This is a genomic window from Methylobacterium brachiatum (genome assembly GCF_020523825.1).
Lineage (GTDB): Bacteria > Pseudomonadota > Alphaproteobacteria > Rhizobiales > Beijerinckiaceae > Methylobacterium > Methylobacterium brachiatum.
In genome coordinates this window covers 57,672-113,683 of the sequence record NZ_JAJALK010000007.1, presented here as the reverse complement: position 1 = coordinate 113,683, position 56,012 = coordinate 57,672, and the positions used below count along the sequence as shown (strand labels likewise).

Annotated in this window: 49 protein-coding genes and 3 tRNA genes (2 of these 52 cut by a window edge); 23 read left to right on the top strand and 29 right to left on the bottom strand. The window is 69.9% G+C overall.

The window, feature by feature from the left end; translation table 11 throughout:
• Both LGR69_RS17220 and LGR69_RS17215 read left to right on the top strand, forming a co-directional pair.
• Positions 1-1,947, top strand: partial view of a sensor histidine kinase gene (locus tag LGR69_RS17220; protein ID WP_230366781.1) — the 3' portion only. The gene continues 771 nt to the left of window position 1, outside the view; only the last 1,947 of its 2,718 coding nucleotides appear in the window; its start codon lies off the left edge, out of view; the stop codon is at positions 1,945-1,947.
• Positions 1,944-2,666, top strand: a complete 723-nt coding sequence (locus tag LGR69_RS17215) for a response regulator (RefSeq protein ID WP_230366780.1) — start codon at positions 1,944-1,946, stop codon at positions 2,664-2,666. The genes LGR69_RS17220 and LGR69_RS17215 overlap by 4 nt, the downstream gene beginning before the upstream one ends.
• Before the next feature lie 18 nt (positions 2,667-2,684).
• On the opposite strand, the gene LGR69_RS17210 is transcribed toward LGR69_RS17215, so the two are convergent.
• Both LGR69_RS17210 and LGR69_RS17205 read right to left on the bottom strand, forming a co-directional pair.
• On the bottom strand, positions 2,685-2,903 hold the full coding sequence (locus tag LGR69_RS17210; RefSeq protein WP_050732307.1) for a hypothetical protein: 219 nt from the start codon (positions 2,901-2,903) through the stop codon (positions 2,685-2,687).
• Positions 2,904-3,209: 306 nt separating this feature from the next.
• A tRNA-Asn gene (locus LGR69_RS17205) sits at positions 3,210-3,285 on the bottom strand.
• A gap of 419 nt (positions 3,286-3,704) precedes the next feature.
• Between LGR69_RS17205 and LGR69_RS17200 the strand changes: the two genes are divergently transcribed.
• The 3 genes from LGR69_RS17200 (at position 3,705) to LGR69_RS17190 (ending at position 8,266) form a co-directional block, all read left to right on the top strand.
• The gene (locus LGR69_RS17200; protein WP_230366779.1) at positions 3,705-3,854 is read left to right on the top strand and encodes a hypothetical protein; all 150 of its coding nucleotides are present in this window, start codon (positions 3,705-3,707) and stop codon (positions 3,852-3,854) included.
• Between the two features lie 257 nt (positions 3,855-4,111).
• Positions 4,112-5,791, top strand: coding sequence for a methyl-accepting chemotaxis protein (locus LGR69_RS17195; protein ID WP_230366778.1), 1,680 nt, complete (start codon positions 4,112-4,114; stop codon positions 5,789-5,791).
• 786 nt (positions 5,792-6,577) lie between these two features.
• Positions 6,578-8,266 carry a methyl-accepting chemotaxis protein gene (locus LGR69_RS17190; protein ID WP_230366777.1) on the top strand — a complete coding sequence of 563 codons (1,689 nt, stop codon included), beginning with the start codon at positions 6,578-6,580 and terminating at the stop codon, positions 8,264-8,266.
• Between the two features lie 181 nt (positions 8,267-8,447).
• Here LGR69_RS17190 and LGR69_RS17185 read toward each other — a convergent pair.
• From LGR69_RS17185 to rocF, 3 genes are all read right to left on the bottom strand, one after another.
• Positions 8,448-8,521: transfer RNA gene (locus LGR69_RS17185), tRNA-Cys, on the bottom strand.
• A 164-nt stretch (positions 8,522-8,685) separates the two neighbouring features.
• Positions 8,686-9,537 (bottom strand): urease accessory protein UreD, encoded by an 852-nt coding sequence (locus tag LGR69_RS17180; RefSeq protein ID WP_230366776.1) that lies wholly within the window; start codon positions 9,535-9,537, stop codon positions 8,686-8,688.
• The gene (gene rocF / locus LGR69_RS17175; protein ID WP_007559884.1) at positions 9,537-10,505 is read right to left on the bottom strand and encodes an arginase; all 969 of its coding nucleotides are present in this window, start codon (positions 10,503-10,505) and stop codon (positions 9,537-9,539) included. The genes LGR69_RS17180 and rocF overlap by 1 nt, the downstream gene beginning before the upstream one ends.
• A 433-nt stretch (positions 10,506-10,938) precedes the next feature.
• Here rocF and LGR69_RS17170 point away from each other — a divergent pair, with 433 nt between their 5' ends.
• Positions 10,939-13,086 (top strand): methyl-accepting chemotaxis protein, encoded by a 2,148-nt coding sequence (locus tag LGR69_RS17170; RefSeq protein WP_230366775.1) that lies wholly within the window; start codon positions 10,939-10,941, stop codon positions 13,084-13,086.
• Between the two features lie 30 nt (positions 13,087-13,116).
• Here LGR69_RS17170 and LGR69_RS17165 read toward each other — a convergent pair whose 3' ends face one another.
• Together LGR69_RS17165 and LGR69_RS17160 are read right to left on the bottom strand one after the other, a co-directional pair.
• Complete coding sequence (locus tag LGR69_RS17165) at positions 13,117-14,526, bottom strand: ATP-binding protein (protein WP_230366774.1); 1,410 nt, start codon at positions 14,524-14,526, stop codon at positions 13,117-13,119.
• Positions 14,523-15,242, bottom strand: a complete 720-nt coding sequence (locus tag LGR69_RS17160; RefSeq protein WP_122162659.1) for a response regulator — start codon at positions 15,240-15,242, stop codon at positions 14,523-14,525. The genes LGR69_RS17165 and LGR69_RS17160 overlap by 4 nt, the downstream gene beginning before the upstream one ends.
• A 152-nt stretch (positions 15,243-15,394) precedes the next feature.
• On the opposite strand from LGR69_RS17160, the gene LGR69_RS17155 reads away from it, so the two are divergent.
• Together LGR69_RS17155 and LGR69_RS17150 are read left to right on the top strand one after the other, a co-directional pair.
• Positions 15,395-16,639 carry an acyl-CoA dehydrogenase family protein gene (locus tag LGR69_RS17155; RefSeq protein ID WP_230366773.1) on the top strand — a complete coding sequence of 415 codons (1,245 nt, stop codon included), beginning with the start codon at positions 15,395-15,397 and terminating at the stop codon, positions 16,637-16,639.
• Between the two features lie 118 nt (positions 16,640-16,757).
• Positions 16,758-18,614, top strand: coding sequence for a glycoside hydrolase family 15 protein (locus LGR69_RS17150; RefSeq protein ID WP_230366772.1), 1,857 nt, complete (start codon positions 16,758-16,760; stop codon positions 18,612-18,614).
• 197 nt (positions 18,615-18,811) lie between these two features.
• Here LGR69_RS17150 and LGR69_RS17145 read toward each other — a convergent pair whose 3' ends face one another.
• From LGR69_RS17145 to LGR69_RS17130, 4 genes are all read right to left on the bottom strand, one after another.
• The gene (locus LGR69_RS17145; protein WP_230366771.1) at positions 18,812-20,356 is read right to left on the bottom strand and encodes a DUF2336 domain-containing protein; all 1,545 of its coding nucleotides are present in this window, start codon (positions 20,354-20,356) and stop codon (positions 18,812-18,814) included.
• Positions 20,353-21,444, bottom strand: coding sequence for a lytic transglycosylase domain-containing protein (locus LGR69_RS17140; RefSeq protein WP_230366871.1), 1,092 nt, complete (start codon positions 21,442-21,444; stop codon positions 20,353-20,355). Before LGR69_RS17140 ends, LGR69_RS17145 begins: the two co-directional genes overlap by 4 nt.
• Positions 21,445-21,534: 90 nt before the next feature.
• Positions 21,535-22,164 (bottom strand): flavin reductase family protein, encoded by a 630-nt coding sequence (locus LGR69_RS17135; protein ID WP_230366770.1) that lies wholly within the window; start codon positions 22,162-22,164, stop codon positions 21,535-21,537.
• 27 nt (positions 22,165-22,191) lie between these two features.
• Positions 22,192-22,755, bottom strand: coding sequence for a nitroreductase family protein (locus LGR69_RS17130; RefSeq protein WP_230366769.1), 564 nt, complete (start codon positions 22,753-22,755; stop codon positions 22,192-22,194).
• A gap of 136 nt (positions 22,756-22,891) precedes the next feature.
• Here LGR69_RS17130 and LGR69_RS17125 point away from each other — a divergent pair, with 136 nt between their 5' ends.
• Entirely contained in the window at positions 22,892-23,818 is a 927-nt protein-coding gene (locus LGR69_RS17125; RefSeq protein ID WP_230366768.1) for a hypothetical protein, read from the top strand.
• 9 nt (positions 23,819-23,827) lie between these two features.
• On the opposite strand, the gene LGR69_RS17120 is transcribed toward LGR69_RS17125, so the two are convergent.
• Entirely contained in the window at positions 23,828-24,688 is an 861-nt protein-coding gene (locus tag LGR69_RS17120; RefSeq protein WP_370881388.1) for a DMT family transporter, read from the bottom strand.
• Positions 24,689-24,982: 294 nt separating this feature from the next.
• Here LGR69_RS17120 and LGR69_RS17115 point away from each other — a divergent pair, with 294 nt between their 5' ends.
• The 3 genes from LGR69_RS17115 to LGR69_RS17105 all read left to right on the top strand — a co-directional run bounded on the left by LGR69_RS17115 (position 24,983) and on the right by LGR69_RS17105 (position 27,869).
• A complete protein-coding gene (locus LGR69_RS17115) occupies positions 24,983-25,381 on the top strand; it encodes a PRC-barrel domain-containing protein (protein ID WP_122162656.1) in 399 nt (132 codons plus the stop codon).
• 658 nt (positions 25,382-26,039) lie between these two features.
• Positions 26,040-26,747: a class I SAM-dependent methyltransferase gene (locus tag LGR69_RS17110; protein ID WP_230366767.1), complete on the top strand. Its 708-nt coding sequence runs from the start codon at positions 26,040-26,042 to the stop codon at positions 26,745-26,747.
• 72 nt (positions 26,748-26,819) lie between these two features.
• Positions 26,820-27,869 (top strand): hypothetical protein, encoded by a 1,050-nt coding sequence (locus LGR69_RS17105; RefSeq protein WP_230366766.1) that lies wholly within the window; start codon positions 26,820-26,822, stop codon positions 27,867-27,869.
• Between the two features lie 79 nt (positions 27,870-27,948).
• Here LGR69_RS17105 and LGR69_RS17100 read toward each other — a convergent pair whose 3' ends face one another.
• On the bottom strand, positions 27,949-28,200 hold the full coding sequence (locus tag LGR69_RS17100; RefSeq protein WP_007559860.1) for a hypothetical protein: 252 nt from the start codon (positions 28,198-28,200) through the stop codon (positions 27,949-27,951).
• A 267-nt stretch (positions 28,201-28,467) separates the two neighbouring features.
• Here LGR69_RS17100 and LGR69_RS17095 point away from each other — a divergent pair, with 267 nt between their 5' ends.
• From LGR69_RS17095 to LGR69_RS17085, 3 genes are all read left to right on the top strand, one after another.
• Complete coding sequence (locus LGR69_RS17095) at positions 28,468-28,944, top strand: DUF2231 domain-containing protein (protein ID WP_307355375.1); 477 nt, start codon at positions 28,468-28,470, stop codon at positions 28,942-28,944.
• On the top strand, positions 28,941-30,281 hold the full coding sequence (locus LGR69_RS17090) for a PQQ-dependent sugar dehydrogenase (protein ID WP_230366764.1): 1,341 nt from the start codon (positions 28,941-28,943) through the stop codon (positions 30,279-30,281). The genes LGR69_RS17095 and LGR69_RS17090 overlap by 4 nt, the downstream gene beginning before the upstream one ends.
• Positions 30,282-30,357: 76 nt before the next feature.
• Positions 30,358-30,558: a ribosome modulation factor gene (locus LGR69_RS17085; protein ID WP_230366763.1), complete on the top strand. Its 201-nt coding sequence runs from the start codon at positions 30,358-30,360 to the stop codon at positions 30,556-30,558.
• Between the two features lie 53 nt (positions 30,559-30,611).
• On the opposite strand, the gene LGR69_RS17080 is transcribed toward LGR69_RS17085, so the two are convergent.
• The 6 genes from LGR69_RS17080 to LGR69_RS17055 all read right to left on the bottom strand — a co-directional run bounded on the left by LGR69_RS17080 (position 30,612) and on the right by LGR69_RS17055 (position 37,016).
• Entirely contained in the window at positions 30,612-30,797 is a 186-nt protein-coding gene (locus tag LGR69_RS17080; protein WP_230366762.1) for a hypothetical protein, read from the bottom strand.
• Positions 30,798-31,156: 359 nt separating this feature from the next.
• Positions 31,157-32,845 carry a methyl-accepting chemotaxis protein gene (locus tag LGR69_RS17075; RefSeq protein ID WP_230366761.1) on the bottom strand — a complete coding sequence of 563 codons (1,689 nt, stop codon included), beginning with the start codon at positions 32,843-32,845 and terminating at the stop codon, positions 31,157-31,159.
• 185 nt (positions 32,846-33,030) lie between these two features.
• Complete coding sequence (locus LGR69_RS17070) at positions 33,031-33,999, bottom strand: helix-turn-helix domain-containing protein (RefSeq protein ID WP_412768912.1); 969 nt, start codon at positions 33,997-33,999, stop codon at positions 33,031-33,033.
• Positions 34,000-34,341: 342 nt separating this feature from the next.
• The gene (locus tag LGR69_RS17065; RefSeq protein WP_230366878.1) at positions 34,342-35,004 is read right to left on the bottom strand and encodes a hypothetical protein; all 663 of its coding nucleotides are present in this window, start codon (positions 35,002-35,004) and stop codon (positions 34,342-34,344) included.
• Positions 35,005-35,277: 273 nt separating this feature from the next.
• Positions 35,278-35,353: transfer RNA gene (locus LGR69_RS17060), tRNA-Lys, on the bottom strand.
• Between the two features lie 103 nt (positions 35,354-35,456).
• Positions 35,457-37,016: a 2-isopropylmalate synthase gene (locus LGR69_RS17055; RefSeq protein WP_007559842.1), complete on the bottom strand. Its 1,560-nt coding sequence runs from the start codon at positions 37,014-37,016 to the stop codon at positions 35,457-35,459.
• A 411-nt stretch (positions 37,017-37,427) separates the two neighbouring features.
• Between LGR69_RS17055 and leuB the strand changes: the two genes are divergently transcribed.
• From leuB to ubiB, 3 genes are all read left to right on the top strand, one after another.
• A complete protein-coding gene (gene leuB, locus LGR69_RS17050; protein ID WP_007559840.1) occupies positions 37,428-38,537 on the top strand; it encodes a 3-isopropylmalate dehydrogenase in 1,110 nt (369 codons plus the stop codon).
• 185 nt (positions 38,538-38,722) lie between these two features.
• Positions 38,723-39,505, top strand: a complete 783-nt coding sequence (gene ubiE / locus LGR69_RS17045; RefSeq protein WP_007559838.1) for a bifunctional demethylmenaquinone methyltransferase/2-methoxy-6-polyprenyl-1,4-benzoquinol methylase UbiE — start codon at positions 38,723-38,725, stop codon at positions 39,503-39,505.
• Between the two features lie 64 nt (positions 39,506-39,569).
• Complete coding sequence (ubiB, locus tag LGR69_RS17040; RefSeq protein ID WP_230366759.1) at positions 39,570-41,132, top strand: 2-polyprenylphenol 6-hydroxylase; 1,563 nt, start codon at positions 39,570-39,572, stop codon at positions 41,130-41,132.
• A 29-nt stretch (positions 41,133-41,161) separates the two neighbouring features.
• On the opposite strand, the gene LGR69_RS17035 is transcribed toward ubiB, so the two are convergent.
• Together LGR69_RS17035 and zapE are read right to left on the bottom strand one after the other, a co-directional pair.
• Positions 41,162-44,119 (bottom strand): response regulator, encoded by a 2,958-nt coding sequence (locus LGR69_RS17035; protein WP_230366758.1) that lies wholly within the window; start codon positions 44,117-44,119, stop codon positions 41,162-41,164.
• Complete coding sequence (zapE, locus tag LGR69_RS17030) at positions 44,116-45,348, bottom strand: cell division protein ZapE (RefSeq protein ID WP_230366757.1); 1,233 nt, start codon at positions 45,346-45,348, stop codon at positions 44,116-44,118. Before zapE ends, LGR69_RS17035 begins: the two co-directional genes overlap by 4 nt.
• A gap of 296 nt (positions 45,349-45,644) precedes the next feature.
• Here zapE and LGR69_RS17025 point away from each other — a divergent pair, with 296 nt between their 5' ends.
• Positions 45,645-46,238, top strand: a complete 594-nt coding sequence (locus LGR69_RS17025; RefSeq protein ID WP_230366756.1) for a GNAT family N-acetyltransferase — start codon at positions 45,645-45,647, stop codon at positions 46,236-46,238.
• Positions 46,239-46,247: 9 nt separating this feature from the next.
• Here the strand turns inward: LGR69_RS17025 and LGR69_RS17020 are convergent, their stop codons facing one another.
• Positions 46,248-47,009, bottom strand: a complete 762-nt coding sequence (locus tag LGR69_RS17020) for a ComF family protein (RefSeq protein WP_230366755.1) — start codon at positions 47,007-47,009, stop codon at positions 46,248-46,250.
• Positions 47,010-47,027: 18 nt separating this feature from the next.
• Positions 47,028-47,273 carry a hypothetical protein gene (locus LGR69_RS17015; protein WP_230366754.1) on the bottom strand — a complete coding sequence of 82 codons (246 nt, stop codon included), beginning with the start codon at positions 47,271-47,273 and terminating at the stop codon, positions 47,028-47,030.
• Positions 47,274-47,455: 182 nt separating this feature from the next.
• Between LGR69_RS17015 and LGR69_RS17010 the strand changes: the two genes are divergently transcribed.
• Both LGR69_RS17010 and LGR69_RS17005 read left to right on the top strand, forming a co-directional pair.
• Positions 47,456-48,346, top strand: a complete 891-nt coding sequence (locus LGR69_RS17010; RefSeq protein ID WP_230366753.1) for a methyltransferase domain-containing protein — start codon at positions 47,456-47,458, stop codon at positions 48,344-48,346.
• On the top strand, positions 48,343-48,711 hold the full coding sequence (locus LGR69_RS17005) for a DUF427 domain-containing protein (protein WP_230366752.1): 369 nt from the start codon (positions 48,343-48,345) through the stop codon (positions 48,709-48,711). The genes LGR69_RS17010 and LGR69_RS17005 overlap by 4 nt, the downstream gene beginning before the upstream one ends.
• A 119-nt stretch (positions 48,712-48,830) precedes the next feature.
• Here the strand turns inward: LGR69_RS17005 and LGR69_RS17000 are convergent, their stop codons facing one another.
• Positions 48,831-50,357 (bottom strand): DUF6880 family protein, encoded by a 1,527-nt coding sequence (locus tag LGR69_RS17000; RefSeq protein WP_230366751.1) that lies wholly within the window; start codon positions 50,355-50,357, stop codon positions 48,831-48,833.
• Positions 50,358-50,373: 16 nt separating this feature from the next.
• A complete protein-coding gene (locus LGR69_RS16995; RefSeq protein ID WP_007559814.1) occupies positions 50,374-50,613 on the bottom strand; it encodes a DUF2188 domain-containing protein in 240 nt (79 codons plus the stop codon).
• A 105-nt stretch (positions 50,614-50,718) separates the two neighbouring features.
• Between LGR69_RS16995 and LGR69_RS16990 the strand changes: the two genes are divergently transcribed.
• Positions 50,719-50,982 carry a hypothetical protein gene (locus tag LGR69_RS16990; protein ID WP_230366750.1) on the top strand — a complete coding sequence of 88 codons (264 nt, stop codon included), beginning with the start codon at positions 50,719-50,721 and terminating at the stop codon, positions 50,980-50,982.
• Between the two features lie 12 nt (positions 50,983-50,994).
• Here the strand turns inward: LGR69_RS16990 and fabI are convergent, their stop codons facing one another.
• The 3 genes from fabI to fabA all read right to left on the bottom strand — a co-directional run bounded on the left by fabI (position 50,995) and on the right by fabA (position 54,104).
• Complete coding sequence (gene fabI / locus LGR69_RS16985; protein WP_230366749.1) at positions 50,995-51,825, bottom strand: enoyl-ACP reductase FabI; 831 nt, start codon at positions 51,823-51,825, stop codon at positions 50,995-50,997.
• Positions 51,826-52,200: 375 nt separating this feature from the next.
• The gene (gene fabB / locus LGR69_RS16980) at positions 52,201-53,427 is read right to left on the bottom strand and encodes a beta-ketoacyl-ACP synthase I (RefSeq protein WP_230366748.1); all 1,227 of its coding nucleotides are present in this window, start codon (positions 53,425-53,427) and stop codon (positions 52,201-52,203) included.
• A gap of 140 nt (positions 53,428-53,567) precedes the next feature.
• Entirely contained in the window at positions 53,568-54,104 is a 537-nt protein-coding gene (gene fabA / locus LGR69_RS16975) for a 3-hydroxyacyl-[acyl-carrier-protein] dehydratase FabA (RefSeq protein ID WP_230366747.1), read from the bottom strand.
• Between the two features lie 224 nt (positions 54,105-54,328).
• Here fabA and irr point away from each other — a divergent pair, with 224 nt between their 5' ends.
• The gene (gene irr, locus LGR69_RS16970) at positions 54,329-54,844 is read left to right on the top strand and encodes a Fur family transcriptional regulator Irr (RefSeq protein ID WP_007559805.1); all 516 of its coding nucleotides are present in this window, start codon (positions 54,329-54,331) and stop codon (positions 54,842-54,844) included.
• Between the two features lie 794 nt (positions 54,845-55,638).
• On the opposite strand, the gene LGR69_RS16965 is transcribed toward irr, so the two are convergent.
• On the bottom strand, positions 55,639-56,012 hold the 3' portion of the coding sequence (locus LGR69_RS16965; protein ID WP_050732348.1) for an SH3 domain-containing protein. 190 nt of this gene lie beyond the right edge of the window; 374 of the gene's 564 nt are visible here — the last part of the coding sequence; the start codon falls outside the window, past its right edge — the gene reads right to left on this strand; the stop codon is at positions 55,639-55,641.

Below are 56,012 nucleotides of genomic sequence, written 5' to 3'. Positions count from 1 at the left end.
GTGCTGGTCTGCATCAGCGACGATCCGCGCTCGGCCGGCCTCGTGCGCTACGCCAAGCGCGTCGCCGACCGGCTGCACGCGCCCTGGACGGCGCTGTTCATCGAGGCCCCGCGCGCCAGCACCCGTAGCGAGGCCGAGCGCGACCGCATCGCCGAGACCCTGCGCCTCGCCGACCGGCTCGGGGGCGACGCCGTCACCCTGCCCGGGGGGCGGCGCGTCGCCGACGACATCCTGGCCTATGCCCGCTCCGCCAACGTCAACCACATCGTGGTCGGCAAGGCGGCGCGGGCGTGGATCTTCGAGCTTCTGAACGGGTCGGTGGTGCACGACCTCGTGCGCCGCAGCGGCAATATCAGCGTCCATGTGGTGCCCGGCGAGGCCGTGCCGGCCGAGGCCCCGCCCCGCCGGGCGGTGGCAACCGTCGCCCCGGCCGCGACCTTCGAGACCGGCCCCTACCTGATGGCCCTGCTGGCGACCCTGGCGGCGCTCGGCGCAGCCCTGCTGCTTCAGCCCTATACCGGCATCGAGAATGCCGATCTCATGCTGCTGACCGGGGTCGTCGCGGTCGCGGTGCGATGGGGGCTCGGGCCGTCCCTCGCCGCGGTGGTCTCGGCCTCGCTCGCCTACAACTTCTTCTTCCTGCCGCCGGTCTACACCTTCACCATCGCCGACCCGACCAACGTGGCGGCCTTCCTGCTGTTCACCCTGGTTGCCGTGCTGGTCTCCAACCTTGCCGCCCGCGCCCGCCGGATCGCGATGGTCAGCCAGGGACGGGCCAGGTCCACCGAGCGGCTGTTCGGTTTTTCGCGCAAGCTCGCGGGCTGCGGCACCCTGGACGACGTGCTCTGGGCCACCTGCGCGCAGGTCGCCGCCATGCTCAAGGTCCGGGTGGTCCTGCTGCTGCCCGACGGGACGACCGTCGCGGTGCGGGCGGGCTACCCGCCGGAGGACCGGCTGGACGCGGCCGATCTCGCGGCCGCCCAATGGGCCTTCGGCAACGATCGCCCGGCCGGCCGCGGCGCCGACACGCTGCCGGGCGCCAAGCGGCTGTTCCTGCCGATGCGCACCGGCCGCGGGACGATCGGGGTGATCGGCCTCGACGCGGACGGCGCCGGGCCGATCCTGACCCCGGAGGGCCGGCGCCTCCTCGACGCGCTCGCCGACATGGGCGCGCTCGCCATCGAGCGGGTGCGGCTCGTGGAGGATCTCGACCGGGCCGAGCGCGCCGCCGAAACCGACCGCCTGCGTCAGGCCCTGCTGACCTCGATCAGCCACGACCTGCGGACCCCGCTGGCCTCCGTGCTCGGGGCGGCCAGTACCCTGCGCGACCTCGACGCCGACCTGCCGCCCGAGGCCAAGGCCGAGCTCCTGGCGACGATCATCACCGAATCCGAGCGGCTGAACCGCTTCATCGCCAACCTGCTCGACATGACCCGGCTTGAGGCTGGCGCGGTCGCCCCGAACCTCGCGCCCCAGGACGTCGCCGAGATCGTCGACACGGCCCTGCGCCGGGCCGAGGCGGTGCTGGCCGAGCATCGCGTGGCGGTCGATCTGGCGCCCGACCTGCCGGTGCTCCGGCTCGACCCGGTCCTGTTCGAGCAGGTGCTGTTCAACCTGCTCGACAATGCCGGCAAATACGCGCCCAAAGGCTCGACCGTGACCCTGAGCGCGCGCCGGGAGGGCGGACGGGTGCGTCTCGACATCCTGGACGAGGGCGACGGCCTGCCGGAATCCGAGGTCGAGCGCGTGTTCGACAAGTTCCACCGGGTGCGCAAGAGCGACCGGGTCCGGGCCGGCACCGGGCTGGGGCTCGCCATCGCCCGGGGCTTCGTCGAGGCCATGGGCGGCACCGTCACCGCCGCCAACCGGCGCGACCGCCGTGGCGCCGTCTTCACCGTGATGCTGCCGGTCCCGGCCCGGACCGCGCCCAAGGACATCGCCGCATGAGCCCGACCATCCTGGTCATCGACGACGAGCCGCCGATCCGAAAGCTGCTGCGCACGGGGCTCTCCACCCAGGGCTACGCCATCCTGGAGGCACCCAACGCCGCCGCCGCCCTGGAGGTGCTGGGCCGCGACCGGATCGACCTCGTCATCCTGGATCTCGGCCTGCCGGATATGCGCGGCCACGATCTGCTGCGCGCGATCCGGACGCGCCATCCGGAACTGCCGGTTGTGGTTCTGTCGAGCCGCACCGACGAGGGCGGCAAGGTCGAGGCGCTGGATCTCGGAGCCGACGATTACGTCACCAAGCCCTTCGGGATGGCGGAACTGCTGGCCCGCCTGCGCGCGGCCCTGCGCCACCAGCTCGCCGTCCAGGGCGAGCGCCCGATCTTCCGGGTCGACCGCCTGTCGATCGACCTTGTCCGGCGGATCGTGAAGGTCGACGATTCCGAGGTGAAGCTCACCCCGCGGGAATACGATTTCCTGCGCGTGCTGGTGCACCATGCCGGCAAGGTGCTGACCCACGCGCAGCTGATGCAGGCGGTCTCGGTCTCCTCCGATCCGCAATATCTGCGCGTCTACATGCGCCAGCTTCGCCAGAAGCTGGAGGCCGACCCCGAACGGCCGCGCCTCCTGCTCACCGAGACCGGCGTCGGCTACCGCCTGCGCGCGCCCGACGACGAGCCCACGCTCCGGCCGCCCGATTTGGCGGGCGCGCGCTGACGGGCTCGGCCGCCGGCATCACAGCCGCAGTTCGATGCGCTCCGCCGACAGCGACACGGCATCGGGCCGGTGGTCGGTCTCGTCCGCCGCATAATCCACCGCCGCCTCCCGGCTCCGGAACAGCCCGCCGGCCCGCCCGTGGATCTCGATCGCGACCCAGTGGCCTTCGGGATCCTGGCCGACGATGAACCGGGCGGTCTCGCCCGCCGGGGCCACGACTTGCATGATGGGCGACATCGGATGTCTGGGGTTCGCGCGATCCTCCAGGGACCGCGCCCGGAAGTTGGGCCATCCCGCATAAGCATGCGAGCGGGATCCGCGGCCGTTCGCGTAAGTGTCGCGTGAGGATTGCCGGGCTGGAGCGGCCGTCGGCCGGGGGATGACCATCGCATCGGCCGACCCGTTGCCGGGCTCCGCGAGCGGCACTGCCGAGCGCGGCCGAATAATGCGGCCGCTCGAACGCAGACGTCGTGCCGCCACCCCGCGGCCCGGTACGGGCGCGAAGGCTAAAAGCACAACGATCTGAAGATGTTGGGAGGTTGATGGCTCCCCGAGCAGGACTCGAACCTGCGACAAGGCGATTAACAGTCGCCTGCTCTACCAACTGAGCTATCGGGGATCACGAGCGGGTCTGTACACACCGGGATCGCGAGACGCAAGACCCTGAATCGCGGGATTGGTGCCGTTCGCGGAGGCGCGCCTTCGAAAGGGTGGTTTGCCGGCGCCCAATCGGCCCCGGGTGTCTCCCTTTCGCAACAGCTGGTTCGCGGTTCGGACACGCTCAGGTCCGGCTTGCCACGCCGCTCAAGCCCGTGTGGTCATGCGATCGTCACGGCGCCGGCCTAGAGAACGGCCCGCTGGCGTGGCCCGTTGCCGGGTGCGTGCCCGAGCAGAGGCCCCGCCGACTCGACCCCAGGGCTCTCGAGCCGTGTGTTCAGTCCAAGCCGCCCTCGCCCGATCGTCCGTGGCTCCCGCATGTCCGCGGCCCGTGATCCCCGGGCGGAACACGGCCGTGGCCGCTTCGCCTTTGGAGTGTTGATGATGTTGCGGGATCCCGATGGTTCCCATGAAGCCTACGCGCTCGATCAGGAGCGCGGCAGCCGCATGCCCTACTACATCAGCCTGGCCCTGCTCGGTTTCCTGATCGTCGCCCTCGCGGCGCGCCTGATCGTGGCGCACGGCCTTTGAAGCGGGCGGCTCGCGGCTTTCGCCGGCCGATTCGCGCGGCGCGCATCAGCTTTCGCAGCGCCGGAAAATCCCGGCCATCGAAGATTTTTGCGCGATCTTTGTAATCGAAAAGCCAAGGCCGACTTGATGGCCGCAGATCTGCTCAGCTATGCTGCAATCTAAGCGCAGCGTGTTTGCCGGCTATATTTAACGCCATCGCAAACGTTGTTAGATTAGTGCCTTCCCACTCGATTCTCGCGGAAACCGGTCTCCTCGTCATGCGCATTTCTCTCGGCTTCAAGCTGGCGGCGGTGGTCGGCCTGCTGGGCTTCGTGGCGGCCGGTATCTCGGCCTTCGCCATCCGGCAGTCGCTGTGGGAGCAGGAGCGCGCGGCCGCCACCGACAAGATCTGGAATGCCGGCCTGCAGGCCGGCGCGCTGGGGCAGGCGATCGAGCATGCGGTCGTGCAGGCCACCGCCCTCTACACCGCCGAGGACACCACCGAGGCGCGCACGCGCCTGTCCGCGCTGCACGACGCCCTGGCGGCCGTGGAGCAGGTCCGCGTGCCGTTCCTCGAGGCGATGGAGGATCAGCTCCCGCCGGATCGCCGTCGCCGGTTCGACCTGTTCGTGAAGGAGTTCATCGCCTACCAGACCGATACGGCCGAGCTCGGCCTGACGATCTCGCCGAAGGCCGCGCTGATCCAGGCGACCGACGAGGCGACGGTGAAGAATCGCGAGCACATGATCGCGGAGATCGGCCTGCTCGGCCGCGAAGTGCTGGCCCGCCTGAACGAGCGGCGCGCCGCCGACGCTGCGGATCGCCGCGCCGCCCGCCTGGCGCTGATCGTGGTGCCCGCCGTGGCGCTCGCCTTCGGCCTGCTCGCGGCGATCTGGATCATCATCACGCAGGTCCGTCGGCCGCTCGACCGCCTGAAGACCAGCATGACGGCCCTGGCCGCCAACGATCTGGGCCAAACGGTCCCGTTCACTCATCGCCGCGACGAGATCGGTGAGATGGCGAGCGCCATCGCGGCGTTCCAGACGGCCCTGATCGAGAAGCAGAAGCTCGACGCCGAGGCGCGGCAGCGGCGTGCGCGCGACCGGATCCGGGCCGAGCAGCTGGCCGAGGCGACCCGGGCCTTCGAGGGCGAGACGCACCGGGCCGTGGCGGATCTCGCCGGGTCGGCGGAGGCGATGCAGGAGGCGGCCGCGACGCTGACCGGCACGGCCGGGGACATGGCCGCCCGGGCGACCGTGGTGGCGGGGGCTTCGAACCAGACCGCCGACATGGTCGACAGCATCGCCGGCGCGGCCGAGCAGCTCTCGGCCTCCGCGCGGGAGATCGAGGAACGGGTCCGGCATACCAGCGAGATCGCGGCCTCCGCGCTGACCGACACGAAAGGTCTCGAGATCACGGTCTCGAGCCTGTCGCGGGCGGCGGGAGAGATCGACGCCGTCGTGACGCTGATCCGCAGCGTTGCCGAGCAGACCAACCTGCTCGCCCTCAACGCCACGATCGAGGCGGCGCGGGCCGGGGCCGCGGGGCGCGGCTTCGCCGTTGTGGCGGCCGAGGTGAAGGCGCTCGCCAGCCAGACCGCCCTCGCCACCGACCGCATCACCGGCCAGGTCGGGTCGATCCAGGGCGCCGCCGCCAACACGGTCGACGCCATCGCGTCCATCGGCGAGACCATCGCCCGCATGAGCATGATTGCTTCCGAGGTCGCCCTGGCGGCGGATCAGCAGGGCGCGGCCAGCCAGGAGATCGCCCGCGCCATCGCGGATGCGGCGGCCGATTCGCACAAGGTGTCGGAGAGCGTCGGGAGCGTGCGCGCGGCAGCGGCCTCCAACGAGACGCAGGCCGAGCAGGTGCGCGGCAGCGCCTCCCGGGTGAGCACGGGAACCCGGACCCTGCAGCAGGCGATCGAAACCTTCCTCGGTCAGGTGCACGCCGCCTGACCGGCATCCGGCTGGCGTCGGGGAGTGCACGATCGGTGTTAGCGAGGCAACGCATCGCGCCGGGGCGAGGCCTGCGCTGATCCGCGCTGCTCCGCGCCCGCTGCGTCACGCGATCGCGGCGCCCGACCAGGATGGGGGCCGCCTCGGGCGTGCGGTGCCGATCGCCGCGGGCCCCGTGAGCCCGATGCCCCTCGGCTCTATCGTCCCGCGCGCGCCTGGCAGCAATCTCACGAGCCAAGAAGACGGGAATGTGGTTCGGACGTCGAGACGCCCGCGTATCTACGGCCCTGATGTATCGGAATGCTCAATAATGAGTTTTGTCGAAAACTGATGTGTTTCGTCAGTTATAAATTTCGGCATTACGGCCGAAACGGTATTGCTGATTAGCGGACAAATTGTGTATTGACGGATGCCTACGCGGGCCCGTATCTTGTCGGACACGCTGAAATCAGCGTCGCCGACCCATTCTGCCGATCCATGTCTGCATTGCCGATCACAACCCCGCTGGGGTTGCCTTGCCACCTCCGCGTCGCGCCGTACCGGTCGGGCTGAGCATCCGCGCCGCGACGACCGCCAGCTGAAGCGCCGCGGCTCGACCCGCATTCCGGCCCTTCGGTTACCGGAGCAATCCGTCACGACCGAATCCCGGTGTCGGCCTCGCTGACATCCTGGGATCTGGACGCCCGTTATGGGCGGCCCCGACATTCAATCATTTCATCGAACTCCATTGCATTGCGGCGACGCCATCACGCGTCGGCCCGTACTGAGAAGGCTATCGTTTTTCCGATGCGCAATTCTTTCGGCTTCAAGCTGGCGGCGGTCATCGGCCTGCTGGGCTTCGTGGCGATCGGCATCTCGGCCTTTGCCGTCCGGCAATCGCTCTGGGAGCAGGAGCGTGCTGCCGCCACCGACGAGATCTGGAATGCCGGGCTCCAGGCGGGGGCCCTGGGTCAGGCGCTCGAGCATGCCGTGGTGCAGGCCACAGCCGTCTATACCGCCGCCGATGCCGAGGAAGCGCGCACGCGTCTGTCGGCGTTGCAGGACGCTTTGGCCGCGGTGGAGCGTGTCCGCGTGCCGTTCCTCGAGGCGATGGACCATCATCTGCCGCCGGAGCGCCGCCGCCGGTTCGACCTGTTCGTGAAGGAGTTCATCGCCTACCAGACCGAGACCGCCGAGCTCGGCCTGACGATCTCGCCCAAGGCCGCGCTGATCCAGGCGACCGACGAGGCGACGGTGAAGAACCGCGAGCGCATGATCGCGGAGATCGGCGCGCTCGGTGGCGAGGTGCTGGCCCGCCTCGACGACCAGCGCGCGATCGGCTCCGTAGAGCAGAGGCGGGCGATCCTCGCGCTGATCGTCGTGCCGGCCGTGGCGCTCGCCCTGGCGCTCCTCGCGGCGACTTGGATCGTCATCACTCAGATCCAGAGGCCCCTGGCCCGGCTCAAATCGGCCATGCAGGCCTTGGCCGCGGACCAGCTCGACGACGTGGTCCCCTTCGCCGATCAACAGGATGAGATCGGCCAGATGGCGCGCACGATCGCGGCGTTTCAGGCGGCGCTGATCGAAAAGCGTACGCTCGATGGCGATGCCCGGGCCCGCAGCGCGCAGGATCTCATTCGGGCCGAGCGGCTGGCCGCCGCAACGCGGGCTTTCGAGAGCGAGACCCATCGCACCGTGACCAATCTCGCCGCCCTGGCCGAGGCCATGCAGGCCTCGGCCGACATGCTCTCGGACCTTGCCGGTGAGACGACCGCACAGGTGATTGTCGCCGCGGACGCATCCGAGCAGACCGCCGGCGTCGTCGTCAGCATCGCGACCGCCGCGAAGGAGTTGTCGGTTGCGGCCCAGGAGATCGAAGGCCGGGTCCGGCATACGAGCCGGATCGCCTCGACGGCGCTCTCGGACACGCAGGGGCTGGTGGCCACGGTGACGACCCTGGCCCAGGCCGCCGACGAGGCCGGGAGCGTGATCGCGTTGATCCGCGCGGTGGCCCGGCAGACCAACATGCTGGCTCTCAACGCCACGATCGAGGCCGCCCGGGCCGGCGAGGTCGGGCGCGGCTTCGCCGTCGTCGCGACGGAGGTGAAGGACTTGGCCGCACAAACTGCGCAGGCGACCGACCGTATCGCCCATCACATCGGGGCGATCCAGGCGGCGGCTGCCGACACGGTTGGGGCGATCGGCTCGATCGGCACGGTGGGTCAGACGATCGCCGAGATGAGTTCCATCGCCGCCGAGGTCGCGGTCGCGGCCGATCAACAGGGCCAGTCGAGCCAGGTGATCGCCCGCGCCATCACCAGCGCGGCGAGCGAATCCCGAAAGGTCTCGGACAGCGTCGCGGGCGTGCGCGCCACCGCGACCTCGAACGAGCAGCAGGCGGAGCAGGTCAGGACCAATGCGTTGCAGGTGAATGCCGGGACACGCGATCTCCAGCGGGCGATCGCAACATTCCTGGCTCAGGTCGCTGCGGCCTAGACGAGGACCGACGAAGCCGCGTCTCGTGGGCGTCGCGCGGTGCCCTTTCCCCGGACGGTCGAGGCGTCCGGGTCGCCCCATCCCTCATCGACGGATCGCGGTCATGTTTCGCGGCCCAATCCTCCGGCAAGCGCAAGGCTGGCTGGCTGATCGCGATGGCGCTCGGAATGCGAGGGGAAGATGGAGGCCTCGCCCGGAATCGAACCGGGGTGCAAGGATTTGCAGTCCTCTGCGTAACCACTCCGCCACGAGGCCCCTCGTGGCGACGCCGCGGCGTCGCCCTCGGAGCCTGGCGGCCGGCTCCGGGTGCGCGTCTCTAGCAGAGGTTTGCCGCGGCAGGCAACGGGCGCGATGCGGCTTCCGCGCGGGAATATGATCGCAGCCGGACGTATCGGATAAGCGGTTCGCCGGCGGACGCGTCAGCTCTGCCAGACCCGGGGCATCGGTCGATCGCGATACCCGGCGAGGAAACGGGCGACCAGGCTGCGCAGCGGCCCGACCCCGTCCGCGAGGGCCCGGACGACGAGGTGGCCGTTCCATGCGCTGGCGGCAGCCTCGATACCCGGCGCGGCGGCCTCTTCGAGCAGGGTGCGGGCGGCCTCGAGATGCCCCTCCGCGCCCTCGGAGACGTCCAAGACCGTCGCGCAGGCGCGCGCGCTGCCGCCGATCGCCGGGCGGTCGAGGAGATCGGAGATCGGACCGTCGAGGACCAGGCTGTCGGCATAGACCAGCCGCCCGGCCCGGCGCACCCGCCAGGAATCCGAGAACAGCCCGGCATGGATCCGCTCGCCCCGGGCGGCGCGGCCGAAGGCGACGATCTCGACGGCCAGCAGGGCGGCGCCTTCGGACAGGTCGGCCTCGAAGCGCCGCTGCACCCGGGCGCGATCGAACAGGATCGTCTCCTGGGGCAGCCAGGCCAACCGGGCCCGTTCTGCCAGGAGGACGCGGTTCTCGATCCGGCTCACAGGGCCGTCGGAGCGATAGATCTTCTCGGCCGCCGTCGTGGTCAGCACGAGGTCGGCCCCGGCGGCGAGGTCCAGGGTGATCGTGAAGGCGTCGCCGCACGCGACCCCGCCGGCGGTGTTGACCAGGACCGCCTCCAGCGCCCCCTCCCCGCGGGGGAAGCGCAACCGCGACGGGCCGGATTCGGCGAGATCCAGGATCCGGGTCGAGCCCCCGCCCCCCACGGGGCCGGCGCGGAGGTGGACACGGCCGTCCGAACGCTGGCGGGCCGGCGCGTCGGGTGGGGCGTCGGCCCGACCGTCCGGCATCAGCGGCGGCCGTTCTGGTCGGCGGAGACCGCTTCGATCACGGGCGAGGCCCGGTCCAGGATGCGCCGGCCGAACAGGCTCGCCACCAGCTCCACCAGCACCCGGGCGCTGCGCCCCCGATCGTCGAGGAACGGGTTCAGCTCGACCACGTCGAGGGAGCGGACCAGGCCGGAATCGTGCAGCATCTCCATGATGAGATGCGCCTCCCGGAAGGTCGCGCCGCCCGGCACGGTGGTGCCGACGCCGGGGGCGATCGACGGATCGAGGAAATCGATATCGAGGCTGACATGCAGGTGCGCGCCGTCCCGGGCCACCCGGTCGAGCACGCGCCGCAGGGGGGCGACCACGCCGAACTCGTCGATGGTGCGCATGTCGGTGACGCCGACCCGGCGGGCGGTCACCAGGGCGCGCTCGCCGGCATCGATCGAGCGCAGGCCGAACAGGTGGACATTGGCCGGGGGCAGCGGGGCCGGCACCGGCTCGGCGAACAGGTCCGGGAAACCCGGCTCGCCGCACAGGGCCGCGAGGGGCATGCCGTGGACGTTGCCCGAGGGCGAGGTCTCCGGCGTGTTGAAATCGGCATGGGCGTCGAGCCAGAGCACGAAGAGCGGCCGGCCCTCCCGGGCGCAATGGCGCATCGCCCCGTCGACCGAGCCGAGCGACAGGCTGTGGTCCCCGCCGGCGGCGAGCGGCACCGACCCCGCGCCGAGGGCGGCCTCGACCGCCCGGGACAGGGCACGGGTCCAGGCCGCGACGGCGGCCAGGCCCCGCCCGTCGGCCGGGCCATCCGGCACGACATCGCCGTGATCGACGATCGCGTGGCCGAGATCGGACAGGGTTCGAACGAGCCCGGCCGTGCGCAGGGCGGCCGGGCCCATGAGCGCGCCCGGTTCGCTGGTGCCGACCTCGATCGGCGCCCCGATCAGCGCGATCCGGCGCGCATCGTCTCGGCGGGTCTCGCTCGTCATCCGGTCCCCGTTCTGCAGGTCAAGGCTCTGGCGGTTGGCCGATGCTCTAGGCGGACTCGCGGGGTCAGGCCAACGATTCGCGACGCCAGCCCGGATCGTCAGCAAGCCCCGGGCCGGACGTCATTCGGTCGAGGCCGGCCCCCCGGGACCTACCCACTATCCCGGCATCCTGAACCCTGATGGGTGAAGTTGCGGGACTTTATGCGTCCGGGGACACGGTTCGAAAACGTCTTTGATATGGGTGTTACATATCGGCCGTATTGACGCGTCGCGTTGCGGGCCAAGGGTCTGTGCAAATCTTGGATCCACCGACGGCGCGATAGATTGAATTCTGTGCCCGGAATCGACGTCTTGCCACAAATCTTTACGGGATTTTAGTGGCATTGCACTAAGGTTGCGCGGTTTCTCCGATCAGAATGCCTACAGGACTGCCATGGTGATGTTTTCGCGGCTGAGTTCTCGCCTGCCGGCGATGACGATCGGGTTGGCCCTGCTCAGCGCCACCGCGATGGGTGGCTTCAGCTGGTATTCCGCCAAGTCCGGTCTGATCGACGCGGCGAACGAGCGGCTCCAGCTGGCTGCGGTCGCGCGCCGGGACGGGATCGAGCTGGTGGCCGACCGGATGCAGGCCGACTTCCTCGCCGCGGCGGCGCATCCCCAGATCGTCTCGAACTTCCCCGACCTGATCGAGACCCTCGACCCGTCGAAGCCCGAGACCGCCGCGGTCGTCGAGGCGTTCCGGGCGCCGCAGACCGTCGAGGCGCGGATCGCGCTGGACGGGACCGGCATGTACGGACGCCGCCACGTGAAGGTGCAGGAGGTGGCGCGCAAGCTCGTCGCCCAGTCCGGCTACGCCGACCTGCTGTTCCTCGATGACGCCGGCCGGATCGTCTACACGACGACGAAGGGCGGCGATTTCGCCAAGTCGGTGACGGATGACGGGCTCAAGGGCACGGCGCTGGAGCGGCTGGTCGAGCGCCTCAAATCCGCGGATCCGAGCTCGGTCCTGTTCGAGGATTTCTCGGCCTACCCGGTCGACGGCCAGCCGGCCGCCTTCATCGGCCGCGCCATGACCAAGCGGGCGAACGTGGCCATGGGCACCGCCCAGGCGGCGGAGCGGATCGGCTTCATCGTCATGCGGGTCACGCCGACCCTGTTCGATCAGGCGCTGGCGAAGCGGACCGGCCTCGGGGAGACCGGCCAAGTGCTGGCCGCCGGCGCCGACGGGCGGCTGCGCAGCAATCCGCCGCTGAGCAAGACGGCGAAGGCCGGCGACGGCGTCGCCCCGCTCGGGATCACAACCGATCGCCTCAAGGCCGACGGCAGCTTCGAGTTCACGGCGGCCGACGGCCCGCACATGGCGGCGGCCTCGCCGGTCTCCGTGCTGGGCGCGCCCTGGACCGTGGTGGCGGAGCAGTCGCAGGCCGAGGCGATCGACGCCGTGCGGGCGCTCTCGCGCACGCTGTTCCTGATCGGCCTCTGCGTCCTGGCGGGCACGGCCGTCCTCGGCCTGCTGCTGGCACGCTCGATCGTGTCCCCGCTCAGCGCGCTGACCCGCGCCCTCAAGGCGCTCGCCGACCGTCAGGCGCTCACCGATGTGCCGGGCAGCCGGCGCCGGGACGAGATCGGTGACATCGCCCGCGCGGTGGTCACGATCCGTGACATGTCGCTGGAGGAGGCGGCACAGCAGCTTCAGACCACCGAGGCCGCGCGGATGCGCGAGGAGCAGGCCCGGCGCGCCATGCTGCAGGACCTGGCCAGCGGCTTCGAGCAATCCGTCGGCGGCATCGTCGATGGGCTGACCCGGGGGGTGGCGGCGCTCCAGGGCGCCTCCGGCACCATGCGGATCGCCGTCGCCGGCACATCGGAGCGCTCGACCAGCGTCGCCAGCGCGGCGCGTCAGACCGCCGACAATGTCGATGCCGTCGCGGCCGCCGCGGAGGAGCTGGGCGCCACCGTCCAGGAGATCGGGCGCCAGGTCGAGCAGGCGGCCGGCATGTCGGCCACCGCGGTCGACGAGGCCAAGCGCGCCGAGGGCACGATGGCGGATCTCGCCGCCGCCGCGACCCGCATCGGCGACGTGGTCGGGATGGTGTCCACCATCGCCGGGCAGACCAACCTGCTCGCGCTCAATGCCACGATCGAGGCGGCCCGGGCCGGTGAGGCCGGCCGCGGCTTCGCGGTGGTCGCGGCCGAGGTGAAGGAACTCGCGACCCAGACCAGCCGCGCGACCGAGGAGATCGGCCGTCAGGTGGCGTCGATCCAGGCGGTGACCGGCGGCGTGTCCGAGGCGATCCAGGGCATCGTGTCCCAGATCGAGGCGATGAACCACGTCTCCACCAGCATCTCGGCCGCCGTCGAGGAGCAGGGTGTCACCACGCAGGACATCGTCCGCAGCATGGGGCAGGCCTCGACCGGGACCAGTGGGATGACCGCCGACATCGCCGAGGTCGCCCGCGTCGCCAGCGATGCCGGCCAAGCGGCCTCGTCGGTGGCCCAGGCCTCGGACGACCTCGCCACCCAGTCCGAGCAGCTTCGCGCCGAGGTGGCGCAGTTCCTGCGCAACGTGCGGGCCGCGTAAGCCTGCCGGACGAACCCGGCTCGGACGGCTTCAGGCCGCCCGGGCCGGCATCGGCCGCGCTGGCTGCATCGTCCGGCTCGCATAGGCCTGCGCCGCCAGGGGCAGCTCGATGACGGCGCAGAGGCCGCCCTCCGGGCGGTTCTCCAGGACCAGACGGCCGTTATGGGCCTCGACGATCGCCAGCACGATCGACAGGCCGAGGCCGAAGCCGCTGGCTTCGTTGAGGTTGCGGGCGCGGTCGCCGCGCACGAAGGGCTGGAGCATCGCGTCGCGCTCGGCCTCCGGGATGCCGGGGCCCTGATCGAGCACGCAGACCCGGACCCCCCGCTCGGACGCCTCCATCCGGACCTCCGCGCCGCCGCCATATTTCACGGCGTTGTCCACCAGGTTGGTGATCGCCCGCTGCAATTCCTCGGGCCGACCCTGCACCAGGACGTGCCGGCTGCGGCCGACGCTCACCGGCGCGCCGAAATCCGAGAAGTCGTCGCAGACGGTCTGCACCACGGAGGCGAGGTCCACCAGGCTGAGGCTGCCGGAATCGCGCGTCTGGCCGTCCCGCACGAAGGACAGGGCGGCCTCGACCAGGCCGTTCATCTGGTCCAGGTCGCGCAACGTGGCGGCCCGGGCGTGCTCGTCCTCGATGAACTCGGCGCGCAGGCGCAGGCGCGTGATCGGCGTGCGCAGGTCGTGGCTGATCGCCGCCAGCATCTGGGTGCGGTCGTCGATCAGGCGTCGCACCCGCGCCCGCATCCGGTCGAGCGCCCGGGAGACCGCCAGGACCTCGCGCGGGCCCGCCTCCGGCAGGGCGACATGGTCGTCCCGCGTGCCGAACGCCTCCGCGGCGCCGGCGAGTCGGGCAAGCGGCGCCGTCAGCGCCCGGGTCGCCCAGACGCAGAGCAGAGCCAGGGTCAGCGCCAGGAACACCACGGTGAAGATCAAAGGCCCCTGCCGCGGTGCCCGCAGGGGACCGTTCGGCATGGCGGCCTGCAGGGTCGCCCCGTTGGGCGTGGTGATACCGATATGCAGGCGCCCGTTCGCGGGCGACCGCTCCGGATCCCCCCCGGACAGGTCGACCACGGTCACGGGCCGGCCCGCGCCGACGCGCAGGCGGTGGATGATCGGCAGGTTGGGGAGCGGCTTGGCCCCGGGCGGCACCGTTCCGTCCCAGGCTCTCACCTGCATCAGCGGTAGGCTGCGCCCGCTCTCCAGCAGGGCCGGCCGCGCCGCCGGATCCGCGACGTCGAGGAGCCGGACCAGCGTCGAGAGGCGGCCCGCGGCGACGCCAGGCAGCTCGTCCGGATTCTGCGGCTCGTGGAGGATCAGAAACGCCGCGGTGGCGACCATGTGGGCCACCGCGATCCCGGCCACGACCAGGAGGGCGATCTGGCCCGCGATGCTCTGCGGGCGCAGCCGGTCGCGCAACCGTCGGAACGTGCTCATGACCGGGTCACTTCGGGGGTGAACAGGTAGCCGCCCGAGCGGATCGTGCGGATGAATTCGGGGTTGCGCGTGTCGCGCTCGATCTTCTGGCGGATGCGCGAGATCAGCACGTCGATGCTGCGCTCGAACGGCCCGGCCGAGCGGCCCTGGGTGAGGTCGAGGAGCTGGTCGCGGGACAGAACGCGTCCCGGCCGCAGGCAGAGCGCGTGCAGGAGGTCGAACTCCGCCCCCGTCACGGCGATGCGGGCGCCTTCGGGCGACAGAACCTGGCGGAGCGACACGTCGAGCGTCCAGCCGGAGAAGTGCAGGCGCCGCCGCTCGTCGGTATCGGGCACCTCGGCGGAGACCCGGCGCAGGATCGCCCGGATCCGGGCCAGGAGCTCCCGGGGGTTGAAGGGCTTGGCCAGGTAATCGTCCGCGCCGAGTTCGAGGCCGAGGATGCGGTCGACCTCCTCGGATTTCGCGGTCAGCATCAGGATCGGGATCTGCGAGGAGGCCCGCAGGCGCCGGCACAGGCTGAGCCCGTCCTCGCCCGGCAGCATCAGATCGAGCACGATCAGGTCGATGCGCGATTCCGCCAGCGCCCGGTCCATGTCGTTGCCGTCGCCCGCCAGGGTGACGCGACACTCGTTGCCGCGCAGGTAGCGTGCGACCAGGGCCGAGATCTCGCGATCGTCTTCGACCACGAGGATGTGCGGTGTGGCGGGTGCGTTCATCGCGAAGGAATCGGCGTGCGGATCAGCGAGCGTCATCAGGTTAGTATGCGCCGCTGCGGTGATTATTCGAAGATGGTCGCGGGAACCATTTTGTAAGCGCGTGTTTCCAGCTCAGCCATACCTGTGGCGGCGACTGGATTTCCGGAGAGACCATGATCACGAAGGCGGCCAAACCGGATCCGATCGCGCCGAAGCCGCCGGAACTGGCCTCGCCGTGGCACTCGGCCGCCCGGGCCGCGCTCCAGGCCGAGGCCCGCGCCTTCGCGTCCGAGACGGTCCTGCCGCTGGCCGACGTGCTCGATCGCCAGAAGGCCGAGATGCCCCGGTCGCTCATCGACGCCATGGCCGCGAAGGGCTGGTTCGGCATCACGATCCCGGAGGCGCAGGGCGGCCTCGGCCTCGGGGTGTTCGAATACTGCTTGGTCTCCGAGGAACTGGCCCGGGCCTGGCTGTCGGTCGGCAGCATCCTGGCCCGCGGCCAGGGCCTCGGCACCCAGACCCTCGATCCGGAACGCCGGGCCGAACTGCTGCGGCGCTCGGCCCTTGGCGCCTGGATCGGTTCGATCTCCCTGTCCGAACCCAATGCCGGCTCCGACCTCGCCGGCGTGCAGACCCGCGCGGTGCGGGACGGCGATACCTGGGTGCTCACCGGCACGAAGCGCTGGGCGGGCTTTGCCAAGGGCGCCGACTTCGTCGAGGTCCTGGCCCGCACCCGCGATCCGGAACCTGGCGAGTCGCGCTCGGCCGGCCTGGAACCGTTCCTCGTGGTGAAGGATCGGGACAGCTTCCCGCCCGGCATGACCGGCCGGGTGATCGACAAGATCGGCTATCACGGCTTCGAGACCTTCGAACTCGTTCTCGACGGCGTGCGCGTGCCCGAGAGCGACCGCCTCACCGGGCTCTACGGCGACCAGGGGGCGGACGCGGATTCCGGCGGCTTCGCCTCGGTGCAGCGCGGGCTCAACATCGCCCGGGTCCACACCGCGGCCCGGGCGGTCGGCGTGGCCCGGGCGGCTGTCGAAGACACGCAGGCCTACCTGCAGGAGCGGGTCCAGTTCGGCCACCCGATCGGCGATTTCCAGGCCCTACGCTTCGCGCTGGCCGACATGGCCGCCGAAGTCGCCCAGGCGCGGGCGTTCTGGCATCAGGTCGCGCACCTCCTCGACCAGGGCGAGGCGGCCGAGAGCGAATCCGCGATGGTGAAGCTCCTGGCCACCGAGATGGCCGTGCGCGTCACCAACCAGGCGATGCAGCTCCACGGCGGCAACGGCTACACCACCGAGCGGCGGGTCGAGCGCTACTGGCGCGACGCGCGGCTCACGACGATCTTCGAGGGGACGAGCGAGATCCAGCGGCGGATCATCAGCGACCGGATGTTGCCGCGGCCCGCCGCCTGACACAGGCGCGGTCATGCGGCGAATCGTCGAGCCGGGCTCCCCGCCCGGTCCGGCCCGGCTACCTCACCGTCACTCTGTCTTGCGCCGCACAAGGGCGCAATCGCCACTCGGAAGCCTCGTGTCGAAGCCCATCAGCGATTACGCCCTTATCGGCGACACCCATTCCTGCGCACTGATCGCCCGCGACGGCTCGATCGACTGGCTGTGCTGGCCGCGCCACGACTCGCCGGCCCTGTTCCTGAAGCTTCTCGACGACGAGAAGGGCGGCGCGTGCAGCCTCACCTTCGACGCGCTCAAGGGCTCCGCGCGCCGCTACGTGCCCGACACCAACATCCTGGAGACGACCTTCACCACCGCCACGGGGCGCGCCACGCTGATCGACGTCATGCCGGTCAACCCGCCGAGCCCGGAACCCGATGAGGGCCCGGACGGCGAGGGTGAGAGCCGCCTGATCCGGCTGCTGACCTGCGAGAGCGGGCGCGTGACGGGCCGGTTCGTGGTGCGCCCGACCTTCGACTACGCCCGCCGCGCCTGCACGCCGATCATCGAGAGCCGGTCCGTCCTGTTCGAGGCGGAGGATTGGCGCCTGCGCGTCAACGCGTTCCCGCAGCCGGAGCTGGCGGGCGACGAGGCCGAGATCCGGTTCAGCCTCGCGGAGGGCGAGACCGCCTATCTGGTCCTGACCCATGGCGAGGATAACGAGGACGCCTGCATCGAGGACTTCGCAGGGGCGCAGCGCCGCTTGGACACGACCGTCGAATACTGGCGCCGCTGGAGCGCCCGCAACTCCTATCGTGGCGCCTATCGGGACGCGGTGATGCGTTCCGCCCTGTGCCTGAAGCTCCTGACCTACTCGCCCTCGGGCGGCATCGTCGCGGCGGCGACCGCCGGGCTGCCGGAGGCGGTGCCGGGTGACCGCAACTACGATTACCGCTTCACCTGGATGCGCGACGCGGCCTTCACGGTGACCGCCTTCGTGATGCTCGGCTATGTCCGGGAGGCCGCCGAATTCCTGCGCTTCCTGCGCGAGCGGGACGGTTCCTACGGGCGCGACACCAAGCTGATGTACGGCATCAGCGACGGCATGCCGGCGGAAGAGGTGCTGGATCACCTCGCCGGCTGGAACGGCGTCGGCCCGGTGGTGATCGGCAACCTCGCCGCGGACCAGGACCAGCACGACATCTACGGCGAGTTGCTGCGGGCGCTCTGCGTGTTCCTGGAAGCGGTCGATTACGATCCGCCCGAGAAGGTCAACGACCGGCTGCCCGAGGTGCTCGACAACCTCACCGCCCGGGCGATCCGCCACCGGCACGACGCCGATCACGGCATCTGGGAGCTGCGCACCGGGCCGCGCCACCAGGTCCACACCAAGGCGATGATCTGGGTGGCGCTGACCGATGCGGCCCGGATCGGGCGCAACATCGACGGCGTACCTCAGGAGAAGATCGCCGAATGGGAGCGGATCGCCGCCGAGGTCCGCGCGGAGTACCTCGAGAAAGGGTGGAATCCGGAGAAGCAGGCCTATACCGGCGCCTACGATTCGCATCACCTCGACGCGGCCGTGCTGCGCGTCGCCCTGTTCGGCGCGCTGGACCCCTCCGATCCGCGCACCCGCTCGACCCTCGCGGCGATCGAGCGGGAGCTTGGCGACGGCGACCTGATCTATCGCTACCGCATGGATGACGGCCTGAAGGGTGACGAGGGCACCTTCACGGCCTGCGCGTTCTGGCGGGTCGGCTGCCTGGCGCTCGACGGGCGCACCCGGGAAGCCAAGGACGCGTTCGAGCGGCTGATCGCCCGGGGCAACGATCTCGGCCTGTTCGCCGAGGAGATCGACGCCGCCACCGGCGAGCAGCGCGGGAACATGCCCCAAGGCTTTTCCCATATGGCGCTGATCAACGCGGCCCTGCGGCTGGAGGACAGCATCGAGCGGTTTGGTTTGGGGGATCCGATCGAGCGACGGGCGGCCGAGTAGGCCGTTTCTCCGACGCAGCTGTTACCCGATCTGCGAAGGGACATCCGATCCGCCCAACGGCCTGGAGGTCGAACGGATGCTGCAGCTGCCACGCCGTAGCTCTTGCCCTGTCGGCGGATCTGGATTCCGAGCTCGCCTCCGGCGCCCCGGAAGGGCGGAGCGTCGTGTGTAGACCAGCGCTCGTTTTCTTGGCGAGATCAGGCCGCGATCCGGATGCCCTCGTCCGGCCGGTTCTCCGCACCGCCGCGGCTGGCGCGGAACTGGTCCAGCAGGTCGGCGCCGAGCCCGTCGAGGACCTCCTGCATGGCGGCCTGGACCTCCGGATCCTCCTCCTTCGGCTCCGTGCGGTACCAGGCCAGGATCTGCTCCGGCAGCGCATCCAGGATCGCGCCCACGGGGTTGGGCAGTTCCGCTTCCGCCGGTTCGCGTTTCGCGTCCGCGCCGATCACAGGCTCGACCGCCGCCGGCGCGGGGGCCTCGACCGGGGCCGCCGCCATAATCTCGACGGCATCTTCCGGCGCGACGAACGCGCTGCGACGCTGGCTCTCCAGGGCAGCGCGCCAGGCGGCATCCGCGGCTGCGGCGTCGCGACGGGCAGCTTCACGCGCCAGGGCCTCGGCCGCGATGGCGCGGGCGGCCTCGCGGGCCTCGTCGCGAGCGGCTTCGGATTCGTAGCGGGTCAGCAGGGCGACGACCGCGTGCATCTCGGGCGCCGGCAGGTCGGTGCAGGCGTCGATGGCGGACTCGATCACCCGGCGCGACAGGCCTGCGCCGCGCAGGCCGGTCGAAGGGCCGGCAGCCTGGCGGGCGGAGAGCGCCGCCTGCATCGCCGGCAGCAGCGCCTCGGGCAGGCCGGCTCTGCGATGCAGATCGGCGAAGGACCGGGGATCCCGCATGGCGCGGGCGATCCCGACATGATCCTGGCCCGAGAGATCGGCGAGGGCCGCTTGGACGAAGTCGGTCCGGCCCGAGAGAACCGCCCGGAGGATCAGGCCGGCGGTCAACTGATGGGTCGTGCGCAGATGCGCCACCAGGCGCGCGACCGCGGCGGCGCCGGATTGGTCGCATACCTCCAGAGCCACGCGCTCGCCGGCCTCGCGGCGCATCCGGTCGCAGCGCTCGGTGCCGAGCCAACCGCGGTCGGTGACGAAGTGCGACAGGGCCTCCGCGACCGCCAGGCCGATCGTGTAGCGCACCTCCGGCGGCAGGTCGGACCGGCGCAGCAGCGCTTCGCGCAGGCTGGCTTCGTCGCCCCGGCGCTCGATCATGCGCAGCATCCGGCCCGCGGTGATCTTCGCCGTTGGATTGCCGGCGAGCACGACCAGGGTGTCGAGCTCGCCGATCTCGGCCAGCGCCCCCGAGACCGCGTGGGATAGGTGATGGCGCGCCGCGATCACCGTGCGGGTGGCCTCGTCGCCCAATGCGGCGGCATCGACCAGGTCCGCATCGGTGAGCACCGGCGAGCGGGCCAGGACGAGGCGCGCCACCTCGGGCACGTCGCAGGAGAGGGCCACCACCAGCGGCCGGGGCGTCCGCGCGGAGGCCGCGCAGGTCTCGGCGAGCGCCCGGCGGACCACCGGGGACGGATCGTCCAGCAGCGACAGCAGCGCGGTCTTGGCTTCCCAGGCCTCGTCGGCGGAAAGGTCGCCGTAGAGGTATGCCCGCGCCAGCGCGGTGGTGGCCTCGGCCCGGCGGCCGGCCGAGGCGTTCTGCGTCCAGGCCAGGAACTCGCGGATGATCATGGGCCGCTCCGGGGGGCGAACAGGCTGGTCCTGATGCCGGTGGCGGATCCCGCGGTGGCGAGATCGGCCGGGCGGCGGGGCGGCAGCGGCGGATTGACCAGGGCGGGGCCGGCCGGCGTCGGCGCCGGTTCGGCGAGGGCGCCCGTGGTGACCGGCTCGGGAACCGCCACGCTCTGCGGCGCGTCGGCGTCGGAGCGCGGGAAATAGGTCGGGGCGGCGTGCTGCGCGGGCGGCGCAGCGTTGCGGGCCTGCCAGAGGCGCGTCGCCGCATCCGATGCGGCTCCCCGCTGGTCGGTCTGGAACAGGCTGCGCAGATCGGAGGTCCCGCCGAACGCCGCGGCGGTGCTGGCATAGGCCGTCGCCGCCTGCGTGACCGGGGCGCTCTCCTGGCGCAGAGCGGTCAGGTCGGTGGCTGCGGCCCCCTGCGCGGCGGCCGCGAGATTGGCATAGAGCTCGGCCGCACTGCGCGGCCGGCCGGCGCGATCATAGAACAGGGCCCGGTTGGCGGCGGCGGCGTCCGGCAGGTCGAGGGCCGCGGCCCGGGCCGGGAAAGCGCGGGCGGTGGAGATCAGCGCGGCCGCGCCCTTCGCCCCCAGGACATGCGCCGCGTAGAGGTCGCCGGAGGTCGGGTCGCGCCCCAGCGCTGCGGCGAGGGCGTCGGAATTCTGCTGGGTCAGGGCGCCGGCGAGCGTCGCGGAGATCTTGGGATCGCGCCGCAGGTCGAGGATCGCCTGGCGCTGGTCGGCATTCGGGACCGCGTAGGTGCCGTCGGGCTGGCGGGTGATCGCGTCCGCCTGGGCCTGGAGGCCGAGCTTGGGCCCGGCATTCTTCATCACGCCGAGCCAGGTCTGCTCGATGAACTGGAACAGGCCCGTGGCCGAGGAGGTCCCGGCCTTGGCCGACGGATCGAGGGCCGATTCCCGCCGGGCCGTCGCGAGCAGGTAATCGAAGCCGACTCCGCTCGCCATCGCGCCGTCGCGGATCGCCTGGACCACCGGGCCGGACGCGGCCGCGCCGGAGCCCGCCCGCGGCGCTTGCGCGGGCGGGCTGCTCTCCGGTGGGCTGGACGGCGTGGTGAACAGGAACATCCGGGCGCGCACGGGGTCTGAGGACACCGGGAACCTGCGCCGCTTATGGTAAACAACTCCTCAATCGAAGTTGCGCCAGGTTAGGCAATTTCAGGAGCCGGTGAACTCCGCCGCGCCCTTCGGCCGGCGCATCTGGAACCGGTTGTCCGCGGTGGCGCGGAAGTAATCGAAATAGCCGCCGCGCAGGATCGGATGCATGGCGGCCGTGTCGACCATGCCGTCCGAGACGAACTGCTCGTCGACGTAGATCGAGACCACCTGCCCGACGACCAGGAAGTTCTCGGCCTCGCCGCCGCCGAGCGGCACCAGCGGGACGGTCTGCAGCCACCGGCATTCGAGGGCGGCGGGCGAGGCTGCGACCCGCGGCGGGCGCACCTTTTGCGAGGGGGCGGTCTCGAGCTCCGCGAAGACGAACTCGCTCTCGCCCCGCGGGAGCGGCGCCGAGGAATCGTTCATCCCGTCGCGCAGGTCCCAGGTCGCCAGGCTGCAGACGAACTCGGCGCCTTCCTCCGCGAAGGTCATCGCGTCCTTCCGGCCCGAGGACGAGAACGCCACCATGTTGTCGGCCACCGCATTGAAGAACGAGTAGGGCGCGAGGTTGAGCTTGCCCTCCCGGCTCATGGCGCTGATCCAGCCGATCGGCCGCGGCGCGACGATCGCCTTCAGGGGGTTGTGCGGCAGGGCGCGCGCCTCGCGCGGGGCTTCGAGATCGTAATGCACGGGTGCGCCTTCTGAGACCAATCGCAATCAGAGATAGGTCACGATCTCGGAAAGACTCGGGCGCGGCCGGTCGGACGGCACTTCGCGCGCCCGGCCGATATGGACGAACCCCGCGAGTTTCTCGGTCGGCGCGAGGCCCAGCGCGTCCAGCACGCGGCGGTCATAGGCGTACCATTCCGTCAGCCACGCGGTGGCGAAGCCCGACGCGTTGGCGGCGATGACCAGGTTCATCGTAGCGGCACCCACGGAGAGCAGCTGCTCCCATTCGGGGATCTTCACGTGCGGTCCGACCCGGGAGACCACCGCAACGACCATCGGCGCGTGCATCAGGCGGCCGCGTTCCTGAGCCAGCCGCTCGGGGCTCGCCTCCGGATTGTCGGCCGCGAACGTCGCCGCGATGGTCTCGCCGACCCGCTCCCGCGCGCCCTCCGCGATGACGATGAAGCGCCAGGGGGCCAGCTTGCCATGGTCCGGCACCCGGGAGGCCGCGGTCAGGATGGTTTCGAGCTGCGCACGGTCCGGCCCCGGGCCGTCCAGCAGCAGCGGCGGCACCGAGCGGCGCGTCTTCAGAAGGTCGAGGGTGGCAGTCATGCGTCCTGTCCCGCTGTGGTATCGGGCCTCGGATGTGGCACGCAGCGCCACCCGGGGGAAGACCGTGCGGCCTTGCCGCCGCCATGGTCGGGAGGCACAGGCGGGCGGGAACCGAGGCTTGATGAGGATTCGACCGATGCGCACGAGGCTTGCCGCGATGGCGGTGGCAATTCTCCTGCTGGCCCATCTCCTGCCGGCGGACGCGCGCGCGCAACAGGGCGTGTTCCAGAACCGCCTCGGCGATCCCCTGCCCTCCCCGTCGATCACCAGCCCGAGCCTGCCGCCCAGCATGCCGCCGGCCGAGCCGGAGGCGCAGCTGTCCCTGTCGGCGCTCCTGTCCGGCGCCGGCGTGCCTCTGCGCCAGGGGCTGGCCTGGCGGATTTACGAGGATCGCGGCGACGGGACCCGGCCGTCCATCGTCGGCCGCTCCACCGAGGCCGAGCCGAACTTCACCCTCGCCCCCGGGACCTACGTGGCGACCGTGACCTACGGCTTCGCCAGCGCCTCGAAACGGATCGTGATGGGCGGCCAGCCGGCCACCGACACCCTCCGGGTGGCGGCCGGCGCCCTGAAACTCGCGGGCGCCGTGGGCGACCAGAAGATTCCGCCCGCCCAGGTCTCGTTCTCGGTCTTCGTGCCGGTGGGGACCAATTCCGAGGGCCGGCTGGTGCGTTCGGGCATCAAGGCCGGCGAGCTCCTGCGGCTGCCCGAGGGCACGTATCACGTGGTCTCGACCTATGGGGAATCCAACGCGATCCAGCGCGCCGACCTGCGCGTCGAGAACGGCAAGGTCACGGAGGCGACGCTCAACCATCGCGCCGCCACCGTCACGCTGAAGCTGGTGGCCGCCCCCGGGGCTGAGGCCTATGCCGGCACCGCCTTCTCCGTGCTGACGCCCGGCGGCGACACGATCCGCGAGGCGATCGGTGCGTTCCCGCAGGTCACCCTGGCCGAGGGCGACTACGTGCTGATCGCCCGCCATGACGGGCAGGTCTATACCCGCGAGTTCAAGGTCGAGAGCGGGCTGGACCGGGATATCGAGGTGGTGGCCAAGGCCGGCTGAGCGCCGGGCTCAAGCCAGGCGCCGGGCCAGGGCCACGCAGGCGGCGACCAGAAGGGCCGCGGCGATCATCGCGGGCTCGATCCGCTCGCCGAGCACCAGGGCGGCGACCCCGAGCCCCATGAACGGCTGCAAGAGCTGGAGCTGCCCGATCGCCGCGATGCCGCCCCGGGCGAGCGCCCGGTACCAGAACACGAAACCGATCAGCATGCTGAACAGAGCCACGTAGCCGAGGCCGGCCCAGGCCGGGAGCGGGATCGCCTCGAGATGGGCGGGGGTCAAGGCCAGCGCCAGCGGCAGGGAGAGCGGCAGCGACAGCACGGTTGCCCACGCGATCACCTGCCAGCCTCCGAGCCGACGCGCGAGGATCCCGCCCTCGGCATAGCCGAGCCCGCAGACCAGGATCGCAGCGAGCATGAAGGCGTCGCCCGGCCCCGGCGGCCCGTCGAGCCCGCGGGCGGCGAAACCCACGGTCACGAGGGCGCCCAGCACCGACAGGACCCAGAACGCCGGCGACGGGCGCTCGCCCGACCGCAGGGCCCCGAACAGCGCCGTCGAGAGCGGCAGCAACCCGACGAAGACGGTGCCGTGCGCCGCGCCGACGGTGCGCAGCGCCAGCGCGGTCAGGAGCGGGAAGCCGACCACGACGCCGCCGGCCACGATCGCGAGCGCCGCGAGATCGCCGCGACGCGGCCACGCCTCGCGCAGGATCAGCAGCGCGGCCGCCCCCGCCAGCCCTGCCAGTGCCGCCCGTGCCGCGCTGAGGAACAGCGCATCCATCCCGGTCAGCGCCAAACGGGTCGCCGCGAGCGAGGCGCTGAAGATCGCCACGCCGATCATCCCGTCGATCCAGGCGCCCGGCTGTCGCACGATTGCGACTGCGCCGGTCGCGTTTTCCGGCGACGTCGCCAAGATCTCCGCTTGTTTCACCACGCCTGTCCCCCGATCCTCGCCGATCGAGCTTTGCGTCCGACGAGAGGGGCAAGCCAGGGACGGTTCCGGACCCGCACGGCCGAACTGTCCCGCCTGCTGAGCAGTACAATCGCGGCCGCGCGGATGTCTCAGGTCGGTTCCATGTTCAGCGCCTTAACATTTCTGCGAGGTGGCGGAACGATGGGCTCGGGCACGCCATTCTCCCGCGCCCATTCCGGGCCGCCGGAGATCTCGATGCGCCGCCTCGTCCTCGCCACCCTCGCCGCTTCCGCCCTGGCCGGGCCCGCCCTCGCCGCCAACACCGCGCCCCCGACGGTCGCCCCCAAATTCGAGAGCGTGCCGCAGGACGCGGTGCTGAGCTACAACCTGATCGGCCTCAACATCACCGACGCCGAGAACAACACCGTCGGCGAGATCAAGGATCTGGCGATCGTCCACGAGAAGCTCGTCGGCTACATCGTCTCTGTCGGCGGCTTCCTCGGCATGGGCGAGCGCTACGTCGCCGTCTCGCCGTCCTCCGTCGCCCTGGGCTATGATGCCGACGCCAAGAAGTGGAAGGCGATCATCGGCGCCACCAAGGATCAGCTGAAATCCGCGCCGGAGTTCAAGTACGACGGCAAGTTCAAGCGCTAATTGCTTCAAGGTCGGGCTGCCGGCGGGGATCCCACCGGCGGCCCATCTCTCACGGATTTCTGGGATCCCTCGTCCCGCGTCCCTGCCGCGATCAGCGCCGGACGCGAAACAGCGGCTGCGGCGCCACGCGGGGCCGATACTTGTTGTCGGCGAAGACCGAAGCTTCCGGTGTTCGGCAACGAATTACGGGGTTGAGAAGTATTGATCGCGTCAAGGCCTGCAATATTGACGGCAAGTCTGTTGGGTCAGACCAACCTAGAATTCATGCGCGATCGTACCCCGCCATCTCTGCGAATGACACGCTCGTTACATCGCGCGACGTTCTCAGTCTCTGATTTGAAATACCCTTCTGTAATTGAGGCGGTGATCCCAACAATCCTTTTCGAGGTTCGTGCTGGAAAAAGCCGATCTCTCTCCCCCGTTACCCATCGCTGACAGCTGATCCGGCTATAAGCTGGCCGCTTGCGCATCCGATCGAGCGGCCTTTGCTGGAACCGTGTGAAAACCCGGGATCGTATGCTACCGTAGCGTCCGTGCGGATGGTGCTTTAGCCACGGGGCCCGTTGACGTGTCGGATAAGAGCAAGAGCGATCGATCCCCCCGCGTTGAAGAACCGTGGCACGGCGCGCTACAGAAGCGAAGCTACTGGTATCACTCGATGCAGTTTCCCGACGGTGAGTCGGTGAAGGGCAACTGGACCATCGAGGACTTCGGTCGATACATCGGCGGATACGACGTCAGCGGGAAAACGGTGCTCGATGTCGGTACCGCGTCCGGCTATCTCGCGTTCCATGCGGAGAAGGCGGGCGCGACGGTCACAGGCCTCGACGCGGCGTCGACGCACGAGTTTCGGCATTGCCCCTTCGCCTCATCGCTGTCCTATCGCGACATCCACCAGTCCCGTCAGGTCTGGGAAAGCGAAAATATTACCCCGATCAAGAATTCCTGGTGGCATGCGTGGCATAAGTTCAACAGGCGCGCGAAGTGCGTCTACGCGCCGATGCCGGAACTCTACGAATGGCGCGAGCAGAGCTTCGATGTGGTGATGGCCGGTGCGGTCGCCGAGCACCTCTCGGATCCGGTCTACGCGATCGGTGCCTGGGCGCGTCTGGCACGGGAAGCGGTGTTGATCCCGTTCACGGATGTGCTGCCGATCGACGACCTCGTGATCCATCCGATCACGCCGCTTGATAACCCCAATCTCTTCTACGTCTGGTGGCACCTGTCGCGCGGGCTATACCAAAAGATCTTCGACAATCTTTGCTTCGACGTTTCATTCATCCAGGCCGAGGCGATCCACAACGACGGTGCAAGTGGACCGGAGCGCGCGATGCGGCCCACGATCATTGCGATGCGCCGCGGTTGAGGCGTCCGTCGATCGCGTTATGGGCCGGCACAGCGCTGGCCTTGCCGTCTCAGCTTTCGTGCGAACCAGGCTATGTTTGTTCCGGAGCACATTCATATCGGAAAGGGCGGAAGTTTATTCCTTGTGCAGGGCGCAAACAACGTTCTGTCTCAATACGTCGACACGCCCGTTGTACGCTGGCTGCTCTGGCAGTGGCGTCAAGCGATCCTGACCCGGCACAAACGTCTGCAGGCTATGGGCATATGCTACAAGCATGTGACGATTCCGGAAAAACTGACCGTCTATGACCATGTGCTGGATGGTATTGATTTGAATTGGGTTTTGTCGCCGGGGGTGCGGCTGTATCACGAGGATCCCTATTATCGGCGGTTCCCGCTCCGGGCTGTCAACGTCGGGCGGTATCTTCAGCGTCGGAAGCTTTGGCGGTCGATCCTGATCGATCTCGTGGCGCCCATGCGGCGGCGCAGGGACGATCTCGATTTGTATTTCCAGACGGACACGCACTGGACGTTCGATGGGCGGATGATCGGATATCATGAGATATGCCGGGCGCTCGGAGCGCAGCCGGTGCGGGATTTTCGACGGCGGCCGACGCAGTACGCCGCCAATTGGTCCGGCGATCTCGGTGCCGTGTGCATTCCGCCCTGGACCGAAGGGGCGACGTTCTCAGTGCTCCAGCGGGACGCGGAACGGATCTACGCGAGCCCGATCGTCGAGCACCGAGAACGTTCAGGGCAGATCGGGACCCTCCATACCGGCTCCCACACCGTCTACCGCAACGACAAGTCACAAGACCCGCGGCGTCTGGTGCTGTTCGGCGATAGCTACGCCCACTTCGCGCCGATCATGCTGACGATCATGCTGGCTGAAACCTTCCGGGAGGTGCACTTTGTTTGGAGTACGCAGGTCGATTTCGGTTACATCGAGCGCGTGCAGCCGGACATCGTGCTGACCGAGATGTCGGAGCGGTTCATCTACCGGGCTCCCGACGATGCCTGGGATCTGGAGGCTTATGCCCGCGACCGTTATGGCGATGAACTGAACGCCCCGGGCCCAACGGACCAGATGCCGGGATCGAGCCCGATCGGCGACTCGGCGAGCGCGGCGCACCAAAGCCCCTAGACGCCGGCGCAGAGGCGCGTTCGCCCGTCTCAGCCCGATGACACCACGTCCGTCGCGAGGACCTGCGCCGGAGCACGCATCAGGGTGACACCCGATCGCCCCGCAGGGCCTCCCGCGCCATGCGGCTGACGAGCGCGTCGCGCCGGGCCTGACGGAGGATGATACGGGCCGCGGCCCGGGCGTTGGCGGCGCGGAGCGCGGCCTGCGGGCCGCCCTCGCGCAGCACCCGCCAGGCGAGGGCGCGGAACCATTTGACGTTGGCGAGCGCGGCTGCCCGGCGGCTCATCGGGCCACCGACATCGAGCGGCTTCTCTACTGTTGCAGCGGCCATTGGCTCAATCCTGGACTGCACTTCGCCGCCTGTCCGCGAATGAGACAAGAAATGGCGATGCTGCTCCGACTCGGCAATAGTGATGCCGAGTGCCCCTTTTAGAAAACGACACAGATTTCAATCTTCGACGGTGCGGGACCGCACGCATCCCAGGGCGCCGCGCGAAACCCGCCCCTTCGCGGCGGCCCGCCACACGGCCGCAGGCGCGCCCGGTGCGGAACCTTTGCTGCGGCCCGCGGTAGGATCGTCGATGAACGATGTGATCGTATGACGGGGATTCCTGTGTCCGAAACTTACCCGCGATCGACCGCCAGCATCGCCGGTCATCCCATTCATCCGATGCTTGTGCCGATCCCGATCGTCTGCTTCGTCGGGACCCTCGTCACCGACATCGCCTATTGGTCGACGGCCAACATGCAGTGGGCCAACTTCTCGGCTTGGCTGTTGAGCATCGGGCTGGTGGCGTCGGTCTTCGCCGGCCTGGCCGGCGCGATCGATTTCTTCGGGGATCGGGCCATCCGGCGGCTGCGGCCGGCCTGGATCCACGCCTCCGGCAACGCGCTGGCGCTGATCCTCGCGATCGTCAACGTCTTCGTGCATAGCCGCGACGCCTACACCTCCGTGGTGCCGACCGGCCTGATCCTGTCCGCGCTGGTGGTCGTCATCCTGCTGGTGACCGGCTGGAACGGCGCGGAACTGATCCATCGGCATCGGGTCGGCGTACAGCCGGGAGAGCGCGCATGAGCCGGATTCGCAACGCCCTTGCCGCGGCCGCCCTGCTGCCGCTGGCCGCCTGCGGACCGGATCCGATCGATCCGCAGACGCAGGTCGGGCCGAACCCGCCCCTGCCCGAATTGCACCAGTACCTGCTGCCGCCGATGCACGTGTCGCGAGCGATCGGCTGGAAGGACGGCGAGACGCCTCAGGTCGCGGCCGGCTTGCAGGTGAAAGCCCTCGCGACCGGCCTCAAGAGCCCGCGCTCGCTCCTGGTGCTGCCCAACGGCGACATCCTGGTCGCGGAGAGCGGCGGACCGACCCCACCGATCAACCGGCCGAAGGAGATCATCATGGGCTGGCTGGAGGGCCTGTCCCATCCGCCGGAGAAGCCCGGCCAGCGCATCACCCTGCTGCGCGATGCCGACGGCGACGGCGTGGCCGAGCTGCGCACCGTCCTGCTCGAGAACCTGAACGCGCCTTTCGGCATGGCGCTGGTCGGCGACGACCTCTACGTCGCCAACACGGATGCGGTGATGCGCTACCCCTACAAGGCCGGCGCGACCCAGATCACCGAGCCCGGGACCAAGCTCACCGAGCTGCCGGCGGGGCGGATCAACCACCATTGGACCAAGAGCCTGACCGCGAGCCCGGACGGGACCAAGCTGTATGCGGGCGTCGGCTCGAACAGCAACGTCACCGAGAACGGCCTGGACGAGGAGACCGACCGCGCCTCGATCTGGGAGATCGACCGGGCGACCGGCGCCCACCGACTCTACGCCACGGGCCTGCGCAACCCGAACGGCCTCACCTTCGAGCCGCAGACCAAGACCCTCTGGTGCGTGGTCAACGAGCGCGACGAACTCGGCCCCGACCTGGTGCCGGATTACATGACCTCGGTGAAGGATGGCGGCTTCTACGGCTGGCCGTACAGCTACTGGGGCAAGAACCTCGATCCGCGGGTCATGCCGCAGCGCCCCGAGCTGGTCGCCCAGGCGCTCATGCCGGACTACGCGTTGAGCTCGCACGTCGCGCCGCTCGGGATGGCGTTCGCGACCGGCACCGGCCTGCCGCAGGCCTACCGCAGCGGCGCCTTCGTGGGCGAGCACGGCAGCTGGAACCGCGACCCGCTGAACGGCTACAAGGTCGTCTACATCCCGTTCGAGAACGGCAAGCCCGCCGGCAAGGCGCAGGACGTGGTCACCGGCTTCGTCAACGCCGACAAGCAGGCGCGGGGCCGGCCGGTCGGCGTCGCGATCGACAGCCAGGGCGGCCTGCTGATCGCCGACGATGCCGGCGGCACGGTGTGGCGCGTAACCGGATCGAGCGCGCGTTCCGATGCGGCACCCGCGACCATCCTGCGATGATCCGGGTCGGGGCAGCCTGTCACGTCGCTGGTGGGTCCTGCACTCAGCGCGGATCAAACACCGGGAGGCCTGCACGATGACGATGTCGACCCGTTCACCGACGGCGATCAGTGACGAAGGGCGCCATGCCCGGGATCGCGGGGATCCGATCACGGCCAACCCGTATCCAGCCGATTCGGACGAGCACCGCATCTGGGAGCGCGGCTATCAGATCCCGGATCACGAGGCGCAGGATGCGGCGGCGAGCCCGGACTCGGGTCAGGCGCCGTCATCCTAGTCCGCGAATCGCGGGGCCGTCAGGGTCGTGCCGGGCGGCGACCGGCCGGTTTGCTACGGCGTCCGAGCGAGGGCTCTCGTTGACAGAAGCCGCGGACCTTCGGCGGTATCGTCGAAGTCGTCCCGTGCGATGAGCGGGGCGGCGGATCCGAAGCCCTCGAGGGTGTCGTCGAGAAGCCTATCGAGGATGTCGGCGACCCAGCTCGCGCCGTCGACCGTGGATATCAGGATGGCGTGCATCGCCTGCCTCCCCGGAGCGGGGCATTCGTTCTCGAAGGCGGCGGAGCGCCGGATTGCCGGGCGTTCCGTCGCCGGGACCTGACCGCATCAGACGAAATGCGCCGGCAGGGCGAGGCTGAGGGCCTGGACATAGGATCCGGCCAGGACCGCGACGGTGGCGATCGTCACGGCGGTGGCAATGGTGAGGCGGGTTGCGAGGGTCATTGGAAGTCTCCATCAGGTCCGCGACTGTGTTCGCGGTGTGACCCTGATGTATGCCCAAGCTTTCCCGGCGGGCGTGCTCCGGCGCACCTGGGTCATAACCTGCCTGATCGGTGGGCCGCGCGCTCCCTTCGATGAGCGCGCGGCCGAGTCCTGATCTAGGCGGCGCGCACGGTGGCGAGGAAGCGATTGACCTGCGCCGCAAGGTGCTCCGATTGCCGCGAGAGTTCCGACGCCGCTCCGAGCACTTGGCTCGCCGCCGTCCCGGTCTCCTCGGCGGCGCCCGCGACGCCGGCGATGTTGCTGGTCACCGCGCCCGTCCCCATCGCGGCCTGGCTGACGTTGCGGACGATCTCCTGTGTCGCCGCACCCTGCTCCTCGACGGCCGCGGCGATCGAGGTCGTCACGCCGCTGATTTCCTGGATCCGGGTCGCGATCGAGCCGATCGCCGACACGGCCTGACCGGTCGACGCCTGGATCCGGGCGATCTGGCCCGAGATCTCGTCGGTGGCCTTGGCGGTCTGCTCGGCGAGGGCCTTCACCTCGGAGGCGACCACCGCGAAGCCGCGGCCGGCGGCTCCGGCGCGGGCCGCCTCGATGGTGGCGTTGAGCGCCAGCAGGTTGGTCTGGCCGGCGATCGACGAGATCAGCCCGACCACGTCGCCCACCCGGGCCGCGGCGGCGCTGAGTTCCTGCACCAGCACGGCTGTCTGATCCGCCTCGTTGACGGCGCGCTGCGCCAGGCTGGCCGAGCCGTCGACCTGCCGGCCGATCTCCTGGACCGAGGAGCCGAGCTCTTCGGCGGCAGCCGCCACGGTGTTGACATTGGACGCGGCCTCTTCCGCGGCCGCCGCGACCGCGCCGGATTGGGCGGAGGTCTGGCCCGCCATCGCCGACATCGCTCCCGCGGTGGCCTGCAACTCGGTCGCCGAGGCTGAGACCAGGCCGATGATCCCGCCCACCGCCTGCTCAAAATCCTGGGCCATCTGGCGCATGCCGAGCTTGCGCTGCTCCTCGGCGGCGAGCCGAGCCTGGGCGGTCTCGGATTCCAGAGCCTTCATCTGGATCAGCCCATCCTTGAACACCTGCACGGCGTCGGCGATCTTGCCGATCTCGGTCTTCGCGCCCTGATGGGGAATCGTCACCGCAAGGTCGCCGGCGATCAGGGACTGCATCGGCTCCACCACCGAGCGGATGCCGCGTGTGACACCCAGGACGATCACAACACCCGACAGCACGGACAGGGCCACCGCGATCCCGATCGCGATGAGGATCAGCATCCGGGTCTCCTCGAAGACCACCTTGCCTTGAGCCTCGGCAGCGCCGGCGCCGTCGTTGTTGAGGGCGACGAGTTTCTCGAGGGTGCCGGACACGGCGCGACGCGGCGCGAGTCCGCTCGTCTCGTAGAGGCTGTAGGCCTGTGCCTTGTCACCCCGGCGGGAGATGCTCAGCACCTCGTCCCGAACTCCCCGGAAGCTCTCGGATGCGCGGCTCAGGGTCTCGTAGAGCGCCTTTTCCTCCGGCGAGCTGATCAGCGTCTCGTAGAGCTTGGTCTTCTCATTCAAGGTCTTATCGAAGTTGGCGATATCCTTATCGATGCTCGCGAGAAGCGTCGGGTCGGTCGCCTGCGTGTGGCGCAGGAGGAGCCCGCTGCTGCGGGCCGTGAGCGTGTTGATCTCGCTCAGCGTCTTGACGCTCGGCAACCAGTTCGTCTCGATCGCGACGGTCTGATCGCGCAGCTTCTGCGTGGCCGCGAGACCGAGCATGCCCAGGCCGACCACGAAGACGGTCAGGATGGTGAACGCCACGATCAGCTTCGTGCGAATGGATACAGATTGCAGCGTCACGACACCCTCGCAATGCAGCGGAATACAAAATCGCTCCAAGCTGCAGCCGCGAATGCTTGCCGAAAATAGATTAACAACCGCTGATTACGGGCGTCTCTCGCGCTACGGATGTTGACCGGTGGGGTGTGGGCGTCGCCCGGCGTCCTGGCCCTGTTTCGACGTCAGCGACGCGCGTTTCCGCCCGATCAGGCTTTCGAAGCGGGTTGATCCGAGAGATGGCGGAATTCACTCGGCGCCATGCCGTACCGGTCCTTGAACCGGCGGGAGAAGTGGGCCTGGCTTGCGAAGCCGCAGCCATAGGCCAGAGTGCCGATGGAGAGATGGCGGCATCCCTGATCGGTCAACCGCTTGGCCGCCGTCTCCAGCCGCCGCTGCCAGATCCAGTCGGAGATGTGCTGGTCATGCTCGTGGAACAGCTCCTGCAGCCGGCGCAGCGACACACCCACCGCCGCGGCGAGCTGAGGCGGGTCGAGGGCCGGGTCGCCGAGATGAGCCTCGACATAGGCTTTGGCGCGTTGGACCACGACGGTGCCGTGCAGCGGTCGTGGCACCTCGCGCGCCAGGCGCTCGGCGATGCCGGCCGCGACGAGGTCCACGGCGATCGCCGACATCCGCTGGGCGGCGTCAGGCGTGAAGGTGTTCTCGACCCTTAGCAACGTGTCGAGGAACGTCGTCACCAGCCGGGCGCTTCCGAGATCGGCCCCGACGCTCAGGACCGAGAAATGGCGCGCGTCACCCAGGAGGTTCTCCAGGCGGTCGCGCGGGATCTCCAGAAGGAGCGAGCGAGAAGGCCCGGTCGTTTGCCGGATGGACGGGCTCGCCCGATCCAAGACCATGATCTCGCCGGACTGTACGATCGCTTGGCGACCGAACTGCTCGCACATGGAGGTTCCGGACAGCTTGACCGTGACCGCGAGGGTGTCCCGCTTGTCGTTTCTGCGGAGCGTCGTCGGTGTCGATTCGACGCGCACGGCGCTGAAGGTTGAGCGCGTGATCAGCTGCGATCCGAGATCGGTTCCCTCGAACAGGCCGTGGAACGTGCCGTCGCCGACCCGATACAGCTCCGCCGGCATCAGGCGAGCATTCGCGAAATCTTTCCAGATCCGGAAATTGGTGTCGGAATGCTCGCCGAGGGCCGAAAAAAGTGTCTTCATCGCGTCGGCGGTCGACCCATCATTTTCAATCTTGGATCGTGGGATTATCTCGCGTCTCGCGCAAAAAGGGTAGCTTTTTAACAACGGTTCAGAGATCATAAATTGCATTCGTGCTTCCGCACGAATAGTTTAGGAACAAAGTTTTATACAGTATAAACTTTGCTAATATAGCATAGACAACAAACCCGGCGATAAGACGTGTCCGATATTTGTCTGAGTTAAAATGTCACGTGAAGTGGCGTGCAGGCGGTCGGCCGGTCCGATCGCCGATGCGGCCGGGTGCGCTACGATCCTTGATGGACCCCGCGATCCGGCTGCATCCGCGACCACGTGGTCCGCCGATCAGTCGGCGATCGGCGGACCGGCATCGTCGGGGGCCTCACGCGGCAACGGCCGGGGCTTGCGGGCCGGCTTCGCGGGCTGGACGGCACGGGCCTGCGGAGGCGCCTGCGTGACAGGGCGCTGAGGCGGCCGCGGCGGCCGCTCGATCTGGACCTTCCTGGCTGCGCCGGCCGCCGGCCCGGCCGGAGCCGGTGCGACGGGCTCCGATGTGGCGCCCGGGCGCTCCGGAGGCGACGCAGCATTCGCCCGGTTCTGCGGCGCACGCGTCGGCGGGCCGGCGGCCGCGGGCAACCCTGCCCGCCCCGGCATCGCCGGGAGCGGCGCCGCGGCAGACGCGGCACCCGCCGCGGCGTTCGGCGGAGCGAGCGTGCATTGCTGCCCGCAATTGCTCACGACCGCTTCGACGGCCTTGCCGTCGATCGTAGCCGCGACGATGCAGCGGGCCGGGTGGTAGACCAATTCGTACTGGAACTTGCCCTTGTCATCCGATTCGGTGCGGAACTTGTCCTCCAGCACCACGGGCATGTGTGGGCGATCGGTGGTCCCGACGACGTAGAGCCGGCCCGTCGCGATCGCCGCCAGGGTGATCTCCGGCGCCGCCCAGGCGGGCCCGCACGTCGCCAGGGCGCCTGCGGCGGCAACGATCGAGGCGAAACGAACCAACCGACAAATCTCCGAGTTCAACCATCGACAAGCGACGGCTAGACCATCTTCAGGCGGAGATAGTTCCGAAATCTAGATCGCACAGGCGGGAGAAATTGTCCTGCACGCTATCGGAGAGGTTTGGATTTCGTTGTGTACGGACCAGCAGGCCGCACGGCGCTTCGCCGCCGGACCCTTCCCGTCCGCCGCTCCGGCCAGAACGCGGAAACCCCAAGCGCAGCGACTCAGCCGCGGCCTCAGGGTTGCCGTCTCGAAAGAATGTTCGGAAAATCTTGGTGGGCGCACTAGGGTTCGAACCTAGGACCCGCTGATTAAGAGTCAGCTGCTCTACCAACTGAGCTATGCGCCCGATCGCGTCTGCGACCCGCCCCGGTGGCCACCAAGTCCGTCCGGGGTGGCGGGCTGATACCAACGCATCCGGGGGCTGTCCACCCCCGGACGCAGGTTTTTTGCTATTCCGCCGCCGCGTGCTGTGCATGAACCCGCACGGCGTGGGCCGCGAGCTTGTTCAACGCCGAGAGATACGCCTTGGCGGAGGCCACCAGCGTGTCGGGATCGGCGCCGCGGGCGGTGACGCTGCGCTCGCCGTCGCGCAGGCGCACCGAGACCTCGGCCTGGGCGTCGGTGCCGCCGGAGACGGCCTGGACCTGATACAGCTCCAGCTCGGCCTTGTGCGGCACCAGGGCGGTGATCGCGTTGAACACGGCGTCCACCGGCCCGTTGCCGTCCGCCTCCTCGATCCGCGTCCCGGTCTCGTCGGCGATGCGCAGGGTGGCGCGCTGCGGCCCCCGCGTGCCGGCGATGACCGACAGCGAGACCAGCCGGATCCGGTCATGGGCGGTGGCGAGGTTCTCGTCGACGAGCGCCTCGATATCCTCGTCGTAGACGTGCTTCTTCCGGTCGGCCAAGGCCTTGAACCGCTCGAACGCGTCCTGGAACTGGTTGTCGGACAGGTGCAGGCCGAGATCGTCGAGCTTGGAGCGGAAGGCCGCCCGGCCGGAATGCTTGCCCATCACCAGGGAGGTCTTGGTCAGGCCCACCGAGGCCGGGGTCATGATCTCGTAGGTCTCGGCGTTCTTGAGCATGCCGTCCTGGTGGATGCCGCTCTCGTGCGCGAAGGCGTTGCGGCCGACGATCGCCTTGTTGAACTGCACCGGGAAGTTGGTGGCGTGGCTCACCAGCTTCGAGGCGCGGGTCAGCATGGTCGATTCGATGCCGGTCTCGTAGGGCAGGACGTCCGCGCGGGTGCGCAGGGCCATGACGATCTCCTCGAGCGCGGCGTTGCCGGCCCGCTCGCCGATACCGTTGATCGTGCACTCGACCTGCCTTGCGCCGCCCTCGATGCCGGCCAGCGAATTGGCGATCGCGAGGCCGAGATCGTTGTGGCAATGGACCGAGAAGACGGCCTGGTCGGCGTTCGGCACCCGCTCGCGCACGGACGCGAACATGTCGCGGTACTCGGAGGGCGTCGCGTAGCCCACCGTGTCGGGCAGGTTGATCGTGGTGGCGCCGGCCTTGATCGCCGCCTCGACGCAGCGGCACAGGTAGTCGATCGGCGTGCGGGTCGCGTCCATGGCCGACCATTCCACGTCCTCGACGAGGTCGCGGGCCTGGGCCACGGTCTTCAGGATGATCTCGAGCACCTCGTCCTGGGTCTTGCGCATCTGGTGGGCGAGGTGGATCGGCGAGGTCGACACGAAGGTGTGGATCCGCCCGCGCTTGGCGTGCCGCACCGCCTCGCCGGCCCGGGCGATGTCGGCGGGAATCGCGCGGGCGAGACCCGCGATGGTGGCGCGCTTGGTGCGCCGGGCGATCTCCGATACGGCCTCGAAGTCACCGATCGACGCGATCGGGAAGCCGGCCTCGATGATGTCGACGCCCATCGTGTCGAGGAGCTCTGCGACCGCGAGCTTCTCGTCGTGGGTCATGGTGGCGCCGGGGCATTGCTCGCCGTCGCGCAGGGTCGTGTCGAAGATGACGATGCGTTCGCGGGCGGTGGTGCTGGTGGTCATGGCGTTACCCTATCGCGGGCCGCCCGGCGGAAGGCTCGGGCCGGCGTGGTGCCCCGGGCGGGGCTGGATGTCGCGAGTGCAGAAACTCCCCTGAAGGCCCAGGCGCGCGCGCCCAGACGGCCCTCAGGGGCGGGTAAGCAGAAGCGGAAGAAGAAGCCCGGAGCGGCGCGCACGGGACCGAAGCACCGTAGAGGCGGCGCGGGCGGTCTCGATCGCTGAGCCGGCTCTGGCCAAGGCTCGTCTCTCCCGGGTGGGGCGCGGACGGCGTGACGCAGCACCCGCGCGGTGGCCGGCAGAGGTAGCGCCGTCGCCACGGAAACACAAGGTCCGCCCCGGCTCGGCGCCTTGCCAAGCGCGCCCCGCCCTCGATAAAGCCCGCCGGCACGTCGAGAGAGAACCCGCGAGACCGTCATGGCCAGCTACAAGCTCCTGCTCCTGCCCGGCGACGGGATCGGCCCGGAGGTCGCGGGCGGCATGCAGGTCGTGCTCGACGCCCTGAAGGAGACCGGGCTCGCGACCTTCGAGACCGAGACCGATCTCGTCGGCGGCTGCGCCCTCGATGCGCATGGCCGCCCGCTCTCGGACGAGACCCTGGCGCGTGCCCGCGCCGCGGACGCGATCCTGCTCGGCGCGGTGGGCGGCCCGAAATGGGCCGGCGTCGCCTATGAGAACCGCCCGGAGGCCGGCCTGCTGCGCCTGCGCAAGGATCTCGAGCTGTTCGCCAACCTGCGTCCGGCGATCTGCTACCCGGCGCTGGCCGACGCCTCGGCGCTCAAGCGCGAGCTGGTCGAGGGCCTCGACATCATGATCGTCCGCGAGCTGACCGGCGGCGTCTATTTCGGCGAGCCCAAGGAGATCACGACCCTGCCGGACGGCTCCAAGCGGGCCGTGGACACGCAGGTCTACACCACCGGCGAGATCGAGCGGATCGCCCATGTCGCCTTTGATCTGGCGGCCAAGCGCTCGGGTCGCGTGGCCTCGGCCGAGAAGCACAACGTGATGAAGTCCGGCGTCCTGTGGAAGGAGGTCGTGACCAAGGTCCATGCCGAGCACTACGCCCAGATCGAGCTGGAGCACGTGCTCGCCGACAATTGCGCCATGCAGCTGGTGCGCCGGCCGAAGCAGTTCGACGTGCTGGTGACCGACAACCTGTTCGGCGACGTGCTGTCCGACCTCGCCGCGATGCTCACCGGCTCGCTCGGCATGCTGCCCTCGGCCTCGCTGGGCGCCGTGGACGACAGCGGCGTGCGCCGGGCGCTGTACGAGCCGTGCCACGGCTCGGCCCCGGACATCGCCGGGCAGGACAAGGCGAACCCGATCGCGATGATCGGCTCGCTCACCATGTGCCTGCGCTACTCGTTCGGGCTCGGCGAGGCGGCGGACGCGCTCGACGGCGCCGTGATGGACGCGCTCGCGAGCGGTGCCCGCACCGCCGACATCGCCGGCGAGGGCACCAACCCGATGGGCACCCGCGCCATGGCGAACGCCGTGGCCGATGCCCTGCGCGCCCGCGTCGGCTGAGGATCCGTCACCGCTCGCGTGATAGGACGCATGGCGGATGGGCGCGGCCTTCGCTATGACGCACGGGCTTAAAAGCGCTCGCCGCCGAAGCGGATGCCGGTTCGGCGGCGAGCGCGTCACATCGAGAACTTGGAGCCGTTCCCGGGCGCAGCGCGATCGGGAACGGCTCTGAGAACGGGAGCGTCATGAAGGCCGGGGACGGGGCGACGGAGCGCGAGAGCGCGGATTTCGGCTTCGAGCGCGTGTCGCTCGACGAGAAGCAGGGGCGCGTCGACAGCGTCTTCCACTCGGTCGCCCGCCGCTACGACGTCATGAACGACTTGATGTCGGCGGGCCTGCACCGGGCCTGGAAGGCGCAGCTCGTCTCGATGCTGCGGCCGCCGCAGGGCCGGCCCTTCGCGCATCTCGACGTGGCCGGCGGCACCGGCGACGTGGCGTTCCGGGTGCTCGCCGCGGGCGGCCCGAAGACGCGGGTCACGGTGCTCGACATCAATGAATCGATGCTGCGCGTCGGCGCCGAGCGGGCCCGGGAGAAGGTCGAGGATGCGGGCGACCGGATCGCCTTCGTGACCGGCAACGCCGAGAGCCTGCCGCTGCCGGACGCCGCCTTCGACGCCTACACGATCGCCTTCGGCATCCGGAACGTGCCGCGGATCGAGACCGCGCTGGCCGAGGCGCGCCGGGTGCTGAAACCCGGCGGCCGGTTCCTGTGCCTGGAATTCTCCGCGGTCGACATCCCACTGCTCGACAAGATCTACGACGCCTATTCCTTCCACGTGATCCCGCGGATCGGCGCCCGTGTCGCCGGCGATGCCGAATCGTACCGCTACCTGGTCGAGTCGATCCGCAAGTTCCCGACGCGCGGCGCCTTCGCGGGCATGATCGAGCGCGCCGGCTTCCGCCACGTCACGGACCGGCCGCTGTCGGGCGGGATCGTGGCGATCCATTCCGGCTGGAAGGTCTCCTGATCTTGGCCAACGCATGCCACCGCCCGCCCGCCGTCGCGGTGGGGGGGAAAGCCCCGGTGCGTTCATGATCGGCGCCGCGATCAACCTGTTCCGCGGTGCCCGGGTCGGCTTCGTCCTGGCGCGTGAGGGCGCCCTCGCCCTGGTCGACCCGTCCGAGCTGCCGGCCCATCTGCGCTTCGCCTTGAAGCTCGGGCGTACGCTGGAGCGGCGCGGCCTGGGGCATGGCGCCGCCGGATTGTCGGCCGCCCTGACGCGGCTCGGCCCGTCCTACGTGAAATTCGGCCAGTTCCTGGCGACCCGGCCCGACATCGTCGGCATGCGGGCGGCCTTCGACCTGGAGCGGTTGCAGGACCGGGTGCCGCCGTTCCCGCAGGAGACCGCCCTCAAGGTGGTCGAGATGGCGCTGGGCAAGCCGGTGGGCGCGCTGTTCGTGTCGTTCAGCGAGCCGATCGCCGCCGCCTCGATCGCGCAGGTCCACAAGGCCGTGGTGCAGGATGCCGACGGCACCCAGCGGGCGCTGGCCGTGAAGGTGATGCGCCCGGGCGTGCGCGAGCGCTTCATGCGCGACCTTGAAGTCATGCGGTTCATGGCCCGGGTGGTGCACGCGCTCTCGCCGCAGGCCGAGCGGCTGCGCCCGCGCGAGGTCGTCGAGATCCTCGCCCGCTCCGTGCTGATGGAGATGGATTTCCGCCTCGAAGCCGCCGCCGCCTCGGAGATCGCGGAGAACACCAAGGACGACCTCGATTTCCGGGTGCCGAAGCCCGAATGGGAGCTGACCGCCCGGGAGGTGCTGTCGGCCGAGTGGATCGAGGGCGTGCGCCTGCACAGCGCGGCCGAGCTCGCCGCCGCCGGCCACGATCCGCAGGCGATCGGCCGCGCGGTGATCCAGAGCTTCCTGCGGCAGGCGATCCGCGACGGCTTCTTCCACGCCGACATGCACCAGGGGAACCTGCTGGTCGATGCCGAGGGCCGCCTGGTGGCGGTGGATTTCGGCATCATGGGCCGGCTCGGCCTGAACGAGCGCCGGTTCCTGGCCGAGATCCTGCTCGGCTTCATCCTGCGCGACTACCGCCGGGTGGCGAAGGTGCATTTCGAGGCGGGCTACGTGCCGGCGCACCACTCGGTGGAGGATTTCGCGCAGGCGATCCGGGCGATCGGCGAGCCGATCCACCAGCGCCGGGCCGACGAGATCTCGATGTCGAAGGTGCTGACCCTGCTGTTCGACATCACCGCCTTGTTCGACATGAGCACGCGCACCGAACTCGTGATGCTCCAGAAGACCATGGTGGTGGTCGAGGGCGTGGCCCGCTCGCTCGATCCGCGCCTCGACATGTGGACCACCGCCGAGCCGGTGGTGCGCAGCTGGATCACCAAGAATGCCGGCCCGCTCGGGCGCGCCCAGAGCGGCTTCGAGGCGCTGCGGGTGGTCTCCGACTTGGTTGGCGATATTCCCGACCTCGCGACCCGGCTCAAGCGCGTGCTGATCCGGCTCGACGAGGCCGGGACCGGCGATGCGCGGCGTTTGGAGCACTTCGCCCGCAGCGAGGGCCGGCGCGCGATCTGGTCGACCCTGGCGCTCTGGGGCATCGCCGTCGGAGCACTCGTGATGGCGTTCCGCGGCGTCTGATCACCGAGGCGGGGTGAGCGCTGGACGGCTCACTCCGCCTCGGCGTGCCCGGGCATCAGCGCCCGAAGCTCCCGGGCCAGCTCGCTCAGGCCCGTCGTGCCCTTGGCGAGCACCCGGTCGGCCTGGCCGGCCAGGCGCCGACGGTCCTCGGCAGTGATGTCCTTGGCGGTCAACACCACCACCGGGATGTCCCGCCAGTCGGGCCGGGCGCGCAGGGCCCGCAGGAAGCCGAACCCGTCCATCTCGGGCATCATCAGGTCGAGCAGAACCAGGCAGGGCCGCTCCGCCTCCAGGGTCTCCAGCGCGCGCACGCCGTTCTCGGCCGCGACCACCGGAAAGCCCTCCCGGCCGAGATAGGCGCAGACATGGGCGCGCGCATCCGCCTCGTCCTCGACCACAAGGATCGGACCCTCGGCGGCGACCGGCCGGAAGCGGTCGATGACGTGGCGCAGGCTGCCCCAGTCGATCGGCTTCTGCAGATAGTCGGTGGCGCCCAGCGAGAAGGCGAGGTTCTGCTCGTCCAGCACCGTGACCATCACGATCGGCGTCGCACCGATCTCCGGGTCCGCCCGCAGGGCGCGCAGAACCGCCCAGCCGTCCATCTGCGGCATGGTCACGTCGAGGAGCACCGCCCTCGGGCGCAGGGTGCGTGCGAGTTCGAGACCGCGTCGCCCATCCTCGGCCACCGCCACGGAGAACCCTTCGCGCTCCAGGAAGCGGGCGAGGAGATCGCGGGTGGCGGCATCGTCGTCGACCACCAGGATCGTCCGACGGTCGCCCGGGCTCTCGCCGGCCACGCCCGCATGCTCGGCCTCAGGGCCCTCGAACTGCACCGGGAGCGTCAGCGTGAAGGTCGTGCCTTCCCCTTCCCGGCTGTCCACCGCGATGGCGCCGCCCAGCATCTCCGAGAAGGCGCGGGTGATCGACAGGCCGAGCCCGGTCCCGCCGAAGCGCCGCGTCGTCGAGGCGTCGGCCTGGGTGAAGCGCTCGAACAGCCGTCCGACCTGCTCGGCGCTCATGCCGATGCCGGTATCCGTGACGGTGAAGCGCAGAGCCTCCACGGTGCGGCTGACGCCCAGGGTGATCCGGCCGTTCTCGGTGAACTTCGCCGCGTTGCTCAGGAGGTTGATGAGGCACTGGCGCAGCTTGGTCACGTCGGTATGGGCCGTGCCGACATCCTCCGCCAGGTCGAGGGCCAGGGTGTTGCCCTTCTTGGCGATCAGGCCCTCGACCGTGGCGGCCACGTCGCGGACCACTTCGGCGACATCGAAATCCTCCGCGTAGATCTCGACCCGGTCGGCCTCGATCTTGGAGATGTCGAGCACGTCGTTGATCAGGCCGAGCAGGTGGCGGGCGTTCGACTCGATCTTCTTCATGTCGGCGATCAGGTCGGCCTCGCCGAGATCCTCCAGTTCTTCCTGGACCATCTCGGAATAGCCGATCACCGCCGAGAGCGGCGTGCGCAGCTCGTGGCTCATATTGGCCAGGAACTGGCTCTTGGCCTCGTTGGCGGCCTCGGCCGCCGCGCGGGCCGCCTCGATGGCGGCTTCCGCCTCCTTGCGCTCGGTGATGTCGGTGTGGGTGCCGACCCATTCGCGCAGCGTCCCGTCCGCTTCGAGGATCGGGACCGCCCGCACGCTCATGTGGCGGTAGGCGCCGGAGCGCGCCCGGATCCGGTGCTCGGTGGCGTAGGGCTGCAGCGTCGTCACCGCCCGCGTCCAGTCGGCCTGGGTGTGGGCGCGGTCGTCCGGGTGGATGACGTCGAGGAAGCCTAGGCCGGAATAGGTGGCCTCGTCCTGGCCGGTGAAGCGGCTCCAGGCGGTCTGGCGCCGGTGCAGGCTCCCCTCCGGGTTGGCGGTCCAGACGATGGCCGCGCTGGCCTCGATCAGCGAGCGGAAGCGCTCCTCGCTGCGCCGGGTCCGCATCTCCGCGAGGTGGCGGATCGTGTCGTCGACCACGACCAGGCCGACGCCCTCGACATCCTGGCCGCTGTCGCCTCCGGTCCCGTCGCCGCGCAGGGGGTAGAAGCTCATCGAGAACTGGCGCACCCCGCCGGGGGCGGACGGCGTCGGGACCGCCACCGGCACGTTCGGCGAGACCAGGCCTTCCTCCAGCGCTGCGGCGAGCTTGGGCGCCAATTCCTCGCGCAGGGTCGGGAGCATCGCCCAGATCGGGGCGCCGAGATCGGCCCCGAAGCCGCGCTCGCTCATCGTGGCGAGCGCCCGGTTCATGTGGCGGATCTTCAGGTCGCGATCGAGGAAGCCGAGGCCCACGGGGGCGTTGGCCAGCACGCCGTCGAGCAGCCGCGACATCCGCAGCGATTCCTGCCGTCGCACCAGGGCGAGGCGGGCGAGCAGCACGATCGCCCCGAGCGCCGCCGCGCCGGACAGCAGGAACAGGACCAGCCCGCGCCAGCGCTCCCGGGTCTGCAGGTCGGCGAGGTGCTGTGCGGTGATCGCCTGGCGGGATGCGGCCTCCATCCGGATCGCGTCCATGACGCGCTTGCCCTCGCCGGTGCGGACGAGGTCGGTGGCCGCGTCGAAGCCCTTGTCCCGGCGTGCCGCGACCACCCGGGTGGCGAAGTCGCGCTTCTGCGCCACCAGCCCGGCGAGCGACGGGGCGCCGGCCCGGACCGGCTCCTGGGCGGTCGAGCCGAGCGCGCTGAGCTCGGTCTCGATCTTGCCGAGCGCCTGGGTATAGGGCGCCAGGTAATCCTCGCTGCCGACCAGGACGAAGCCGCGCTCGCCGGTCTCCAGGTCCTTGACCTCGGACAGCAGGCGCTCGACCCCCGCGATGGTGGCGTTGGCCTGCGCGGTGGCGGCGCGGTCGGCTTCCCCGCCCAGGTAATTGGCGGTGCCCGCGACCAGCGCCACAACCAGCAGGATGAAGGCGGCGGGCGAGCCGAGCAGCGGTCGCAGGGGACCGGCGCCGCGCCAGTTCGGCCGCCGCAGACGAAAGATCGATCCGACTCCCTGACGGCCGCTCACGTCTCCACCAGCCCGGTGCTCGCACCCGAGGCCTCGGAATCGGCCCGTCCATGCGGCAAGGCGAGGTATTCGTGCGAGCGCATCTCGATCAGGCGAGAGACGGTCCGGTCGAACTCGAACGCCTCGCGGCCGGTCTCGGCGGTGTAGAGGTCCTGCGCCTCGGCGGCCGCGGACGCGACGAGCTTCACGTGCCGGTCGTAGAGCGTGTCCACCAGGGTGATGAAGCGCTTGGCCTCGTTGCGCTCGGCCTCGGTCAGCACCGGGATCCCGTCGAGGATCACCGTGTGGAAGGAACGCGCCAGGGCCATGTAATCCGATGCGCCGAGCGGCTGCCGGCAGAGGTCGTCGAAGCTGAAGCGCGCGACACCGTTCGCCTCCTCGGGGACCGCCACGTCCCGGCCGTGGACCTGGATCGTCGCCGGGCGACCCTTGGCCTTGCCGGTCAGCGCCTTGAACGCGGCGTCCAGGGCCGCGCGGGCGGCCTCGTCCGCCGGGACGTGATAGACGGCCGCGCCGCCGAGCTTCTCCAGGCGGAAATCGGTCCGCGAATCGAGGCGAACGACCTCGACCTGGTCCTTGAGCGTCGCGATGAACGGCAGGAACAGGGCGCGGTTGAGGCCGCCCTCGTAGAGCCGATCCGGCTCGACATTCGAGGTCGCCACCACGGTGACGCCGCGCCGGAACAGGTGCCCGAACAGGCGCCCGAGGATCATCGCGTCGGCGATGTCGGTCACCGTGAACTCGTCGAAGCACAGCAAGGTCGCCTCGTCGGCGAGCTGGTCGGCCACCGGGCCGATCGGGTCGTCACCCTTCACGGTGCCGGCTTTCAGCGCCTGCCGATAGGCGTGGATGCGCTCGTGCGCATCAGCGAGAAACCCGTGGAAATGGACCCGCCGTTTCGGGGCCGGCGCAGCCTCGTGGAACAGGTCCATCAACATGGTCTTCCCGCGCCCGACCGAGCCCCAGATGTAGAGTCCCTTGGGGGACTCGGCCTCGTCCTTGCGCCGGAACAACCAGCCGAGCGCGCTGGTCTTGCTGGCGCGCTTGCGGCGTCCGAGATCCTGAAGCAGCCGATCGAGGGCACGCACCAGCTGCGCCTGGGCGGGGTCGCGCTCGATCGCGCCCGTGGCCACCAGGGCTTCGTAGCGCTCGTGAACCGGGCCGGGCGAGACGGCGCCGGCCCGAGCCTCCGCGGAGGGCGCGTGTCGCTTCCCGGATTGCTCGCTCACGCTGCCGGTCCCCCGCAACTCGCCACGGCGCCGGACCGGCACCCCCGCACCCGGTCGACCGTTCCCGACCCGGGCCGCCTCCCTGTGCCGTGCAAGCTCGGCTCGAATCAAGCCCGGGACAGAACACGCGACGCCGAACCGTTCCATCAGGCCCGCGCATGGCAGCATGCCCAGGCCTGGGCTCAGTCATATTGCTGCATTGCACAACGGCCATGGGGATGCGAGATCATCCGGGTCTTTGGGGAGGAACGTCCGGACCAATCGGCGCGACAACGCGCCCAGACCGGAGACCCATCATGGCCGTTCGACACCTCGCCGTGTCGGCCCACACGGTCCGGCGCCTATGGCCGGCCGACCGCAATGCGGTGCTCGACTACTTCCTGCGCCTCGATCCGGAGGCGCGTGCGAATCGCTTCATGGGCAATGTCAGCGAAGCCGGTGTGCGGGCCTATGCCGCGCAGGTGCTGACCGCCGAAGGCGTGATGTACGGCGCCTTCGTGGATGGTGACCTGCGCGGTCTGGCGGAGTTGCGCCCCATGGAAACCGGTTCGTCGCCCTATATCCTGGGTCCGCACGCCGAGGCCGCCTTCGCGGTCGAGCGGGCTTTCCGCCGCCAGGGGATCGGGGCGGCCCTGTTCGCCAGGATCGCGCGCGCCGCGCGCCATCGCGGCGTGGTCGATCTGCATGTGCGCTGTCTCTCGGGCAACGGCCCGATGCTGCGCCTAGCGGCCAAGCACGGGGCTGCGTTGCAGCGCGCCGGGACCGAGACCGAGGGCGCGCTCCATCTGGCCCGGCCCACGCCGTTCTCGCTCTGGTACGAGAGCATTGCCGAGGCGTTCGACTTCACCCTGGCGGTGAGCTTTCCGAGCCGCGAGCGGGTCACGGCCTGACCGGGAGCCTTACCCGGCGGCATCACCGACCAGCGCGAAGGTGAGCAGGTCGACCGATGTCGCCCCACCGCGCAGGAGCGCCCGGGCGGCCGCGTTCCCGGTCGCGCCGGTCGTCATCACGTCGTCGATGAGCAGGACCCGCCGGCCACGGATCCGGTACGCCTGCGCCGTCGCCACCCGGAACGCCCCGCTCAGATTCTCGGCCCGCGCCGGCCGGCTGAGGCCGACCTGCGAGCGGGTCGCCCGGACCCGGACCAGGGCCGACGGCTCGAACGGCAGGCCCGCGCCTTTGGCGATCACCCGGCCCAGCAACGCCGCCTGATTGAACCGCCGCCGCCACAGCCGCCAGCGGTGAAGCGGGACCGGGACGACGCATTCGGCTTCGGCGATCAGCGTCCGGCCGCTCGCCGCCATCATCCGGCCCATCACGCCGGACAGGTCGAGCCGATCCTCGTATTTCAGCCGGTGTACGAGACGGCGGGCGACATCGTCGTAGAGCGCGACGGCCCGGGCACGCCCGAAAACCGGCGGCTCGGCGATCGCCCGGGGCGAGAGCAGCGGCCCTACGCCGAGATCGACGGCGAAGGGCGTGCCGAAGCGCTGGCACAGGGGCTCTTCGATGAGGCGCAGGCCGGTCCAGCAGGACGGGCACAGGGCGCCGGGATCCGCCGTGGCACTGCCGCAACCGCAGCAGGTCGGCGGGTAGATCAACGACAAGGCCCCGCGCGGCAAGCCGCGCAGGGCCGATGCGACGGCCGCGATCGCCGTCATGCGGGCGAAGGACGAAGCTTAGCGGGCCGAGATGGGGCGCGCGCCCCGCTGGTCGAAATCCTGATCCCGCTGCCGGGCCTGCGAATTCGCCCGATGCCGGCCGATCGCGCAGCCTGCGGCGGCGCCGACCAAGCCGTGATGGCCGGCATAATGGCCGGCGATGCCGCCGACGATCGCGCCCTTGATGCAGCCCTTGGCCTCGGCGCCGCTCGCGGCGGTAAGGGCGGCGAGAGCCATGGCGGCCCCGACGAGCATGCGCTTCATGACCTGAACTCCCTGATCCATCTCGGCCATGCGGCCAGTCGCAGCAGGAACGGCGACGGTGCCGACTCGTTCCGCGAGGTTAGGGCACCTCGCGGGTCTGTGTGCAGCCGCGATCGCTGTCATTCACAGCCATGCGGAGGGGATGCTGGCGGGACGGTGCCGCAAGCGCCATGTGCAGGCCCATGGATGCACCGGCCACCCTGTTCGACACCGCCCTCGCCCGCCAACGCCTCGCCAGGGCCGAGCGCAACGGCTACGCCGGTTTCCTCCTCGACCGCGTCGTCGAGGATCTGGACGACCGCCTCGGCGCGGTGCTGCGTACCTTCGGCACGGTGCTCGACCTGGCCACCCCCGGCGCCGGCGCTGCACAGGTCCTCGCGGCCCGATACCCGGAGGCGATTCATCTCCGCCTCTCGGCCGTGCCCCGACCGGGCGGCAACCGGATCGTCGGAGACCCGGAATTCCTGCCCTTGGCCGCCGAAAGCCTCGACCTCGCCGTGTCGCTGCTCGCGCTCCACGCGGTCAACGACCTGCCCGGAACGCTGATCCAGCTGCGCCGGGCGCTGCGGCCGGACGGCCTGTTCCTCGGCTGCCTGCTGGGCGGCGCCACCCTGACCGAGCTGCGTCAGAGCTTCGCCCAGGCCGAGAGCGAGATCGAGGGCGGGGTCAGCCCGCGGGTGGCGCCCTTCGCCGCCGTGCGCGAGGCCGGGGCGCTGCTGCAGCGGGCCGGCTTCGCGCTGCCGGTGGCCGATACCGACACGCTGACGGTGCGCTACGCCGACCCGTTCGGCTTGATGCGCGACCTGCGCGCCATGGGCATGACCAACGTGCTCACCGAGCGACGGCGGACGCCCCTGCGCCGGGCGACCCTGGTGCGCACCGCGGAAGTCTATGCCGAGCGCTTCTCGGACCCCGATGGGCGCATCCGCGCGACCTTCGAGGTTCTGTGGCTGTCCGGCTGGGTCCCGCACGAGAGCCAGCAGAAGCCGCTGCGTCCCGGGACCGCGAAATCGCGCCTCGCCGACGCCCTCGGAACCGTCGAGCTGAAGCCCGAACCCGGAAGGACATCATGAAAGAACCTGGACCCGACCATCCGATCACCGTGACGCCGGAGCCGCGCCGGGTTCGCGTGCTGGCAGCCGGCGTGGCGGTGGCCGACACGCGCGATGCGCTTCGCCTGGACGAAGGTCGCTACCCGGCGGTGTTCTACATTCCCCGGGCCGACATCCGGGCCGAGCATTTCGTGCCGTCGGCGCGGACCAGCCATTGCCCCTACAAGGGCGATGCCCGTTACTTCGACCTTGTGGTCAACGGGACCCGGCGCGCCGATGCGGTGTGGAGCTACGAGGCACCGTTTCCCGCGGTTGCGCCGATCGAGGGCCACGTCGCGTTCTATCCCGATCGGGTCGATGCCATCGAGGTTCTGGACGCTTCATAGGGATTGCCCGCCCGCACGTCACGCGAGGCGCAGGCGTATGATCGCCGTGCCGTCATTGCGAAGTGACGGAAGGCCCCGGGCTCGTTCTCGCGTCGCCCGACGATACGGCGTGAAAATTCTCAGTCCCGCAGCAGCCCCCAGAAGGCGTGCTTGCGGCCGTGGTCCCGCCGCAGCCTCTCCCGGTAGGCGGCCGGTGACGGATCGATGGCACCTGCGGCCAGGCGGTCGGCGAGACCGTCGAGTTCCAGCAGGTATCTGGCGCCATGCGCATAGGCGGCGCTGCGGCCGGATTCGAGGATGCCGTCGAGCAGGCGGCGATACAGGATCGTCGCGGCGAGCGGGTGGTCCTGGGCCAAGGCCTCCGCGGCCGGCGCGAGAACGGAATAGTGCTCGCCCAGCCAGACTTTGCGCTTCTCTTCGACCAGCCCGGCGGCCCGGGGCAGATCCGGCCAGCCCACCAGGAAGGCGAGCGCCCGGTGCGGATTTCCGTAAGCCTCGGCGTGATCGAGCGCGCGCAGCAGCGCCTCCTCGTCCTCGAAATCCGGCAGCTTGGCGAGGTAGGCGCGCAGCATCGGCGCGTCGAGATCGCGCTCGAACAGCGCCCAGCGCAGCGCCTGCGCCTCCTCGCGCCTGCCCAGCGCGTCGAGGATCTCGATTTCCAGCGCCTTGCGCGCACGGTCGGGCCCGCGCGGGTCGAACCCTGCGATCAGATCGGCCCGCGTGACGATACGCAGGCCGGCCTCCTGCTCGCGGCGGATCCAGTCGAGCGCCTCCTGGGCTCGACCGGCGGCGAGCAGCCGTTGCGCGATCGAGAGACGGTCCTCCTGGCCGGGGGCAATCTCCCGCTCCAGGGCGATGTAGGCGTCGGCGTCGTTTCGCCGGTCGGCGATCACCTGGCGCTGGCGCAGGATCTGGCCTCTCGCTGCGATGTGGCGATGATCGGCCTGGCTGCGCGCCTTGCCAGCCTTTGCTAGCCCGGACGCTGCCTGCGCGAGCGCGGTGTCGATCTCCGACAGCGTGTCCGGATCGAGCGTCGGAACCATCTCCGTCAGAAGCGTGCCGAGCGGGCCGAACGGGTCGGCCGTGAAGGGGCCGACGAGGCCGGCGGCGACCCGCGCCGCCTCCGCGGGCGACAGGGCGGCCGCGATCGCCACGAAGGCCTCTGTGGCGCGCTCGTAGACGCCCTGCACCGCGCCGGTGCTGTCGTCGACCCGGTTCAGCACCGAATCGGCACCGTCGAGAAATCGCTTGAGGCGCTCCAGGGCGGCGCCGGCATCCAGCGGGCGCAGCTCATTGAGGATGACGGTCACGGTGGCGTTCAGATCGGCCGCAAACGCCCTGCGCTTCTGCCAGTCGATGTAGCCCTGGGCGGATTCGAGCGCGGTCAGGCGGCGGTCGATCATCGCCGCCACGGCGTCCGGCCCTTGTAGGGAGGCGAGCGCGGCGGTGACGAGCTTCTTGAACGTGGGATTGCGGGCGGTCTCGCCGAGGATCAGTCCGATCAGCCGGTCCGGTCCCAGAGCCGCCAGGGTCTCCGGCGACGGAGTGGTGCGCCGCGCGCCCTTGGGACGCGCGGGCTTGGCGATGGCGTCCGGCTTGGGGCTCGTCGTGCTGCGCGCCTGGGTTGTGGCTTTGGCTGAGGCCACGGCAGCGCCGCTCCGATCAGTCCACAACCTTGGCGCGGGGGCGATCGCTGCCCTGCGCGGTCTCGTCGTGCCAGCTGCCGGCCTGATCCTGGTAGCGGATGCCCTCGGTGGAGCCGGGGACCTGCTGCTCGGCGGCCGCCGCCTGGGCGGCCTGGAGGGCCTCCTCGCGGCTCGGGAAGGTCTCGGAGAACACGTCGCCGACCTTGTAGGCGAAGCCGCCATCGTGCTCGACGATGCGATAGGTAACCTCGGACATTGCGACTCCTGTACGCACGCGGTTGTGTTGAGCGCGAACCCGTCGCGCGCCGCGGGGTTCCCGCGCGGCCTCCGATCCGCCGGAAAGTCGGGCTACGGGCGCCGCATGACGACGCTCCTTCGCCCGATCCTGGCTCTCGGCCTCCTCGTCGCTTCGACGCATGCGCACGCGGCGGAGGGTTTTTTCGACACGCTCTTCGGCGGCTCTTCGCGGTCTGCGCCGCCCAACCCGTTCGCTTCGAATTATCCCTCGGCCCCGCCGACTCCCGACGAGGTGCGGGCCGAGCATCAGCGGCGCCCGGTCCGGACCGAGCGCGAGCGCGAGCGCGGCCGGGGCCCGCTCCCGCCCGGCCGGATCCCCGAGGAATAGCCGGCTCAGGCCTCAGGCATCGCCGACGACGCCGGCCGCGTCCTGGGCCTGGAGCACGTCGGGGCGCGGCATCGAGATGATGTTGTAGCCGGCATCGACGAAATGGACCTCGCCGGTGACGCCGCCGGAGAGCGGCGACAGCAGGTAGAGGGCCGAGCCGCCGACATCGTCGAGGCTGACGGTGCGGCGCAGCGGGGCGTGGGCGGCCTGATGGTTGAACATCAGGCGGGCGTCGGCGATGCCGGCGCCGGCTAGCGTCCGCATCGGGCCGGCCGAGAGGGCGTTGACCCGGATCCCGTCCGGGCCGAGATCGCTCGCCAGGTAGCGGACCGAGGCTTCCAGCGCCGCCTTCGCCACGCCCATCACGTTGTAGTTCGGCATGACCCGCGTTGAGCCACCGTAGGTGAGGGTCAGCAGGGAGCCGCCCTTCGTCATCCGCTTGGCGGCCCGCTGGGCGATCTCGGTGAAGGAGAAGCACGAGATCGTCAGGGTGCGCGCGAAGTTCTCGCGGGTGGTGACGTCGACGTAGCGGCCCTTGAGCTGCGCCTTGTCGGAGAAGCCGATGGCGTGGACCACGAAGTCGAGCCCGCCGTCGAAGCGTTCGTCGAGGGCCGCGAAGGTGGCATCCACCGAGGCGATATCCTCCACGTCGCAGGGCAGCACGATGTCCGAATCGACCCGCGCCGCCAGGGGGGCGACCCGCCGGCCCAGGGCCTCGCCCTGATAGGTGAAGGCGAGCTTGGCGCCGTGGGCGTGGAGGATCCGGGCGATGCCCCAGGCGATCGAGTGATCGTTGGCGACGCCCATGATCAGGCCGCGCTTGCCCGCCATCAAACCTGTCATGCCGACTCACATTCCGTACGAGCACGCCGCGCCGGGGAAACCGGAACGGGCCGCGATGCGGTGAACGACGACACCGCGACGCAGGTGCCTTAGCGCGGCTTGGCGCGCGTTCCAAACCGCACGGCCCCGGGATCGGGCCAAAAAAAAAGCCCCGCCGGCGGGCGGGGCGTTCATCGCAGGGTGGAAGGGCCGCCTAGAAATACCCGTCCGTATGCGAACGGGCCTCCTCGATCAGCGCTTGCTTGGCGTAGATCGCGGCGCAACCTGCGATCATCAGGCCGCTCAGTGCACCGATCAGGAAAGTACCCATGGTCACCACCCCATTCAACGGACGGTAAACGCCGCCTCGCACGGGGTGGTTCCGAAATGAGACTGTCAAGCGTCTACGTGCTTCAGGACCAGGGTGGCGTTGGTGCCGCCGAAGCCGAAGGAGTTGGTCAGGACGTGGCCGAGCTTGGCCTGGTCCCGGCGCTGGCGCAGGATCGGCATGTCGGCGAAGGCGGGATCGATCGTGTCGATATGCGCGCTCTCGCAGATGAAGTCGTACTGCATCATCAGGAGGCTGTAGATCGCCTCCTGCACGCCGGTGGCGCCCAGCGAATGGCCGGTCAGCGACTTGGTCGCCGAGATCGGCGGGCAATCCTCGCCGCGGCCGAACACCTCGCGAATCGCCTCGATCTCCTTGTCGTCGCCGACGGGCGTCGAGGTCGCGTGCGGGTTGATGTAGTCGATCCGCGCGCCCTTCAGGCCTTCCATCGCCTGGCGCATGCAGCGCACCGCGCCCTCACCGGACGGGGCGACCATGTCGTGGCCGTCCGAGGTGGCGCCGTAGCCGGCGACCTCGCCGTAGATCTTCGCGCCGCGGGCCTTGGCGTGCTCCAGCTCTTCGAGGACCAGCACGCCGGCGCCGCCGGCGATGACGAAGCCGTCACGGTTGGCGTCGTAGGCGCGGGAGGCCCGGGCCGGGGTGTCGTTGTACTTCGACGACATGGCGCCCATGGCGTCGAACAGGGCCGAGAGCGTCCAGTCGAGATCCTCGCAGCCGCCCGCAAAGATGACGTCCTGCCGGCCGCCCTGGATGATCTCCGCGGCGTTGCCGATGCAATGGTTGGACGTCGCGCAGGCCGACGAGATCGAGTAGTTCACGCCGCGGATCTTGAACCAGGTCGCCAGCGTCGCCGAGGCGGTCGAGGACATCGCCTTCGGGACCGCGAAGGGACCGATCCGCTTCGGCCCCTTGTCGCGGGTGATGGCGGCGGCATCGACGATCACCCGGGTCGAGGGGCCGCCCGAGCCCATGATGATGCCGGTGCGCTCGTGCGAGATGTCGGCCTGTTCGAGTCCGGAATCCTGGATCGCCTGATCCATGGCGACGTGGTTCCAGGCGGACCCGCCGCCGTGGAAGCGCATGGCGCGCCGGTCCACCACCCCCTCGGGATCGAGGCTGGGCCGGCCCGACACCTGGCTGCGGAAATGGTGCTCGGCATAGCTCGCGTCGCGCGCGATGCCCGAGCGCGCCTCACGGAGGGAGGTCAGGACCTCCTGCGGATTGTTGCCGATGGACGAGACGATGCCCATCCCGGTGATGACGACGCGGCGCATGGTCGTGACGATTCCTCCGTCGCGGCGTCGGTCGCCCGCGCCGCGTCCCGGTCAGCTAAGGTGACGCGGACATAATCTCAACTGCCGAGGGCGTCCGGCGTTGCCGCCGGATGCGAAAGACGCCCCCGAACCGGGCTCGATCAGCTCTGGAACAGGCCGACCCGCATATCCTGGACCTGATAGACGCGCTCGCCGTCGGCCTCCAGCCAGCCGTCGCCGATGCCCAGCACCAGCTTGCCCTGGCGGACCCGCTTCACGTCGACGTTGTAGACGACCTTCTTCATGGTCGGCAGGACTTGGCCGGCGAGCTTCACCTCGCCGACGCCGAGCGCCCGGCCGCGGCCCGGCGAACCGAGCCAGCCGAGATGGAAGCCCAGCATCTGCCACAGGGCGTCGAGCCCGAGGCAGCCCGGCATCACCGGGTCGCCCTGGAAGTGGCAGGGGAAGAACCAGAGGTCGGGACGGATGTCGAGCTCGGCCGTGACATGGCCCTTGCCGTGGGCACCGCCCTCCTGGCCGATGCTGGTGATGCGGTCGAACATCAGCATCGGCGGCAGCGGAAGCTGTGCATTACCCACGCCGAAGAGTTCGCCGCGCCCGCAGGCCAGTAGATCCTCGTAGGAATAGTGCGACTTGCGGCTCGCGGCCTGTTCTGGCGTCTCGGCGTCTGTCGGCATGAAGGTGGCTGTTTCCTCTGGACTCTCTTGACGGGGCGGGTGCGCGCCATGCGCCAGTCGCCCGGTTCTTCGGCGCGCGGGTTAGCACGGGGCGCAGCGCCTTCAAAGCCATCAACGACTTCGCACCGGGTCCGAGGCGGCTCGGGTTGCGACCGGATGACCACTTCCATATAATGCAACGAATCCCATTCCTTCAGGGTCCTCGTCGAGCGTTCAGTCCCAAAATGTCCGAACTGCTGCCACTCCAGGCGATCCTCAACGGCCGGGTGCCCGCCCCCCAGCTGGAAGCCAACGGGATGCCGCGCCGCGGCTGTCCGCTGTCGGACCTGCGCGACCGTCTGCGCCGGGCCGGCCTGCGTCCGACCCGTCAGCGCCTGTCCCTCGGCTGGCTCCTGTTCGGCCGCGGCGACCGCCACCTGACCGCCGAGATGCTGTACGACGAGGCGATGCGCGCCAAGGTGCCGGTCTCTCTGGCCACCGTCTACAACACGCTCCATCAGTTCACCGAAGCCGGCCTGCTGCGCCAGCTCGCGCTCGACGGGTCGAAGGCCTATTTCGACACGAACCCGAGCGAGCACCACCACTTCTACCTCGAGGACGAGAACCAGGTGATCGACATGCCGGATTGCGGCATCACGGTCGATTCGCTGCCCGAGGCCCCCGAGGGCATGGAGATCGCCGGCGTCGAGGTGATCGTCCGTCTGCGCCGCGCTCGCCCCGCCGGCCGCCGCCAGAGCTGATTTTTTCGAGGGCTTCGGCCGCTCGCGTCGAGATCAAGCCGCCCGGTTTCGGGCGGCTTTTTTGTTGCGCATCGGTCGTTTCCGGATGCATCGCGGGTCCCCTCTCCCGTGCGGGCTCCGCGCTACACAGGTTGGAAGATCTGTCGCCCAAGGCTCGACGCGCCATACCTGTTACCTGCGCCGTCATTCCGGGGCGCCGCGGGCGAGCCCGGAATCCAGAAACGCCGTCAGTGCAAGAGCGTGGTTCGCCGGCGGCTCTGGATCCCGGGCTCCGCTGCGCGGCCCCGGGATGACGGGGCGTGGCGGCCTCGGTCGAACCTTTACTTGAAGTAGAAGACTGAGCTTGCCGGGCCAGGGAGGCGAAAATTCCAACCTGTGTAACCCGTGGCCAGTGCGGGAGAGGGACAGGGTGAGGGACGCGACCTCTCCAGAAAGGTCTGTCCCTCAACCCAACCATCTCCTGCACGGGCTGCAGCATTCACGCATCGTTCTCCGAAAAGCGGAATGCGCTCTTCTCCACCCTTGTGGGGCGGCGTTGGAGGTGGGGGTGGTGCCGGATGCGGTTCGGCGATCCGTTCTGAATCCCCCCACCCCTCCCCCCTCATCCCGAGGCGACGGAGCGCAGCGGAGGCCTTGAAGGAGGGCTCCAGAGCTCGCGCGGGTTCTTGACGGCTCCTTCCCGGGCGACGCTCCGCCGCCACTTCAGGATGGGGGGTGGAAGGCGCGGCGCAGATCTGGTCGTCGAATTGAGCCAAACGGCGTTGCCCGGGGCCCCTCCCCGGAAACGAAAAACCTTACTCCACGACCTCGTTCGGATAGACGCCCCAGAGGCGGTTCTGGCGGATATAGCCGTCCACGTCCCGGCGGTTGGGCAGGGCGACGATCAGGCGGCACCAGGTGCCGGTGCAGCTCTTCACGTTGCCGATGACGCCGGTCTGGAGCCGAGCCTCGTCCTCGGCGCCCTCGTCGGCCTTGGCGCGCAGCGAGATCGCGGCCTTCTCGGCGCCCTTGTCGGGGCCGGCATTCACGATCGCGGTGCGCCGTCCCGACAGAAGGGAATGCAGCACCCAGCCCTCGGTGCCCTCCGAGTCGCGGATCCGCCGCCAGGTCTCGAACTCGCCGACGATCTCCACCGGCAGGCCGGCGCGCTGGAACACCCAGAGGGTGC

Excerpts from the sequence above, each read along its gene's own strand:
- LGR69_RS17170 (WP_230366775.1), top strand. The coding sequence starts at position 10,939 with ATGGTGATGTTTTCGCGGCTGAGTTCTCGCCTGCCGGCGATGACGATC.
- LGR69_RS17005 (WP_230366752.1), top strand. The coding sequence starts at position 48,343 with ATGAAAGAACCTGGACCCGACCATCCGATCACCGTGACGCCGGAGCCG.
- ubiB (WP_230366759.1), top strand. The coding sequence starts at position 39,570 with ATGATCGGCGCCGCGATCAACCTGTTCCGCGGTGCCCGGGTCGGCTTC.
- LGR69_RS17010 (WP_230366753.1), top strand. The coding sequence starts at position 47,456 with ATGGATGCACCGGCCACCCTGTTCGACACCGCCCTCGCCCGCCAACGC.
- LGR69_RS16990 (WP_230366750.1), top strand. The coding sequence starts at position 50,719 with ATGACGACGCTCCTTCGCCCGATCCTGGCTCTCGGCCTCCTCGTCGCT.
- LGR69_RS17090 (WP_230366764.1), top strand. The coding sequence starts at position 28,941 with ATGAGCCGGATTCGCAACGCCCTTGCCGCGGCCGCCCTGCTGCCGCTG.
- LGR69_RS17100 (WP_007559860.1), bottom strand. The coding sequence starts at position 28,200 with ATGGCCGCTGCAACAGTAGAGAAGCCGCTCGATGTCGGTGGCCCGATG.
- LGR69_RS17160 (WP_122162659.1), bottom strand. The coding sequence starts at position 15,242 with ATGAACGCACCCGCCACACCGCACATCCTCGTGGTCGAAGACGATCGC.
- LGR69_RS16995 (WP_007559814.1), bottom strand. The coding sequence starts at position 50,613 with ATGTCCGAGGTTACCTATCGCATCGTCGAGCACGATGGCGGCTTCGCC.
- LGR69_RS17105 (WP_230366766.1), top strand. The coding sequence starts at position 26,820 with ATGTTTGTTCCGGAGCACATTCATATCGGAAAGGGCGGAAGTTTATTC.
- LGR69_RS17085 (WP_230366763.1), top strand. The coding sequence starts at position 30,358 with ATGACGATGTCGACCCGTTCACCGACGGCGATCAGTGACGAAGGGCGC.
- fabA (WP_230366747.1), bottom strand. The coding sequence starts at position 54,104 with ATGCCGACAGACGCCGAGACGCCAGAACAGGCCGCGAGCCGCAAGTCG.
- LGR69_RS17015 (WP_230366754.1), bottom strand. The coding sequence starts at position 47,273 with ATGAAGCGCATGCTCGTCGGGGCCGCCATGGCTCTCGCCGCCCTTACC.
- fabI (WP_230366749.1), bottom strand. The coding sequence starts at position 51,825 with ATGACAGGTTTGATGGCGGGCAAGCGCGGCCTGATCATGGGCGTCGCC.
- LGR69_RS17190 (WP_230366777.1), top strand. The coding sequence starts at position 6,578 with ATGCGCAATTCTTTCGGCTTCAAGCTGGCGGCGGTCATCGGCCTGCTG.
- LGR69_RS17195 (WP_230366778.1), top strand. The coding sequence starts at position 4,112 with ATGCGCATTTCTCTCGGCTTCAAGCTGGCGGCGGTGGTCGGCCTGCTG.
- LGR69_RS17165 (WP_230366774.1), bottom strand. The coding sequence starts at position 14,526 with ATGAGCACGTTCCGACGGTTGCGCGACCGGCTGCGCCCGCAGAGCATC.
- LGR69_RS17025 (WP_230366756.1), top strand. The coding sequence starts at position 45,645 with ATGGCCGTTCGACACCTCGCCGTGTCGGCCCACACGGTCCGGCGCCTA.
- LGR69_RS17180 (WP_230366776.1), bottom strand. The coding sequence starts at position 9,537 with ATGCCGGACGGTCGGGCCGACGCCCCACCCGACGCGCCGGCCCGCCAG.
- rocF (WP_007559884.1), bottom strand. The coding sequence starts at position 10,505 with ATGACGAGCGAGACCCGCCGAGACGATGCGCGCCGGATCGCGCTGATC.
- ubiE (WP_007559838.1), top strand. The coding sequence starts at position 38,723 with ATGAAGGCCGGGGACGGGGCGACGGAGCGCGAGAGCGCGGATTTCGGC.
- LGR69_RS17055 (WP_007559842.1), bottom strand. The coding sequence starts at position 37,016 with ATGACCACCAGCACCACCGCCCGCGAACGCATCGTCATCTTCGACACG.
- LGR69_RS17210 (WP_050732307.1), bottom strand. The coding sequence starts at position 2,903 with ATGTCGCCCATCATGCAAGTCGTGGCCCCGGCGGGCGAGACCGCCCGG.
- LGR69_RS17215 (WP_230366780.1), top strand. The coding sequence starts at position 1,944 with ATGAGCCCGACCATCCTGGTCATCGACGACGAGCCGCCGATCCGAAAG.
- irr (WP_007559805.1), top strand. The coding sequence starts at position 54,329 with ATGTCCGAACTGCTGCCACTCCAGGCGATCCTCAACGGCCGGGTGCCC.
- fabB (WP_230366748.1), bottom strand. The coding sequence starts at position 53,427 with ATGCGCCGCGTCGTCATCACCGGGATGGGCATCGTCTCGTCCATCGGC.
- LGR69_RS17200 (WP_230366779.1), top strand. The coding sequence starts at position 3,705 with ATGATGTTGCGGGATCCCGATGGTTCCCATGAAGCCTACGCGCTCGAT.
- LGR69_RS17115 (WP_122162656.1), top strand. The coding sequence starts at position 24,983 with ATGCGCCGCCTCGTCCTCGCCACCCTCGCCGCTTCCGCCCTGGCCGGG.
- LGR69_RS17080 (WP_230366762.1), bottom strand. The coding sequence starts at position 30,797 with ATGCACGCCATCCTGATATCCACGGTCGACGGCGCGAGCTGGGTCGCC.
- LGR69_RS17145 (WP_230366771.1), bottom strand. The coding sequence starts at position 20,356 with ATGATCATCCGCGAGTTCCTGGCCTGGACGCAGAACGCCTCGGCCGGC.
- leuB (WP_007559840.1), top strand. The coding sequence starts at position 37,428 with ATGGCCAGCTACAAGCTCCTGCTCCTGCCCGGCGACGGGATCGGCCCG.
- LGR69_RS17140 (WP_230366871.1), bottom strand. The coding sequence starts at position 21,444 with ATGTTCCTGTTCACCACGCCGTCCAGCCCACCGGAGAGCAGCCCGCCC.
- LGR69_RS17155 (WP_230366773.1), top strand. The coding sequence starts at position 15,395 with ATGATCACGAAGGCGGCCAAACCGGATCCGATCGCGCCGAAGCCGCCG.
- LGR69_RS17095 (WP_307355375.1), top strand. The coding sequence starts at position 28,468 with ATGACGGGGATTCCTGTGTCCGAAACTTACCCGCGATCGACCGCCAGC.
- LGR69_RS17110 (WP_230366767.1), top strand. The coding sequence starts at position 26,040 with ATGCAGTTTCCCGACGGTGAGTCGGTGAAGGGCAACTGGACCATCGAG.
- LGR69_RS17070 (WP_412768912.1), bottom strand. The coding sequence starts at position 33,999 with ATGAAGACACTTTTTTCGGCCCTCGGCGAGCATTCCGACACCAATTTC.
- LGR69_RS17020 (WP_230366755.1), bottom strand. The coding sequence starts at position 47,009 with ATGACGGCGATCGCGGCCGTCGCATCGGCCCTGCGCGGCTTGCCGCGC.
- LGR69_RS17130 (WP_230366769.1), bottom strand. The coding sequence starts at position 22,755 with ATGACTGCCACCCTCGACCTTCTGAAGACGCGCCGCTCGGTGCCGCCG.
- LGR69_RS17125 (WP_230366768.1), top strand. The coding sequence starts at position 22,892 with ATGCGCACGAGGCTTGCCGCGATGGCGGTGGCAATTCTCCTGCTGGCC.